The 51,617-nt window shown below is 61.9% G+C and carries 45 protein-coding genes (1 of these 45 cut by a window edge); 8 read left to right on the forward strand and 37 right to left on the reverse strand.

The features are described 5' to 3' along the window. Positions 1 to 147, forward strand: the 3' portion of a protein-coding gene (locus BN1137_RS06450) for a hypothetical protein (protein WP_050717790.1). The gene continues 117 nt to the left of window position 1, outside the view; the window shows 147 of its 264 coding nt (coding positions 118-264); its start codon lies off the left edge, out of view; its stop codon occupies positions 145 to 147. Positions 148 to 221: 74 nt separating this feature from the next. Then, positions 222 to 1,076, forward strand: a complete 855-nt coding sequence (gene ypfJ, locus BN1137_RS06455; RefSeq protein WP_050717791.1) for a KPN_02809 family neutral zinc metallopeptidase — start codon at positions 222 to 224, stop codon at positions 1,074 to 1,076. A gap of 102 nt (positions 1,077 to 1,178) precedes the next feature. Here ypfJ and BN1137_RS06460 read toward each other — a convergent pair whose 3' ends face one another. Further along, positions 1,179 to 1,877 carry a Dph6-related ATP pyrophosphatase gene (locus tag BN1137_RS06460; protein ID WP_050717792.1) on the reverse strand — a complete coding sequence of 233 codons (699 nt, stop codon included), beginning with the start codon at positions 1,875 to 1,877 and terminating at the stop codon, positions 1,179 to 1,181. A gap of 154 nt (positions 1,878 to 2,031) precedes the next feature. Between BN1137_RS06460 and BN1137_RS06465 the strand changes: the two genes are divergently transcribed. The 3 genes from BN1137_RS06465 (at position 2,032) to BN1137_RS06475 (ending at position 4,575) form a co-directional block, all read left to right on the forward strand. Beyond that, on the forward strand, positions 2,032 to 3,348 hold the full coding sequence (locus BN1137_RS06465) for an MFS transporter (protein WP_050717793.1): 1,317 nt from the start codon (positions 2,032 to 2,034) through the stop codon (positions 3,346 to 3,348). Between the two features lie 192 nt (positions 3,349 to 3,540). Further along, a complete protein-coding gene (locus BN1137_RS06470; protein WP_050717794.1) occupies positions 3,541 to 4,257 on the forward strand; it encodes a MarC family NAAT transporter in 717 nt (238 codons plus the stop codon). A 114-nt stretch (positions 4,258 to 4,371) separates the two neighbouring features. Beyond that, positions 4,372 to 4,575, forward strand: coding sequence for a hypothetical protein (locus tag BN1137_RS06475; protein WP_050717795.1), 204 nt, complete (start codon positions 4,372 to 4,374; stop codon positions 4,573 to 4,575). A 120-nt stretch (positions 4,576 to 4,695) separates the two neighbouring features. Here the strand turns inward: BN1137_RS06475 and tldD are convergent, their stop codons facing one another. From tldD to BN1137_RS06600, 25 genes are all read right to left on the reverse strand, one after another. Continuing rightward, positions 4,696 to 6,144, reverse strand: coding sequence for a metalloprotease TldD (gene tldD, locus BN1137_RS06480; protein WP_050717796.1), 1,449 nt, complete (start codon positions 6,142 to 6,144; stop codon positions 4,696 to 4,698). Positions 6,145 to 6,312: 168 nt separating this feature from the next. Beyond that, on the reverse strand, positions 6,313 to 7,119 hold the full coding sequence (locus BN1137_RS06485; RefSeq protein ID WP_050717797.1) for a carbon-nitrogen hydrolase family protein: 807 nt from the start codon (positions 7,117 to 7,119) through the stop codon (positions 6,313 to 6,315). A gap of 146 nt (positions 7,120 to 7,265) precedes the next feature. After that, complete coding sequence (locus BN1137_RS06490; RefSeq protein WP_050717798.1) at positions 7,266 to 11,162, reverse strand: YhdP family protein; 3,897 nt, start codon at positions 11,160 to 11,162, stop codon at positions 7,266 to 7,268. Then, complete coding sequence (rng, locus tag BN1137_RS06495) at positions 11,163 to 12,632, reverse strand: ribonuclease G (protein WP_050717799.1); 1,470 nt, start codon at positions 12,630 to 12,632, stop codon at positions 11,163 to 11,165. It abuts the gene before it with no gap. 170 nt (positions 12,633 to 12,802) lie between these two features. Further along, positions 12,803 to 13,390 carry a Maf family protein gene (locus BN1137_RS06500; protein WP_050717800.1) on the reverse strand — a complete coding sequence of 196 codons (588 nt, stop codon included), beginning with the start codon at positions 13,388 to 13,390 and terminating at the stop codon, positions 12,803 to 12,805. A gap of 51 nt (positions 13,391 to 13,441) precedes the next feature. Then, positions 13,442 to 13,927, reverse strand: a complete 486-nt coding sequence (mreD, locus tag BN1137_RS06505) for a rod shape-determining protein MreD (RefSeq protein ID WP_050717801.1) — start codon at positions 13,925 to 13,927, stop codon at positions 13,442 to 13,444. Continuing rightward, entirely contained in the window at positions 13,927 to 14,859 is a 933-nt protein-coding gene (mreC, locus tag BN1137_RS06510; RefSeq protein WP_050717802.1) for a rod shape-determining protein MreC, read from the reverse strand. Before mreC ends, mreD begins: the two co-directional genes overlap by 1 nt. Before the next feature lie 42 nt (positions 14,860 to 14,901). After that, positions 14,902 to 15,942, reverse strand: coding sequence for a rod shape-determining protein (locus tag BN1137_RS06515; RefSeq protein ID WP_005308111.1), 1,041 nt, complete (start codon positions 15,940 to 15,942; stop codon positions 14,902 to 14,904). A gap of 216 nt (positions 15,943 to 16,158) precedes the next feature. Then, the gene (locus BN1137_RS06520; RefSeq protein ID WP_083443384.1) at positions 16,159 to 19,929 is read right to left on the reverse strand and encodes a DUF6701 domain-containing protein; all 3,771 of its coding nucleotides are present in this window, start codon (positions 19,927 to 19,929) and stop codon (positions 16,159 to 16,161) included. Continuing rightward, positions 19,926 to 20,393, reverse strand: coding sequence for a pilus assembly PilX family protein (locus BN1137_RS06525; RefSeq protein WP_232306900.1), 468 nt, complete (start codon positions 20,391 to 20,393; stop codon positions 19,926 to 19,928). Before BN1137_RS06525 ends, BN1137_RS06520 begins: the two co-directional genes overlap by 4 nt. Beyond that, on the reverse strand, positions 20,383 to 21,165 hold the full coding sequence (locus tag BN1137_RS06530) for a PulJ/GspJ family protein (RefSeq protein ID WP_050717803.1): 783 nt from the start codon (positions 21,163 to 21,165) through the stop codon (positions 20,383 to 20,385). The genes BN1137_RS06525 and BN1137_RS06530 overlap by 11 nt, the downstream gene beginning before the upstream one ends. Then, positions 21,165 to 21,782 carry a prepilin-type N-terminal cleavage/methylation domain-containing protein gene (locus tag BN1137_RS06535; protein WP_050717804.1) on the reverse strand — a complete coding sequence of 206 codons (618 nt, stop codon included), beginning with the start codon at positions 21,780 to 21,782 and terminating at the stop codon, positions 21,165 to 21,167. Before BN1137_RS06535 ends, BN1137_RS06530 begins: the two co-directional genes overlap by 1 nt. Then, entirely contained in the window at positions 21,769 to 22,245 is a 477-nt protein-coding gene (locus tag BN1137_RS06540) for a type IV pilin protein (RefSeq protein ID WP_050717883.1), read from the reverse strand. The genes BN1137_RS06535 and BN1137_RS06540 overlap by 14 nt, the downstream gene beginning before the upstream one ends. Before the next feature lie 66 nt (positions 22,246 to 22,311). Next, complete coding sequence (locus BN1137_RS06545) at positions 22,312 to 22,743, reverse strand: prepilin-type N-terminal cleavage/methylation domain-containing protein (protein ID WP_050717805.1); 432 nt, start codon at positions 22,741 to 22,743, stop codon at positions 22,312 to 22,314. 18 nt (positions 22,744 to 22,761) lie between these two features. Beyond that, positions 22,762 to 23,412, reverse strand: coding sequence for a prepilin-type N-terminal cleavage/methylation domain-containing protein (locus tag BN1137_RS06550; protein ID WP_050717806.1), 651 nt, complete (start codon positions 23,410 to 23,412; stop codon positions 22,762 to 22,764). A gap of 75 nt (positions 23,413 to 23,487) precedes the next feature. After that, the gene (locus BN1137_RS06555; protein ID WP_050717807.1) at positions 23,488 to 23,949 is read right to left on the reverse strand and encodes a hypothetical protein; all 462 of its coding nucleotides are present in this window, start codon (positions 23,947 to 23,949) and stop codon (positions 23,488 to 23,490) included. Positions 23,950 to 24,084: 135 nt separating this feature from the next. Then, on the reverse strand, positions 24,085 to 25,308 hold the full coding sequence (locus BN1137_RS06560) for a type II secretion system F family protein (protein ID WP_050717808.1): 1,224 nt from the start codon (positions 25,306 to 25,308) through the stop codon (positions 24,085 to 24,087). Between the two features lie 3 nt (positions 25,309 to 25,311). Then, positions 25,312 to 27,024 carry an MSHA fimbrial ATPase MshE gene (gene mshE / locus BN1137_RS06565; RefSeq protein WP_050717809.1) on the reverse strand — a complete coding sequence of 571 codons (1,713 nt, stop codon included), beginning with the start codon at positions 27,022 to 27,024 and terminating at the stop codon, positions 25,312 to 25,314. 31 nt (positions 27,025 to 27,055) lie between these two features. After that, complete coding sequence (locus BN1137_RS06570; RefSeq protein ID WP_050717810.1) at positions 27,056 to 28,144, reverse strand: tetratricopeptide repeat protein; 1,089 nt, start codon at positions 28,142 to 28,144, stop codon at positions 27,056 to 27,058. Continuing rightward, positions 28,141 to 29,031 carry an ExeA family protein gene (locus tag BN1137_RS06575; RefSeq protein WP_050717811.1) on the reverse strand — a complete coding sequence of 297 codons (891 nt, stop codon included), beginning with the start codon at positions 29,029 to 29,031 and terminating at the stop codon, positions 28,141 to 28,143. Before BN1137_RS06575 ends, BN1137_RS06570 begins: the two co-directional genes overlap by 4 nt. A gap of 225 nt (positions 29,032 to 29,256) precedes the next feature. Further along, positions 29,257 to 30,939: a pilus (MSHA type) biogenesis protein MshL gene (mshL, locus tag BN1137_RS06580; RefSeq protein ID WP_050717812.1), complete on the reverse strand. Its 1,683-nt coding sequence runs from the start codon at positions 30,937 to 30,939 to the stop codon at positions 29,257 to 29,259. A gap of 70 nt (positions 30,940 to 31,009) precedes the next feature. Next, positions 31,010 to 31,354, reverse strand: a complete 345-nt coding sequence (locus BN1137_RS06585; RefSeq protein WP_050717813.1) for a SctD/MshK family protein — start codon at positions 31,352 to 31,354, stop codon at positions 31,010 to 31,012. Between the two features lie 10 nt (positions 31,355 to 31,364). Continuing rightward, positions 31,365 to 32,012, reverse strand: coding sequence for an MSHA biogenesis protein MshJ (locus BN1137_RS06590; protein WP_050717814.1), 648 nt, complete (start codon positions 32,010 to 32,012; stop codon positions 31,365 to 31,367). After that, positions 32,012 to 32,605 carry a PilN domain-containing protein gene (locus BN1137_RS06595; protein WP_050717815.1) on the reverse strand — a complete coding sequence of 198 codons (594 nt, stop codon included), beginning with the start codon at positions 32,603 to 32,605 and terminating at the stop codon, positions 32,012 to 32,014. Before BN1137_RS06595 ends, BN1137_RS06590 begins: the two co-directional genes overlap by 1 nt. A 100-nt stretch (positions 32,606 to 32,705) precedes the next feature. Next, on the reverse strand, positions 32,706 to 33,569 hold the full coding sequence (locus tag BN1137_RS06600; protein ID WP_050717816.1) for a type IV pilus biogenesis protein PilM: 864 nt from the start codon (positions 33,567 to 33,569) through the stop codon (positions 32,706 to 32,708). Positions 33,570 to 33,639: 70 nt separating this feature from the next. Here BN1137_RS06600 and BN1137_RS06605 point away from each other — a divergent pair, with 70 nt between their 5' ends. Next, the gene (locus tag BN1137_RS06605; protein ID WP_083443386.1) at positions 33,640 to 34,587 is read left to right on the forward strand and encodes a 1-aminocyclopropane-1-carboxylate deaminase/D-cysteine desulfhydrase; all 948 of its coding nucleotides are present in this window, start codon (positions 33,640 to 33,642) and stop codon (positions 34,585 to 34,587) included. Positions 34,588 to 34,609: 22 nt separating this feature from the next. Here BN1137_RS06605 and BN1137_RS06610 read toward each other — a convergent pair whose 3' ends face one another. Next, positions 34,610 to 36,538: an EAL domain-containing protein gene (locus BN1137_RS06610; protein ID WP_050717817.1), complete on the reverse strand. Its 1,929-nt coding sequence runs from the start codon at positions 36,536 to 36,538 to the stop codon at positions 34,610 to 34,612. 522 nt (positions 36,539 to 37,060) lie between these two features. Between BN1137_RS06610 and BN1137_RS06615 the strand changes: the two genes are divergently transcribed. Both BN1137_RS06615 and BN1137_RS06620 read left to right on the forward strand, forming a co-directional pair. Beyond that, positions 37,061 to 38,572 carry an EAL domain-containing protein gene (locus BN1137_RS06615; protein ID WP_050717818.1) on the forward strand — a complete coding sequence of 504 codons (1,512 nt, stop codon included), beginning with the start codon at positions 37,061 to 37,063 and terminating at the stop codon, positions 38,570 to 38,572. A 206-nt stretch (positions 38,573 to 38,778) separates the two neighbouring features. Continuing rightward, on the forward strand, positions 38,779 to 39,876 hold the full coding sequence (locus BN1137_RS06620) for a calcium:cation antiporter (RefSeq protein ID WP_050717819.1): 1,098 nt from the start codon (positions 38,779 to 38,781) through the stop codon (positions 39,874 to 39,876). Positions 39,877 to 39,956: 80 nt separating this feature from the next. Here BN1137_RS06620 and hutH read toward each other — a convergent pair whose 3' ends face one another. The 10 genes from hutH to ftsY all read right to left on the reverse strand — a co-directional run. Beyond that, positions 39,957 to 41,489: a histidine ammonia-lyase gene (hutH, locus tag BN1137_RS06625; protein ID WP_050717820.1), complete on the reverse strand. Its 1,533-nt coding sequence runs from the start codon at positions 41,487 to 41,489 to the stop codon at positions 39,957 to 39,959. Between the two features lies 1 nt (position 41,490). Beyond that, entirely contained in the window at positions 41,491 to 43,194 is a 1,704-nt protein-coding gene (hutU, locus tag BN1137_RS06630; protein ID WP_050717821.1) for a urocanate hydratase, read from the reverse strand. A gap of 55 nt (positions 43,195 to 43,249) precedes the next feature. After that, positions 43,250 to 44,218 carry a formimidoylglutamase gene (gene hutG / locus BN1137_RS06635; protein WP_050717822.1) on the reverse strand — a complete coding sequence of 323 codons (969 nt, stop codon included), beginning with the start codon at positions 44,216 to 44,218 and terminating at the stop codon, positions 43,250 to 43,252. Further along, positions 44,211 to 45,446: an imidazolonepropionase gene (gene hutI, locus BN1137_RS06640; RefSeq protein WP_050717823.1), complete on the reverse strand. Its 1,236-nt coding sequence runs from the start codon at positions 45,444 to 45,446 to the stop codon at positions 44,211 to 44,213. The genes hutG and hutI overlap by 8 nt, the downstream gene beginning before the upstream one ends. A 154-nt stretch (positions 45,447 to 45,600) precedes the next feature. After that, positions 45,601 to 46,305, reverse strand: coding sequence for a histidine utilization repressor (gene hutC / locus BN1137_RS06645; RefSeq protein WP_050717824.1), 705 nt, complete (start codon positions 46,303 to 46,305; stop codon positions 45,601 to 45,603). Positions 46,306 to 46,316: 11 nt separating this feature from the next. Further along, on the reverse strand, positions 46,317 to 46,976 hold the full coding sequence (gene can / locus BN1137_RS06650) for a carbonate dehydratase (RefSeq protein ID WP_042642783.1): 660 nt from the start codon (positions 46,974 to 46,976) through the stop codon (positions 46,317 to 46,319). Positions 46,977 to 47,190: 214 nt separating this feature from the next. Further along, complete coding sequence (rpoH, locus tag BN1137_RS06655; protein ID WP_050717825.1) at positions 47,191 to 48,045, reverse strand: RNA polymerase sigma factor RpoH; 855 nt, start codon at positions 48,043 to 48,045, stop codon at positions 47,191 to 47,193. A 463-nt stretch (positions 48,046 to 48,508) separates the two neighbouring features. After that, on the reverse strand, positions 48,509 to 49,462 hold the full coding sequence (ftsX, locus tag BN1137_RS06660; RefSeq protein ID WP_050717826.1) for a permease-like cell division protein FtsX: 954 nt from the start codon (positions 49,460 to 49,462) through the stop codon (positions 48,509 to 48,511). Between the two features lie 100 nt (positions 49,463 to 49,562). Next, positions 49,563 to 50,234: a cell division ATP-binding protein FtsE gene (ftsE, locus tag BN1137_RS06665; protein WP_033131646.1), complete on the reverse strand. Its 672-nt coding sequence runs from the start codon at positions 50,232 to 50,234 to the stop codon at positions 49,563 to 49,565. Between the two features lie 70 nt (positions 50,235 to 50,304). After that, a partial coding sequence (gene ftsY / locus BN1137_RS06670; RefSeq protein ID WP_232306901.1) for a signal recognition particle-docking protein FtsY occupies positions 50,305 to 51,617 on the reverse strand: 1,313 nt, incomplete at its 5' end.

Raw genomic sequence — 51,617 nt, forward strand, 5'->3', positions numbered from 1 at the left:
GGCACCCCGCGGGAAGAGGCGCTGCAATACATCGCCTGCGCCCTCGGCGCCGAGCTGATGGCGATGGAAGCCGAACAGGGTCCCTTCAACCTGCCCCGCTACGTCGAGTTTCTCGACAGCCTGCCCGAGATGCCCTGGGCCGAATAAGCTTCCCTCATTAGGCAAGCTCGGCGGCCAGCCATTATCATTACTGCCACAGCCAATGACGGGAGTAAGCGGATATGCGCTGGCAAGATCGCCGTGAGAGCAACAACGTGGAAGACAGGCGCCAGGAAGGCGGTGGCAGCGGAGGCGGCGGCTTCCCCATCGGCGGCAAGGGCCGCCTGATCCTGGTCGTCGTGGTGATGGTGGCCGGTTACTACGGTGTGGATCTGAGCCCCCTGCTCAACGATCCGGCGCCGCAAACCCAGGCGCCGCGCCAGAATGTGTCTCAAACGGCCAATGATCCTCTCGCCAAGTTTACCTCTGTGATGCTCGCCTCCACCGAAGATGCCTGGAGCGAGATCTTCGCCCAGAGCGGCAGCCAGTATCAGCCACCCAAGCTGGTGCTCTATCGCGGCGCCACCCGCACCGGCTGTGGCCAGGGTCAATCGGTGATGGGTCCCTTCTACTGCCCGACGGACAGATCGGTCTACATCGATCTCTCCTTCTATCAGGACATGCGCGACAAGCTGGGGGCCGACGGTGACTTCGCCCAGGGCTACGTGGTCGCTCACGAGGTGGGTCACCACGTGCAGAACCTGCTCGGCATCGCGACCAAGGTGCGCCAGCAGCAACAAGGGCTGAGCCAGGCCGCCCAGAACAAGCTGTCGGTCAAACTCGAACTGCAGGCCGACTGCTTCGCCGGGGTCTGGGGTCACTACATGGAACGAGAAAAAGTGCTGGAGCACGGCGATCTGGAGGAGGCCCTCAACGCCGCCCAGGCCATAGGGGACGACCGCCTGCAACAGCAGGGTCAGGGCCGGGTAGTGCCGGACAGCTTCACCCACGGCAGCTCGGCCCAGCGCCTCGCCTGGTTCAAAAAAGGCTTCGACACTGGCAAGCCGGCCAGCTGCGACACCTTCGCCGCCCGCTAGCAAGATGCAGCAAGCAAAGCGCCGACCTTAGGGTCGGCGCTTTGCTATCAGGCTATCGGTGCTATGGGGCTATCGACGTTATGGCTCTAGAGGCCCGCCGGATCACGACCCGTCACTGGTCTCGCTAGAGACGCCGACCGGTAGCAGATCGGTAAAGACGAAGCCATCTCTGACCACAGTTTCCCCTGTTTTAATGGCCAAAGGCAGCATGAACATTGGTCCATCATAGGCCAGGGTGTGAAACTCGCCGTTCTCGCCACAAGGATCCACCCCATCCGGCAGGGCCGCCAGCAGCGTCTCATCGAACTCATGCCCACCCAGGCTCATATCCAGCTTCTTGGGGTCGAGGGTGCTGATCCGCGCCTTGAGCCCGGCTGCCATCATCTCCCGCGCCAACTCGGTCGTGTCGCTGCCCCACAGCGGGAACAGCGCGGTGATCCCCGCCCCCTCGAGCTGTCGCTCCCGATAGGCGCGCACATCCTCGAGGAAGAGATCGCCAAATGCCATGTGACGGATCCCCCGGGCCTGCACCGCCGCGATGAAGTCGGTCATGATGCGGGCGTAATCTTCATTGCTGCAGGGCCATGGCAGGTCGATGGTGGTCAGCGGCAGCCCCACGCACTCGGCCTGCTGCAGCAACAGCTGCTTGCGCACCCCGTGCATGGCGACCCGTTCGAACGCCTGATTGAGGGTGGTGAACAGCCCCACCACCTCGATGGCCGGATCCTGGCGCAGTCGATGCAGCGCCCAGGCACTGTCTTTACCGCTGCTCCAGGAGAGCAGCACCTTGGTCTTTGTCATAATGTCTCCGGCACTCTTGCGGCCCGACGCTGCAAGACTGTGTTGCGAATTGTGCGATTTACTTCTTGGGATGCAAAAGCATACCCTCATGGATGAGCGTGCCCCGCAAAGGATGGGGGACAATAACTAAAAAAACGATGGGAAACATAAGGATATGACCACAGTCACCGGCACTCATGATCACAATCGCCCCCTCAACCGACAGGATTACAAGACCCTGAGCCTGGCGGCCCTCGGCGGCGCCCTCGAATTCTACGACTTTATCATCTTCGTCTTCTTCGCCGTGGTCATTGGCGAGCTGTTCTTCCCGGCCGACATTCCCGAGTGGCTGCGCCAGTTCCAGACCTTCGGCATCTTCGCTGCCGGTTACCTGGCGCGCCCCCTCGGCGGCATCATCATGGCGCATTTTGGCGATCTTATCGGCCGCAAGCGCATGTTCACCCTGAGCATCCTGATGATGGCGCTGCCCACCCTGCTGATCGGCCTGCTGCCGACCTATGCCGCCCTCGGCATCGCCGCCCCGCTGCTGCTGTTGCTGCTGCGCATCCTGCAAGGGGCCGCCATCGGCGGTGAAGTGCCCGGCGCCTGGGTATTCGTGGCCGAACATGTGCCCGCCCGCCGGATCGGCCTCGCCTGTGGCACCCTCACCGCAGGGCTGACTGCCGGCATCCTGCTCGGATCCTTGGTCGCTACCGCCATCAACCGTGGCATGAGCCCCATCGAGGTGAGCGAGTGGGGCTGGCGTCTGGCCTTCGTGCTCGGCGGGGTGTTTGGCATCGTCGCCATGTACCTGCGCCGCTGGCTGCACGAGACTCCGGTCTTTGCCGAGATGCAGGCCAACAAGACCCTGGCCGCCGAGCTGCCGCTCAAGACGGTGCTGCGTGAACACAAGGGCAGCGTCATCGTCTCCATGCTGCTGACCTGGTTGCTCTCCGCCGGTATCGTGGTGGTGATCCTGATGACCCCGACCTACTTGCAGAAGGTGCATGGTATCAGCCCGACCGATGCCCTGACCGCCAACTCGCTGGCCATAGTCGCGCTCACCCTGGGCTGCATCTTCTATGGCCGACTGATCGACGCCATCGGCAGCGGCCCCACCTTCGTGTTTGGCTCCCTGCTGCTGGCAGGGGCGACCTATGCCTTCTATCACGGCCTGGCGGCAGGCATGGAACAGTTGGTGCCGCTCTATGCCCTGGCGGGCTTCGCGGTCGGCATCGTCGGCGCCGTGCCCTATGTGATGGTCAACGCCTTCCCGGCCGTGGTGCGCTTCTCCGGGCTGTCGTTCTCCTACAACGTGGCCTACGCCATCTTCGGGGGCCTGACTCCTATGCTGGTGACACTCTGGATGAAGGAGGACGTGCTGGCCCCGTCCCACTATGTAGTCAGTCTGGCTGCCTTGGGCTTCGTGCTCGGCCTGTTCTTCTGGCTTCGTAAGCGCGGTCAGCAGCAGACCCGGCCACAGACCGCCTGAATCACCCAGGCAAGGGCTATGCGAGCGGCTCAGCGTCAGCTCGTGCCGCAAGATAGCTGATTTGGACAGGAGCCCCGACTTTCGGGGCTCATCCATTCCGGCTATATTCAGCCGGGCTCCCGTAGAGTAGCCACCCTTTCAGGCCGGACCCGCGTCCGGTCCCTGTTTTTGCCAATCCTTCCGAGGTGCAAGATGTTTTTCCAGGTCGTATTCATCGCCTTGCTGGCGCTACTGCCCATGGTCAACCCCCCCACGACGGCCACCCTGCTGCTGGGGCTGAGCAAGGGGATGTCCCGCGAGCACGTGCGTCGCCAGATCAATCTGGCCGCCATCTATCTGTTTGGCACCCTCTGCGTCAGCTTCTTCATTGGATCCTCCATCCTGGATCTGTTCGGGATCTCCATTCCCGGCTTGCGGCTGGCCGGCGGCCTTATCATCGCCTTCATCGGCTTTCGCATGCTGTTCCCGGCGCCGGCTCAGGCCACCGAGAATGACATCAACCAGAGCATCGCCTTCGTGCCGCTCACCATGCCCAGCATGTGCGGGCCCGGTACCATGGCGCTGGTGATCAGTGGCGCCGCCCAGATTGCCGAGCTGCCCGCCGACTACAACCGCTTCGTCATCTATGCCGCCATGGTCACCGCCTTCGCGCTGATGAGCCTGCTCAGCTGGGGCGTACTCAAGCTGGCGGATCCGGTGTGCAAGATCCTGGGGGCCACCGGCATCGATGCCATGACCCGCATCATGGGCTTCCTGCTGGTGTGCATGGGCATGCAGTTCTGCATCAACGGCATCAAGGAAGTGGCGCAGGATCCGGTGTTCCACGGCGCGCCTGCCGCCCAGGTTCAGCACCATATCCCCGATGGCAAACACAACATCGAACCCGGGATGATTGCCCCCAAATCCTGAGCACCGCAACCAGGGGGCTTGCCGCCCAAATAGATCATTTTTTGTACAGACAAGGTTCAGCTGAGGGGGCCTAAAGTGATGTTGCCACATCAAATACCCCCAAGGAGATATGAAATGAAAGAGATGCTGACCGAGATCCGCAGCTACAGCCTGTTTCATGAATATCTGAATGTTGTCGGCGTCGCCGGCCCCACCCCGGCCCAGATTGCCCAGGAGTGGGAGTACAAGAGTGCCAATCGCCTGGTGGCCAGGATCAAGCAGGATCCTCAAGGCAAGACGCGCTACTACATAGACGCTCGCGTCATCTCGGTGAACTGACCCGAACGCAATCATTCAGCCCCGGCAACGCCCGGGGCTTTTTGTTGCCCCGTGTAACGCCCACTAAAAACCCCGGCACTGGCCGGGGTTTTTAGTGGGTAAGATGGCGAGCGAGCCGCCTTACTGGGTGCCGCCCACGGTGAGGCTGTCGAGCTTGAGGGTCGGTTGACCCACCCCGACCGGCACGCTCTGCCCCTCCTTGCCGCAGACCCCGACCCCGCGATCGAGCGCCAGATCCCGGCCCACCATGGAGACCTGGCTCATGGCCTCGGGGCCGTTGCCGATCAGGGTCGCGCCCTTGATGGGCACGGTTATCTTGCCATCCTCGATGAGATAGGCCTCGGAGGCGGAGAAGACGAACTTGCCGGAGGTGATGTCCACCTGACCGCCGCCGAAGTTGGGGGCATAGATCCCCTTCTTCACCGAGGCGATGATCTCCGCCGGATCGTACTGACCCGCCAGCATATAGGTGTTGGTCATGCGCGGCATCGGCAGGGCGGCGTAGGATTCGCGGCGACCGTTACCGGTCAGCGGCACCCCCATCAACCGGGCGTTCTGCTTGTCTTGCAGGTAGCCCTTGAGGATCCCGTTCTCGATCAACACGTTGTAACCGCCCGGCGTGCCTTCATCATCGATGGAGACGGAGCCGCGCAGACCCGGCAGGGTGCCGTCATCGACGATGGTGCAGTGCTTGGAGGCGACCTGCTCACCGATCCGACCGGCGAAGGCGGAGGAACCCTTGCGATTGAAGTCCCCCTCCAGGCCGTGGCCCACGGCTTCGTGCAGCAGCACGCCAGGCCAACCGGCACCGAGCACTACCGGCATGGTACCGGCGGGGGCGTCTATGGCCTCCAGGTTGATCAGCGCCTGACGCACGGCTTCCCGCACATAGCCAAAGGCCCGGCTCTCCAGCCCGTCCAGCTCCAGGAAATAGTCATAACCGCAGCGACCACCACCACCGGCGCTGCCACGCTCGCGCTTGTCACCCTTCTCGGCGATCACGGTCACCGACAACCGCACCAATGGGCGCACATCGGCGGCCAGAGTGCCGTCGGTGGCCGCCACCAGGATCTCTTCGTAGACGCCGCTGATGGAGGCCATCACCTGATTGATGGCGGGATCCAGACTGCGGGCAAACTTGTCCATCTGCTCAAGCAGGGCGATCTTCTGATGCTTGTCGAGGGTCTGCAGCGGATCCATGGCCGGATAGAGCAGGTTGGCCGAAGTTCTGGCCCAGGCCTTCACCTTGCCCTGCGCCCCGGCTGCAGCGATGCCCCGGGCGGCAGTGACCGACTGCTGCAACGCCAGCAGGCTCAGCTCATCGGAGTAGGCAAAGCCGGTCTTCTCGCCACTGACGGCGCGCACACCCACCCCCTGGTCGATGTTGTAGCTGCCATCCTTGACGATGCCGTCTTCCAGCATCCAGGACTCGTGCCAGCTGCGCTGGAAATAGAGGTCGCCGAACTCCACCTGATGGCTCATCAGGCTGCCGAGCAGCTGTTGCAGGCGCCCTTCGTCAAGATCGTTCGGGGCCAACAGAGAGGCACTAACCTGGCTCAATAGACTCAATCTTTCTCTCCAATCTCAACATGAGATGTCGTAACGGTTAATTCGTGCGGGTCGCAAGCACCCCGACCCCCAGGTTCGATGAGCGCAGCGCCATCGGATGTCCAATACGCCATTGGGCTCGCTGTGGTCCGATGATGCCGCTGCGCGACAAATCGAGCCTGCGAATACTCAAAGCAGCCGGGCGTGATTCATCACCGGCATGGTGCGCTTCAATTCGTCGATAAGCCCGGCATCCATCTTCGCCAGCACGGTCGCGGTGCCGCCGGGCTGGCAGGCCAGCACCCGCCCCCAGGGATCGATCACCATGCTGTGGCCCCAGGTCTGGCGCCCCGTCTCGTGGGTGCCGCCCTGGTTGGCCGCCACCACATAACACTGGTTCTCGATGGCGCGGGCCCGTAGCAGCGGCTCCCAGTGTGCCTCGCCGGTCACCGCCGTGAAGGCCGCCGGCACCAGCAACACCCGAGCACCGGATTGCGCCAGCTGGCGATAGAGCTCGGGGAAGCGCAAATCATAACAGATAGAGAGGCCGAGGGGACCAAAGGGGGAGTCTACCAGCACAGGTTCATGGCCCGGACTGAAGGTCTCCGACTCCCGATAGCGGCCATGATTGTCGGCCACGTCCACATCGAACAGGTGGATCTTGTGATAGTGGCCCTTGAGATCCCCGCTCGGATCGAACACCAGCGAGCTGGTGTGGATATGTTCCGAACCGGCAATGGCGGTGGGCATGGCGCCAGCCACCAGCCAGATCCCATGGGCTTTGGCCCATTCCGCCAGCTGTTGCTGGATTGGGCCATCGCCAAGGGTCTCGGCGCCGTCCAAATAGCCCTGCCGCTCGCCAAACAGGGCGAAGTTTTCCGGCAGCAACGCCAGCAACGGCCGCTCTGCTGGCAGGGCGGCAAGCTCGGCCTCGATCTGTGCCTTGTTGTCCTGCCAATGACGGCCAGAAATCAGTTGTATAGCGGCTAACCACATGACTCGCTCCTTGTCGCGGGGCACGCCGTCGGATGCGGGGTGCATCCCGGCTTGCTGGGTAGTACGCACTATGAAAGGTTTTGGCGCAGGGGGAAAGCGGGTCTTGAGTCGCTCGCCATGCCGATGAAGAGATCCGGCATGCTCCGTCAGCGCTGGCCGCTTCCCTGATGTTTGGGATTGAGCAGGAAGGGGGTGACCTCCTCGGCGGGCAGGCTGGGCGCCACCGCGTCCACCGCCTGCTTCTGCTGCTGGTTCAGCTTGATGCGAGCCCGGTCTCGACCCGCCTCGATCAGTTTGGGATCGTTGATCGGGCCCGAGACCCGAAAATCGATGCGGGTCACCACGTCCACCACAGGCTCTAGCAGCTTGGAGAGCGCCAGCACATAGAGCCCGGTGATCGGCGTGATGGAGAAGGCCGCCACCACCGGCAGGGTGCCTCCCAGGTTCGGGGAGAAGCTCAGATCGTAATCCAGGTGCCAGCGCACCAGATCGGCGATGCCCTCGCCGCGCAGGTTGCCCGCAGCCCCCTTCATGTAGAAGTCGTTGTTTTCCACCACACCTTGCTTGACCTTGGCCGAGGCGGACATGGATTCAAAATAGAAGCCCTTGTCGAACACATCGCGAAAATCGAGGCGCAGCTTGCGCAGCAGCGAATCCAGGCTGAGCAGGGAGAGCAGGCGGGCCCCCTTGTCGTTGACCTCACGCAGCGTGCCCCCTTCCAGCTGATAGTCGGCGCTGCCCGTCAGGGTGGGCAGGTCCAGCCGATAGGGCACGTCACGCCAGTTCAGATCCAGCGCCAACTTGCCCGGCGCATCGCCGATGGGAGAGGTGAAACCGAGTCGCTTGAGCAGCAGCTCGCTATTCTGGGTGTCGAGCTTGGCATGGGCGCGAGTCTGCATCTGGCCGGATTGCGCCAGCCACTCGGCACTGCCTTTCAGGGTGCTGCCGGCCAGCCGGATCTCCAGCCCTTTGAGCGCCAGCTGATTCATACCGGGCACCAGCTCCCCTTTCAGCTCGCCGAGCGGCAGGGTGCCGAAGCGACAATCCACACAGCTGAAGGTTAGCCAGGGAATGGTGTCCATAATGGCCTTGTCCTGCCTGGCATCGGGTTCGGGGCTGAGATCCGAGCCCTTGCCGGACCAATGGATACGGGCAAACTTGGCATCGATGGGCTGCTTGTCGGTGACGGGAATGCGCACCACCCCCATCACATCCGGGCTGTCGATCATCACTTCGGTAGCCTGGCGTACCGGCCCCACGGTGAAGTGCACCGCCCTGATGTTGGCGCTGCCGATGTCGGCCCGAGCCAGCTGACCATCCACCCACCACTCTTGTGGCAGGAAGGCGGGGCCCACCACCGCATTGCCGCTCGGAGCCGAGTCTGGCAACCACAGCTTGAGCCGCGCTAGCCAGCCGGCCACATCCGCCTGCTGCTGGTTGATGGCGAGCAGCATCGGCTTGTCTTGCAGCACACGGGCGCCGGGTTGACCGACGTCGACCCGCACCCGACTCAAGTAAGGGGCGCCCTCGCCATAGACCAGCTTGCTCTGCATATCCACATCGGCGCCCAGCACCCCGCGAATGTCGGCGCTGCCGTCGCGGCCACGCACCGTGACCTTGAGAGGCAGCTGGCTGTCGGCACCCTTGGCAAGGGGGCTCGGCAAGTCCAGTCCCATCCCTTGCAGGTTGGAGTTCAGCGCCAGCTGGAAGCTGAAGGGGCTGTTTTCCGGCAGGGTCAGCCCCAGGGTGCCGGTCCAGTTGCTGCGGCCCTTGAGCATGTCGAGGGCAGGAATGTCGCGGCGCTGACGGCTGCTGTCCCACAACCCCTTGAATTTGAGGTCAACCTGATAGCGATCCGGTAGCTGCTTGCCCTGATAATCCAGAGTCAGCGGCTGGTTCCACAGGCTGGCCTTGAGGTTACTGAAGCGCGTGTGTTCGTTGTCATACTCGAGCCTGCCCTCGACGCTCTCCAGCGGCATGTCCAGGGTGGCTATCCTGACCTTGTTGTTATGGAAGCTGGCATCGCCGTTGGCCTTGACCTCACCCTTGCCATCGAGGGGAATGTCGAGCTTGACCGTGCCCTTCATCGGGCCGCGGATCTCGATCTCCCGCAGCGCCTGGCCTACCGAGCCTCCCAGAGGAGAGTCCTGCAGATAGTCGCTGATGGCCTTGCCCTCGCCCGCGACCTTGGCATCCACATAGAGATGGGCACCAGGGTAGAGATCCGGGATCCAGGCATGCACCGAGTCGGAGCTAGCCTTGCCGAGCCGGGTCGAGCGGCTGTTCATGTCCAGGCTCGCGTTCTGGAACAGCAGGTCTATCTGCAAGTCGGTGAGCGGTTGCCAACCGGGGAAGAACTGGAAGGTCGCCTTCTCGAGCGGCACAGCTACCTGGAAGATGCCTTTGCCGTTGGCATAAGGGAAGTCTCTGAACTCGCCGTACCAGAGCAGATCGGCGCTCGATGCCTGGCCCCCCTTGATCGCGCCACTCAGGTAGTCCACCAGGCCATCGCTCATCACCGCAAGCGGGTAGTAACGATCCGCATGAGCCGCCGTCTTGACGTCGATCCGGCCGGTCAGGGCGAGGAAGGGGTGCTCGAACAGATCGAGCCGGAAGCGGCTGGCGAGGTGCAAGTCCGAGTTATCCAACAGGATGTCCTGGCCGTAGAGCACCCAGCCTTCCGGTGCCTTCCACCAATCGAGCCGCGCCCCTAGGCTGTTGACCGGGATCGGTACCTTGAAGTGACGGGCCGGATCCACCTTGCCCTTACCCAGAGTAAGCCGGGCGCTGCCGCCCTGCGGGGTCAACCAGAATTCGGCGTCGAGGTTCTGCAACCCCGGCACATCCCGCCAGGCCTTCATCCCGAATCCAAGCAGGTGCCCGCTGAGGGAGAGCCCCTGCCAGTTCGCATCCGCTTGCAGGATCAGATCCTGCAACTTGCCCTTGGGCTGGGTGCGTTTGAGTGTCTCGGTCAGCTTGGGGTAGAGACCCGATACCAGCTGGCTCAGGCTGACGACCTGCTGGATGTCGATGGCAGGCACATAGCCCAGGATGCGCTCCCCCACTCGCTCGAGCTGGAGCCGGCTTTGCAGCCAGGTCGAGCCGTCGAGCTTGAAGACCACATCATGACTGGCGAGCTGCCACTCCTCTCCTTCCCGTCGCAGCTGGATCTTGCCGCCGCGCAGATCGAGCCGGTGTGGATCCCCCTTGACCTCGTCCTTCCAGATCAGGTGACTGTTGCCAAAGGCCAACAAGGAATCGCCCAGCTGACCGTTGGCAAACTCGCTCCACAACTGGAAATCGAGCTGCCCCGTCACCTTGGGTTCGCCGGCATGGATCCTGGCCAGCATGGGGCTGATGTCGAGCTCGCTGGCCCCCAGATAGAGCTGCCCCTTGAGGCGATCGAGCCGCGCGGCGGGCGCATCCACGTCCAGGATGAGATCGATGGTGCTCTCGCCCACCCCGTTGATGAGATAAGCCTTGCCCACGCCCTGGTGGCGTTTGCCGCGGTTCTGCCAGCGCAGCTGAGCGATGTTGAGGGCACGTACCTCTCCCAGCGCGGTAGTGATGCTCAGGCGAGTGTCGTGAATATCGAAGGTGGAGAGCTGGGTCAGCAGGAAACGCAGCAGGGCTTCCTGCTGGTTCGGACTCTTCTCGTCGTGCGGGGCGGCGGGCTGCGCCAGATCCAGGGCGATATCACCGTCGCTCAACAGCAGCTGGCCGAACACCGGCCGCCACTCATTGACCGAGCGCCAGAAGTCGAGGTGAGCCCAGACCTTGCCAAGGCGCAGGGAGAAACGCCCCGAATCGGGAGCGATCGCCAGCCCTTGCAGCTCGAGAGCCGGGCCGCGCCGGGTCCAGTCCAGGCCGACGTGGTCGACGCTGATCTCCAGCTGGCTGTTGCCCAGCAAGGAGGCTATCAACGCCTGTCGATGCTGGTTGAGCATGGGGCCGCCAAGACGTACTAGGCTGACCAAAATGGCCAGCAGCACGAAGAAGACCCCGAGGGCTAACCAGCCCCGACTCAACCAGCGGTAGACCAATTACATCATCACCACATCGAATTGTTCCTGCCCACAGAGCGGTTCGGTCACCACCCTGACCTGCTTGCCGATGAAGACTTCCAGCTCGGCCAGGCTATGAGACTCCTCGCCCCGCAGGTAATCGGCCACCGAGGGCGCCGCATAGACGGTGAACTGATCCGCATCGTAGGCGCGGTTAACGCGGATGATCTCCCGCAGGATCTCGAAGCAGACCGACTCCACCGTCTTGACCCGGCCACGGCCCTTGCACTCTGGGCACTCGGAGCAGAGCACGTGCTCCAGGCTCTCGCGGGTACGTTTGCGGGTCATCTCTACCAGGCCGAGCTGGGAGAAGCCGTTGACGTTGGTCTTGGCTCTGTCCTTGGCCAGCGCCAGCTCCAGGCTGTGCAGCACCCGGCGGCGGTGATCCTCGGACTGCATGTCGATGAAGTCGATGATGATGATGCCACCGAGGTTGCGCAGCCGCAGATGGCGCGCGATGGCGGCGGTGGCCTCGACGTTGGTGTTGAAGATGGTCTCTTCCAGATTGCGGTGGCCGACGAAGGCGCCGGTGTTGATGTCCACCGTGGTCATGGCTTCGGTCTGGTCGATGATGAGGTAGCCGCCGGATTTCAGCTCCACCTTGCGCTCAAGCGCGCGCTGGATCTCGTTCTCCACGTCGTAGAGATCGAAGATGGGCGACTCGCCGGAGTAGTATTCCAGCTTGTTGGCGAGCTCAGGCACATACTCCCCGGTGAAGTGGGCGAGCAACTCGAAGCTCTGACGGGAATCGACCCGGATCTTGTCGAGTTCGGCGCCGACGAAGTCGCGCACCACCCGAAACGCCAGGCTGGGATCCTCATAGAGGATCTTGCAGGGCGGGTATTTGTGCTTGCGCTCCAGGATCTTGCGCCACAGCCGCTTCAAGAAGGCAGCATCCTGCTCCAGCTCCTGTTCACCCACCCCTTCGGCGGCGGTGCGGATGATGTAACCGCCGAGATCATCCACGTAGCCAGCCACGGTGCGCTTGAGGCGCTCACGCTCGGCTTCCGATTCGATACGCTGGGAGACGCCCACATGGGCGCTGCCCGGCATAAATACCAGATAACGCGACGGCAAGGTGATGTCGGTGGTGAGACGGGCACCCTTGGTACCCAGCGGATCTTTCACCACCTGCACCATGATGTCCTGCCCCTGGCGCACCAGCTCGGCGATATTGCCGGCCTGGAACTGTTCCTTCTCCTTGATCGCCACACATTCGGTGTGCGGCACTATGTCGGAGGCGTGCAGGAAGGCGGCCTTGTCCATGCCGATGTCGACGAAGGCGGCCTGCATACCGGGCAATACCCGGCTGATCTTGCCCTTGTAAATGTTGCCCACGATGCCGCGCTTGGCCTGACGCTCTACATGCACTTCCTGCAGCAGACCGTTTTCGACCAGGGCGACCCGGGTTTCAGAAGGGGTGACGTTCACCAGCAGTTCTACTGACATAAGTTACCTTGCCTTTCTAGTTTTAAATTCTGGCTGCCGTCTATCGGCTTGGCGCGCGCCACAGTGGTAAGTATCAGTTGCTCGACTGACCTCTGCCTGTGATGGTATGAGCACCATTTCCCGGCACTGTGCACGCAAGTGGTAACGCAGCAGGAGACCGCTTGGGACCGTTATCGACTCTGTTCGAGCTGCTGGCGGATCAGCAGATCCGTCTCCAGCAGGGGCAGGCCGACCACGGCGCTATAACTCCCCTCGAGCCGGCTGACAAACTTGCCGGCGATCCCCTGGATCGCATAGGCACCGGCCTTGTCACAGGGTTCGCCGGTGCGCCAGTAGGCCTCGATCTCGGCCTCGTCCAGCTTGCGAAACGCCACATTGGTGGTGACCAGGCGCACGTCGCAGCGCTCGGGGGTGGCCAGGGCCACCGCCGTCATCACCTGATGCACCTTGCCGGAGAGTGATTCCAGCATATCTTTGGCGTCGAGCAGATCGGACGGCTTCTCCAGCACCCGATCCCCCAGCACCACTATGGTGTCGGCGCCCAGCACCGGCAGCGCCGTCGGCGCGGCGGCCACGCCAGCCATCGCCTTGTCACGGGCCAGCCGGCAGACATAATCCTGGGGCTTCTCGCCCTCTTCCCGCTGCTCGGGTACATCCAGCCTGAGCACCTCGAAGCGGTAGCCCAACTGGGTCAGCAGTTCGTGCCGACGGGGCGAGCCCGAGGCGAGATACAGTTGCAGTTCGTTGTGCTTGTTCATATTCACTCAATGGGATGAGGTACAGTTACAATTTATTGTTTTTGCTCACATTCACTTGATATTGAAGTGACGGCGCACCTTGCGCAAGACCATAAATATCCAGGGCCATATTAGCATCGTCGTCAGGGTCGACCAAAAATAGGCGAAATTGAGGCTGGCGCGGCTGAACAGGTGCTCGGCCCAGAATACGGTGATCTTCCCCACCAGCGAGAGCAGACCGATGATCAGCGCCTGCTGCCAGAGGGAAAAGTTACGGATCTTCTGAAACTGGAAGGCCGCCAGATAGGTGGTAATGGCCATGGCCATGGCCCGCACTCCGAGCGTGCTGCCGAGCAGCACATCCAGCAGCAGGCCAGCTACCCAGGCGGTACCGACATTGGCCCGGTGCGGCAACGCCAACGCCCAGTAAATGAGCACCATGGCGAGCCAGTCTGGCCGAAAGGGTTCGAATTGAAAGGGAAGCGGCAGGATCGACAGGCACAGCGCCAGCAGGACCGAAATCCAGATCCAGATCCTGCCACTGGCGGGTTGCAGCATCAGCGCGTCGCCCCCGCCGCCGAGGTGGCGGTCGCAGCAGAAGCCGAGGTTGCCGTTGCCGCAGAAGCTGCGGCAGCCGGTGTCGCGGCATCATTGTCGTGCACCTCAGGTTTCTTGTCGGTCCAGAGCAGCAGCAGGTAGCGCAATCTGTCCAGCGCCACCAGTGGCTTGGCCTCGACCTGGGCGAACGGTTTGCCTTCCACGTAATCAGAACGGGTCACTGTTGCCACCGGATAACCTTCCGGGAAACGTCCACCGAGGCCGGAGGTGACCAGCAGGTCACCGACCTGCACGTCGGTATTGCGCGGCAGGTTGCGCAGCTCCAGCTTGTCCAGCTCGCCGCTGCCGGAGGCGATGGCGCGCAGATCGTTGCGCAGCACCCGCACCGGAATGCCGTGGCTGGAGTCGGTGACCAGCAGCACCCGGCTGGTGGTGGAGCCGACGTGCAGCACCTGACCTATCACCCCCTGATCGTTGATCACCGGCTGACCGTTATAGACGCCGTCCAGTGCCCCCTTGTTGATCAGCACCTGATGGCTGAAGGGGTCGGAATCCACCGACAGCAGCTCGGCCACCATCTTGCGGGACTCCTTGTGCACCGGCGAGCCGAGCAGCTCACGCAGCCGCTGGTTCTCGTGCTCCAGCTGATCCAGCTTGAGCAGACGCGATCGCAGGGTGAACAGCTGTTGTTCCTGCTGCTTGGTCTGTTCGATCAGACTGGATCGGGTTTGCACCTGGGTCGACATGGTGTCGAGCAGGGTGCCTGGGGCATTGGCGATGTATTGCAGCGGGCTGACCAGCGAACTCAGATAGACGCGGACATGGGTAAACACACCGAAGCGGGAATCCGCGACGATGGCAGCGACAGAGATGATGACGGCGAGAAACAACCGTAACTGAAGCGAAGGGCCTCTACCAAAAATGGGTTTCATGAGTCGTCAAAAAAGAGCCGGCACGCTGGCCGGCTTTGGGTCTTATTCGTAGTGGAACAGATCGCCACCGTGCATATCGATCAGCTCCAGCGCCTTGCCGCCGCCTCGGGCGACGCAGGTGAGGGGATCTTCAGCCACGACGACCGGGATGCCGGTCTCTTCCATCAGCAGACGGTCGATGTCTTTGAGCAGGGCGCCACCACCGGTCAGCACCATGCCGCGCTCGGAGATATCGGACGCCAGCTCGGGCGGGGATTGCTCCAGGGCCACCATGACGGCGGAGACGATACCGGACAGCGGCTCTTGCAGCGCTTCCAGGATCTCGTTGGAGTTCAGGGTGAAGCTGCGCGGTACCCCTTCGGCCAGGTTGCGACCACGCACTTCGATCTCGCGCACCTCTTCGCCCGGATAGGCGGAGCCGATCTCGTGCTTGATGCGCTCGGCGGTGGCTTCCCCGATCAGGCTGCCGTAGTTGCGACGCACGTAGCTGATGATGGCTTCGTCAAACTTGTCACCACCGATGCGAACGGACTGGGAGTAGACCACGCCGTTCAGGGAGATGATGGCCACTTCGGTGGTACCACCACCGATATCGACCACCATGGAACCGGTCGCTTCGGAGACCGGCAGGCCGGCACCGATGGCGGCAGCCATGGGTTCATCGATGAGGTAAACCTCACGGGCGCCGGCGCCCAGTGCGGATTCCTTGATGGCACGGCGCTCAACCTGAGTCGAGCCGCACGGCACACACACCAGCACACGGGGGCTGGGGCGGAAATAGTTGTTGTCGTGAACCTGCTTGATGAAGTGCTGCAGCATCTTCTCGGTCACGTAGAAGTCGGCGATGACGCCGTCTTTCATCGGACGGATGGCGGAGATGTTGCCTGGGGTACGACCCAGCATCTGCTTGGCGGCATGACCGACAGCAGCGACCGATTTGGCGTTCCCGCGCTCTTGGCGAATGGCGACAACTGAGGGTTCGTTAAGGACGATCCCTTGATCTTTTACGTAGATCAGGGTGTTGGCAGTTCCCAAGTCGATCGACAGATCGTTGGAAAAGACGCCTCTGAGCTTTTTGAACATGGCTACGGGAAATCCTAAGAATTTGGAGGTGCGGAAAACCGGCTAACTTTACCAATGCCCACCCCAATGGGCAAGCGCTCAAACTGTCGCCAATCAATCAAACGCGACAAAAATGCGAGTCATCACTCACCCGCACAGGCCGACAAACACTACGAAACAAGGAGATAAGGCGCTGGCTCACGCCAAACAGCCCCTATCCCCGTCAGCAGATCAATTTCAAGGCATCACTTCGCGGCGATAAATAATCCGATCATTACCCCGATCCCGGCCAAAGATCGCCATGCCCATCAGGTGATCCGCGGTGGCGGGATCCGCCAGCCAGAGCGGAGCCAGGGGCTGTAGCGGCTGCTTCTCCAGCACGATTTGATAGGGAATGCTCACCGCCTGATTGGGTGGCGCGAAGTGGAACCGGGTCTCGCCGCTATCGAAGCGAGTCTGGGTGCCACCGGGGGCCACGTTGCCGAGGCCAAGCCGGATGCGGGTGCCGTCTTTTAGGATCAGATCCCCCGTCGCGGCGTCATAGCGTTGATCCGCGTCGGTGAAGACGATGCCGTCCCCCGCCAGTGAGATCTGGCTGCAAACATCCTGCTGGTTGGCGCGCCACAGGCCCCCTTCGAAATATTGCACCTGCAGGGGCAGCGCCAGCGGGGCGCTGTCGACCCCCTGGCGGGTGCTGGCCAGCAGACGGCCATAGTAGGCGATCATGGTATCGCTCGCGCCTTTAGGGATGGAGAGCTGCTTGGCGGTGCAGTTGACCCCGCTCTGGCAACTGCCATTGACGGCCGGGTTCATGTTCCGATCGCTAAGGAAGCTGGTCTCGGGCGTTTCACCATCCGCCACCTTGAGCCCCAGTCGCAGCAACCGCAAGGGCTCCTCCGGCGCGGTCAGGGTCGGGGTCAGCTCTCGCAGGCGCAGGAAGCGGCTCTGGCCATCGAAGCTGGTTTGGCCGTTCAGCCAGTTTTGGGCCAGGGGATCCAATCGGTTGGATCTGTCGACCCCGTCCTGGTTATTGGCGGCCACCAGGGAAATCAGCCCCTTGGCAAAAGCATCCCGGTAGTTTTTAGTGATATTCAACTGCTTGTTGCGCGCCTGCACTGTCGTCTGCACCCCAAACGGCTGACTCATATAGCTAAAGCCGCCGCAGGCCGGGGTGATGGTGCCGCTCGCCAGATTGAAGTCCCAGGGCACGAAGCGGCCCACCGGCACGCTGGTGGCGGCGGGTATGGTGTAGCCGAAATAGCCTGTCGATGCAGACGTTGCCACCGGTGGCGTCGCCGTCATCCTAAATACCCCAACCTCGTTGAGCGACTGGGTGACGGCGTTGAGGTTGTTGCTGCCTTTTGCGTTGGAGTGGTCATAACTGGCCGTACCGACCACCGCCTCGACGCCGGGCTTGGGGGCCACCAGCTGGCTGCCGAGCGTGATATTGGTCAGCACGAAGTTCGGGGTCGCCAGGTTGCCGCTACAGAAGTCGGTGTCGTTATCGGCCTGCCAGGCCATGGCCGCTATGTTCAGCTGGAAATCATCCCCCGCCTTCTTGAACACAGGGCAGCTGATGTTCCCTGCCGTGCAGGCCCCCTGAGTTGGCGTGATGCAGAGCCCGACCGGACGGCTGGCGAAGAGATCCGAGCCCGTCATCACCAGACCCGCGGTATCCCCGCTGCCATCGTGGCGGGCATTGAGCCGCATCTGTCCGGCATCCGGATAATTGACTTTTTTCAAGGTCGCCTTGCCCTGGCCATCGAAGGTCAGGTTGATGATAGTACCCGTCGGCGAAGCCACACTGGCGGCATAGGTCGGTATTGGGTTGCCATCTATGGCTATCTGACTGCCGAACGCATTGGTACTTGGGTTTGTATAAGTTCCCCAGAGGCCAACCGAGCGCGCGCCGGTAAAGCCGGGGACACACTGCTGGGTCGCATTGTCTTTCTTGACCGCGCTGATCACCACATCCTGGGGTTTGTTGGCCAGGGTATCCAGCACATCAAAAATGAAGCCGCTTTCGGCAAAGTTGAGAGTACAGGCGGCGGTGCTCAAGGCGCCACTGCCTGCCCGACACAAGGTGGTGCTCAGCGGTTTGGTGGAAGGCGTGGAGCCGCTCACTCCCACCGTCATGGCGCTCGCCAGGTTGTTGCGAAGCTGCACGGTGGTGGTACCGCCGCTGAAGGTCACGGTGGCGGTGTCGCCGTTGTAGGTCACCTGGTTGCTGGCCACCCAGCCGTTGCTGCCACTCCTGGTTGGCATCAAAATAGCACTCACCGGATCCGTGATAAGGGCGCTGCAACTGGCGTTGGCACAGGCGCGGATGGTCAGGGTCTCGGGGTTGCAGGTCAGGGCGTTGCCACTGTGATCGAACTCGAAGTGATCGATCTGGGTCCCCACCGGACTGGAGTTGAGGGCACAGATCTGGACGTTGTCGAGTTCATGGAAGTTGGTCACCGAGCCGGTGGAACCGGTTAACGACAGCAGGAAATTGGCAGGTACTGCCGCTTGGCCTGTCTGATTCACCATATTGATGGGACCCACCAGCGTGCTGTAACCAGAGCCAGTGTTCCGTTCTACAGAGGCAAGTGAACTGCCTGCGGTCCGAGAATCGACCGTAATACGGTAGCGATGGGGACGATTGCTATTGGTTCCGCTATCGACTGCCGGGTTCAGGTTGCTCGCCGTACCCGCCAGATAACGGTAACCCGAGGTTCCCGAACTGGCGCTGGATCCACGAATAGACACGGCCTGAGGGTGAGACCCAGGATTGTAGGATCCTCCTTCGTTGGAATAGTTACCGTACTCGTCAAGACCGACCCCCATCCAGCCCCCGGCAAAACCACTGATCCCGGTCTTGAATCCATATCCTAGCGGGCCGCCGAATGCCCCGGGCTGGGGAGTGATCGTCGCATCGGATAGCACCACCGCCATGCCGTCTGCCCCACTCGAACCGGAGGTCTTGTAGGCATACTGATCGAACTCTATGGTTACCAGATTATTGGCCCCCGGGAAGAGGCGCTGGAAGGTCGCGGACGTTGCCTGATCGGTGGTGTTTTGGGTCAATCGCAAACGACCATTTTGCACAGATGGCAGGGTACTGTTGTTGCGTTGCGCCACCACCCAGCTGTTGCTCAGGGTGCTGGAAGAGAAGTCGTCGTTGAAACAGCTGAGCGGCGGAATGATGACATTCTCATTGATACTGGACTGCGCATCCATGCTCAAATAGCGGGTCGTGACGCGACCATAAATGGCCGCAGTATTATTCATGGTCAACTTGTTATCGGTGTAGAGATAACCATAAAACTTGGTACTGTTATCGATCACCATGTTGTTGTAGTTAACCCAGATCAGGCTGCCTTGATTATCCGCGTTGACATTAACGGTATTAACGAATTTGACGTCCTGATTGATAAATATCCGGGTCAAGCCAGACCCGGTCAGCTTGATGGTGCCGTTATCTATCGTCAGCTGGTCAATATAATAATCCCCTTCACCGAGCTGCAGGGTCGCATTGTTTCGCAACGTGACACTCTTCAGCAGATATTCACTGCGGCTGGGGAACGTCAAGACACAACTCTCGGCTGAGATGGCGCCATAACTCGCGAGAGGCACAGTCTGCTGCCCGGATTGGCAGCTGAACGAGTTGGTTGCATCAATGGCTGGAAACTTATTAGTGCCATCCATCTTGAGTCCGCGAATATCCGTCTGCGTTATCTGGCAAACCTGATAGCCCCCGGCGCCATTATCACAGCGCGGGGTATTGTTCTGATCTTTGTTAATTGAGCAGAAGTTTAATGACTTGCCTCCTGTTCCATTAATCTTCGGGTTGTTGACCTGGTAAAGCTGGTCACCACTTATTTGATGGCAGCTATTGTTATTATTGCCATGATGGCCTTGTACAACGGCCGGAAATATTTCACCTGTATTGATGGTATCAAACGATGCCCAGGCGGCAGACGCCGTGACAGACAGGGCCAGAGTCATCAGCCAACGGGCAATCATGGGTTCACTCCATCAAAAGCTTCCACCACCAGAGTACGGCTGACGGCAAAGTCCGGGTTGGGACCACTATTGGTTCCCGGGTCGCCGCAGCGTCCCTCGCTGCTGAAGTGATAACCGGTCTGGGTGATGCCGGCCGCACTCACCGGGATCTTGGTGCAACTGACGATGACTTGGCAGCCCACCAGCCCCGCATCGGTGAATCTGAGACTGGTGCTGGCGGCGCATTGCTGCCCTTGCCATTGGCCATTGGGATAGAGTCGATATAGGGCGATTTCCAGTCCGCTCTGGGCCGCCATCAAGGCCCGCACGCCGCGCACCTCCGCCGTGTTCTTCTCACCGCTATCGAGCAGGAAGCGGCCCATGGCCGCCGCCAGCAAGGCCATGATAACGATGACAAAGAGCGCGATCATGATGGCGCTGCCGCGCTGGCTCGCCTTGCCGGGGATTGAAGGCTTAAGGGACATTGAGGATCTCCAGCTTGTGGTTGAAGCTGACGCTCTCGCCGCGCTGCTCGAGCACCAGCCGCAGCCCCACTTCACTCTGGCTGAAGGCGACGGGATCCCGATAGAAGTAGTAGGTCGCTGGGCGAATATGCTCTGCCATCAGCGAGGTTGGACGCGTGCCTATCTCAGTGCCAATGGCGGCACTGGCCCGGGTCAACCGGGAGCCCGCAACGCAGAAGCGCACCTGCTGGTTGGCAAAATAGATGCGCTGGCCCGGGGAATCCTTGGCAACAACGGCGGCAAGGGTCAGCGGCAAGGCCCCGGACACGACCGCCCCGACGCCGGTCACTTCGGCAGTGCAACGACCCTGCAAACAGCCTTTATCCAGCGTATTTATGTTGCCATTTCCGGCATCAGGCAGCGGATAGATAATGGCCAGATCCTGCTTGGCAGGTAGTTTGACCGGGGTGACAATGCTGAGAGCCGTGCTCGCCGCTGGCCCCAGATAGCGGCTGGCGGTGGCGATGGGCCAGAAGCGCAGACAGCTCCCCTGCTCCACCAGCTTGCCATTGTCATCTTCCACCCGCACCGAGCCCGGCACCGCATCGCGCAGTTCGCGGTTGAGCCGCTCCAGGGCGAAGCGGGCATCGCTCATCAGCTGTTCGCGGCGGCTGGCGTCCCCGTAGATCTGGGTACCGATGCCGATAAACTGGCTGGTGAAGGTAGCCATGACCCCGAGCAGCAGGATCACCATCACCAGTTCGATCAGGGTGAAACCCCGCGCCGCCCGCATCAGTAGTTTCCCCGATAGAGGGCAAACGCCACCTCACTGCGATCCGGCAGCCGGACCCACAGCTCGATACGCTTGCCGGTGGAGCAGGTGCCGCTGCAGGCGGGCAGTGGATCCTTGGTCAGATCGGCACCGCTCACCCGGATCCGGATCCCGAACTGGCGATACTCGCTCACATCCAGGCTTGATCCGCTCTGGGCACTGAAGTAGTTGGCGGGCACCCAGCTACCATCGCAGCTGGCCAGTCCCTTCGCACAGATGGCGCTGGTCTGGTAGTCATCCACATCGTTGAACTGGTAGGGGCGAGTCTCGCCGCTGTCCGGGCCATAGCTGGCGCTGTCGGTACAAGCCGGGTAGGTCACAGCAGGAGTGCCGGCCGTCTCGCCGCAGCGAAAACGCCCGCCGTTATGATCCGAGCGCTCATCGAAGGACTTTTGCAGCACCTCGCTCAGGATCCGCTGGGCCAGCTGGGCGGCCCGCACCTGTTGCACCGGATCCACCACCTTGGGCGCCTGGTTGACCAGCAAGCCCAGGATACCGGTCAGCGCCACCGCCAGCAGCACTATGCCGACGATAAACTCGATCAGGGTGAAGCCGCGGCCAGCATTACTGGAGGGCATGGATATAGCCCTCCGATTCGATGCGCAGCCGGGCGCTCTCCCGGCCATCGCTCACCACCAGCTCGCAACCACTGACACAGCTAGCCGGGGACAAGGGGCGGCCGCTGCGTTTATCGAAACTGAAGGAGCCCAGAGGAGAGAGTGCAATCCCCCCCGTGGCGGTAACGACCCTCCCCCGGAGCAGCTCGTTCTGGATCCAGCCCGAGATGGGCCTGGAGGTGCAATTACCGAGTTGGGTCAGATGGCCGAAGCGGTTGTTTTCCAGCACCAGCTGGGTGCAGCGCGCCGGCCCCTCCTGCATGTCCATGGTCTGCACCAGCCGCAGCCGGGCCACCAGTTCGTCGCGCAGGGTATGGGTTTCAAAGCCGCCTTTGCCCAGCCATTTGGGCACGGCAAAGGCGGCCAGAATCCCGAGTAACAGGATCACTATCACCAGTTCTATCAGGGTAAAGCCTCGTTGCATCATCAGTCCCCGTTCATAAACAATGAGGCGAGGCCATAGCCTCGCCTCATTACGATTAATGACGAATCAGCATCCGCTCAGGGCAGTGCTCGCACCAGCTGTGCTGGTGGCAGGAGCATAAGTGACTGTGCATTTGGAACCGCTGGTGGCAAATACATAGTTCGCACCAGATACCGCGCCAGCCCAGGAACCATCGATGGTGATGGCACGCTGGATACCGGTGCTGGTCGCTGCCGGATAACCATAAACGACGTCGATGCTAGTACCATCGCTGCCACTCACAGCGCCGGATTGATTACGCTCAATCCCGGTCAGCGCAGACTTGCTGTAAACCAGCTGAGCTGAGCTGCTCACGGCTGCCTGCACGCCCTGCGCGGCAGATTTCTTGGCATCATCCTGCAGATTCAGGAACTTGGGTGCGGCAGTGACCGCCAGAATGCCCAGGATGATGATCACGATCACCAGTTCGATCAGGGTAAAACCCGCCTGCTTTTTCATTACATTTTCCTCGATTGATCAATTGATATTGGTAATTACCTGGCCGGAGGCCGGGCGATAACTGAAACTCATGAACTTATCCGTGCTCCCTTGCGGGTCCTGATACCGTCCATCACTGCCCTTGCTCAGGCTGTTGACCAGATAGTAACGGCAGACCGAATTCAGTCCGTTGTTGCTCACAGTGGCATAGAACTTCAGGTCATTGCCGCTACCGCGCACCTCATCAAAGTTGGCAGTAGCCTTGGGAGGATTTTGCAACAACCCCTCCCAAATATTGAGACAGCGCGACGCCGTCAGATTGGCCGGGTCGACGTCAGCATTGCCGCTTGCCGCCGTGTCCATCGGATACCCTGGTGAGAGTTCGCCGTTATTGACCTGGCTTTCGGTGGGCGTCGTCAGATAAAAACGCGAACCGTCATAGAGCACGGTATTGAGACTGTCCTGCTTGGCCCGCCCTTCGGCCTCCCATTGGGCTCGCACCAGAGACACCCCGGTGGCAAAACCACCCGAGACCCCTTCCACACTGGCTTTCTTCGCCTCGTCGGTCACATCGAGAAAACGGGGCAAGGCGGTGACCGCCAGGATCCCCAGAATAACGATGACGATCACCAGCTCGATCAGGGAAAAACCGCTCATCGCGCGGCCGGATGTCACTCTTCTTGCTGCCATGCTGCCTCCGTAATAATCCACATTATTTCATGCAGATAGAAAAAAATCATGTCGCCCTGATCGCATCCTGCCCACTCAGGGCTCCGATTGTACACGGCCATTGTCAAACCGGTAGACCAGCCGCCGTTCATCCCAGCCAAATTCACAGCCCTCACCATCCCGGCTGGCCAGCACCTGCAGCGGTGGCAGGGTCTGCGCCTCTTGGCCAATCAGAGTTAGCCAGAGGCTGCGGCAATTGTCGGAAGGGGACTGCAACGGCAGCACCCCGAGTGGCCAGCCCCGTTCATCAAACTGCCAGGCCACCCCTTGCGCGTGCAGCACGGCGGGCCGCCGCTCATCTAGCCAGAGTCCGTGCAGACGCTGGGCCCGCTCGGCAAACTGTTCCCCCAGCAGGGTCAGGCTGACTGCCAGCGCCTCTTCCCTGTGGCTGCGATAACTCATGGCCAGGGTCGATATGATGATCAACAGCAGGATCCACGCCCACAACCGGCGATATCCCCCCAGCCAGCGATCATCCTGCTCGGACTGTCTGCTCATCCTTGCTCCTACAGACCTTGGCCACCATAAAGCCGTGACGATGCCCGTTATGCAGGCAACTCATGACTGACCTCGCACCGCGCGCATCATGTCCCACCATGCCGGAGTGAAGATGCTCGTTGTTATGCGGGCAGCTCATGACTGACCTCGTACGGCACGCATCATGTCCCACATGGGCGTAAAGATACCGAGCGCCAGCACCAGCACCATGACCGCCACTATGCCGATCAGAATGGGTTCGATGCGGGCGGTGAGGCTCTTGAGGTCATAATCGACCTCACGCTCGTAATATTCGGCCGCCTCGTGCAGCAGGTCATCCACCTGACCGGTCTCTTCCCCCACCGCGATCATCTGCATCACCAATGGGGTGAACAGGCCGCTGCTGCCAGCGGTACGCAGCAGGCTCTCGCCGCGCTCGATACCGGCGCGCATGTCACGCACTCGCCCCGCCATCCAGGCGTTGTCCACCGCATCGGCCACCAGGGTCAGCGCCGTGTTAAGCGGTACCCCGGCCCTGAGCATCATGGAGAAGCTGCGGGCGAAACGCGCCAGCAGGGAGCGCTCTATGATGGTGCCGACGATGGGCAGCCTGAGTTGCCATCTGTGCCAGGTCAGCTTGCCTTGCGTCGTGGCGACCCAACGCCGCCAGCCGATGACGGCCCCCACCATGATGGCCAGCAACAGCCACCAGTAGTTGACGAAGAAGTGGGAGGTGGCGAGCAGGATCCGGGTCGCCAGCGGCAACTCCACCCCGAACTTGGCGAACATGCCGGCGAACACCGGGATCACCATGATGTTGAGGATCACCATGGCGATACCGATGGCAATCATCACAAAGCTGGGATAGCGCATGGCGGTCTTGATCCGCTTGCGGGTCTCCAGCTCCAGATCGAAATAGTTGGCGAGCTGCAGGAAGGCTTCCTCCAGCTGACCGGTGTTCTCGCCGACGTGGATGATGGCGACGAACAGGCTGCTGAACACCTTGGGGTGTGCCTGCATCGAACTCGACAGCGGCCGGCCGTTGCCCAGATCCTCCCCCAGCGCATGCAATGCCCGCTTGAGTGGCTTGCTGTGGGTGCTCTCCTCCAGCCCGGCGATGGCGCGCAAGATGGGAATGCCGGCCCGGGTCAGGGCATACATCTGGCGGCTGAACACCACCAGCTCCTCGAGCTTGACGCCGCCCTCCAGCAGCAGAGACCAGTCGATGCTGGCTGATTTCGCCTTGCCCGCTTTGAGCTCGGTCGGCATCACGCCGCGGCGCATCAGCTGCTCGGCGGCGGCCATTTCGCTGGCGGCCTCCAGGGTGCCGTTGACGGCATTGCCCTGGCTGTCGCGGCCCTTGTAGTTGAAGCTGCTCATGGCTTAGCCCAGATCCTCCGCGAGCCTGAGCACCTCGTCCACCGAGGTGATCCCCTCACGGGCATAGTCCAGCGCGGTCAGTGCCAGGGGCCGGTAGTGCTCATGCTCCCGCGCAGCCCGGGCGAAGCCTTCCGCATCGTTACGGCGCAGGGCATCCATCATGGGTTGATCCAGCTCCAGCAGCTCGTAGACCCCGATCCGGCCGCTGTAACCGGTGAAGTTGCAGCTCTGACAGCCGCGACCCTTGTGATAGACGTGCTGACTCGGCGTCTCGCCACTGAGCACCCCGAGCCAGGTGGCCTGGCCCTCGTCCGGCGTGCTGGTCTCGACGCAGTGTTCGCACACCCGCCGCACCAGCCGCTGGGCCACCACGGCCCGCAGCGCACTCGCCACCAGATAGCCGGGGGCGCCCATGTCTATGAGGCGCAGGGCGCTGGTGACCGCATCGTTGGTGTGCAGGGTGGTCAGCACCAGGTGACCGGTGATGGCGCCACGCAGCCCTATCTCCACCGTCTCGTTGTCCCGCATCTCCCCCACCAGCAGGATGTCCGGATCCTGACGCAGGGTGGAGCGCAGCACCTGGGAGAAGGTGAGGCCTATCTTGGCGTTGACCTGCACCTGGTTGACCCGGGGCAGCCGGTATTCCACCGGATCTTCCACCGTGATGATCTTATGGCTGGCCTGATTGAGCTCCGAGAGCGCACCATAGAGGGTGGTGGTCTTGCCGCTGCCGGTGGGCCCGGTCACCAGGATCATGCCGTGGGGGCGTTTGAGCTGGCGGCGGAAACGGGTGAGGATCGCCGGCGGCATGCCGGTCTCGGCCAAAGACAGGATGCCGGAAGATTGATCCAGCAGCCGCATCACCACGGATTCGCCGTACTGCACCGGCATGGTCGACATCCGCACGTCCACGTCGCGGCCGCGCACCTTCATGTTGAAGCGGCCATCCTGGGGCAGCCGTTTCTCCGAGATGTCGAGCCCGGCCACCAGTTTGAGGCGCAGAACCAGCGCCTGGGCGATGCGCACCTCGTTCAATATGTTCTCGTGCAAGATGCCGTCGATCCGCTGGCGGATGCGCAGCACCTTCTCGTCCGGCTCGATATGGATATCCGAGGCTCCCACCTGCACCGCGTCCTCGAACAGGGAGCGCAGCAGCTTGGCCACGGTCGCCTCCCCCTCGTCGGCGCCGCCGTTGAGGCTACTGGTACCGAGCTCGAAGCCGGTATCCTGATGCTCCTCGTGCAGTTGCACCGCGAAGTTCTCTATCTCCCGGGTGCGGCGATAGAGGCGGTCGAAATACTCAAGCAGCTGGCCTTCCCGCGCCACGGCGAGTACCAGCTCGCGCGGGCTCAGCAGGGAGGCGATGGCATCGAGGGCGCTCAAGTCCGCAGGATCCGACATGGCCACCGTCACCTTGTCGTCGCTGAGGTTCACCGCCAGCGCGCGGTAGCGGCGCGCCTGCACCTCGGGCAACAGCGCCACGGCGGCGGCGTCTATGGTGAGGTTGTTGAGATCGAAGAAGGGCACGTCCAGCTGACGGGCGAGGAACTGCAGCAGCTGCACCTCGCTGATGAAGCCGAGATCGATGAGAGTGGTCCCCAGCTTGCGGCCGGTCTGGCGCTGCTGCTGCAGGGCGAGCTGGAGCTGATCATCGGAGACGATCTGCTCTTGCACCAGCAGGTCGCCGAGCCGCATTTTCAGTCTGGGTTGTGCCATGCAAACTCCAAAAAAGTGAACAGTGTCCCCATCAGGGGGCGAGCTGGGCGATACGTTGTTCCAGCCAGCTGGTCGATGCCGCGCCCAGGTTGCCGTGCAGCTGGGCGTTGCGATAGGCATCCAGTGCGCGCTGGCTGTGGCCCTGGCCATCTTCCGCCACGCCGAGCCCAAGCCACCAGAGGCCCTGATCCGGCTGCTGGCGCAGCAGCTTGACGTACAAGTCCGATGCCTGGGTATGCTGGCCCAACTCCTGGGTCAGCCCGGCCCAGGTCGCGTAATAATCCAGATTGGCGGCCAGCTCCGGTTGATAGCCGCTCAGCCAGTTGAGCGCCTTGGGCTTATCCCCGGCGCTGATGGCCACCCGGGCCAGCAACAGGCGAAAATCAGCCTGCTGCGGCTCCAGTCTGAGCCCCTCCTCCAGCACCTGACCGGCCTCGGTCAGCCGACCCTCGCCATAGAGCAGGCCCGCCAGCTGCTCGCGTGCCCCCTGGTTGTGGGGATCATGGGCCAGCACCTGGTAGTAGTGATCCTGCGCCTCCCGCATCTGGCCCTTGGCCATGGCGGTGGTGGCCTTGCGCTCGGCCAGGGCCGCCAGCTCGGGCTCGGAGAGATCCACGGTTTCAATTTTCAGCACCCCGGGCTTGCGCGGCGGGGCGGCGGCGGCTTGCTCGGCGGCTTGCTCGGCGGCCAGCTCGGCCTGCAGATCCGGCTGCAACTCCTCGTCGCTCGGGGTCACCTCGTCTGCTTGCATGTCTTCGAAGGCTTGCGCATCGTCGCCCTGCTCTGCGGCGGCGGGCATCAGCGGTGTAGCCGACAGGGCGACGACAGCGGGTTCCTGCATGCCTGAGACGGCGTACGCAGACGAAGGAGCTGCTTCTATATGGGAAACATCGCTTTGTGACTGAGATATGGTGAGTGAGGCAGTGGAAACCTGTGATTGATGGCTTTGTTGCCAGTAGATCCAGGTGCGCCAGCCGAGAATGCCGAGGGCCAACCCGCACAGCAGGGTCAGCACCAACATCCACCAGCCTTGCTGACGTGCCGGCGCCACGTAGATGGCAGCACTCTCTCCCTGTTGGCGCTGCTCCAGATCCTTGAGCATCTGATTGATCACGCTCATGACCAGACTCCGTAGGCCAGGGCGCCACCCAGTAACAACAGCAGCGGCCACCAGCGAATAAAAGAGGAATGGCTGGCATCGTCGGTATCACGGATGGCGAGGCGCACCAGTCGGGTGCCGATATGGCGCTCACCCCTGCCATACGCCAGCATCAAGCACTTCTGGGCCAACACATTGATAAGCCTCGGTATCCCGCGCGACGCCCGCCACAGCAGGCGCAGGGCACGGCCGTCAAACAGCGCCGCACCGCGATAGCCGGAGACCTGCAGCCGGTGCTCCACATAGGCGCGGGCCTCGTCAACGCGCAGGGGCCTCAGACAGTAAGAGAAACCGATGCGCTGACGCAATTGACGCAGGTGGGGCTTGGCCAGCCGCGCATCCAGTTCGGGCTGACCGAACAGCACTATCTGCAGCAGCTTGCTGGACTCCGTCTCCAGATTGCCGAACAGCCGAATGGCCTCCAGGGTCTCGTCCGGCAGGGCCTGCGCCTCGTCAATGAGCACCACCACCCGCTGCCCCTGCTGGTGCAGGGCGATCAGGTGGCGATGGATGCGATCCGTCAGATCCAGCTCGCTGCCGTCGCGTACCGACAGGCCCAGCTCCAGCGCCAGGGCGGTGCGCAGCTCCGCCGGGTTGAGATGGGGATTGGGCAGCCAAGCGAGGCGCACCGGCTTCTGTTCGGAGCCAAGCTCGCTCAGCAGCTTGCGGCAGAGCAGGGTCTTGCCCGTGCCCACCTCGCCGGTCACCTTGATAAAACCCTCCCCCTGCGCCAGCGCCCAGTTCAGCACCTGCAGAGCCTCTTCATGAGGCGGCAACCCGTAGTAGAAGCCGGTGTTCGGGGTCAGGCCGAAGGGCGCCTCCTGCAAGCCAAAGTGACTCAGATACATGCGCCCTCCCAGTGGCCAGAGACCCGTGCATCATTACCGGATCCGAGCAGACCGAAGGAGAACCCCCGCAAGCCAAAGTGACTCAGGTACATGCTCCCTCCCAGTGCCCATCACGGCCACTGCCGACCAGGCCGTAGGAGACCCCCCGCAAACCGACATGGCTCAGGTACATAAGGCCTCCCGAGACAGGGAGGCATGGGAAACAGGCCGCAGCAGTTTCATGGCTTAACCCTTGGGCGGATACCATTTGTCGAGCAGCTCGGAGGAGCGTTGCAGCTCCTTCTGCCAGGTATCTTTCTCCACCACGGTCGGCTTGAGCAGGATCACCAGCTCGACTTTCTTGGTGCTCTCGCGGCGGTTGGTAAAGGCTTCGCCCACCCAGGGAATATCACCGAGCAGCGGCACCTTGCTGACGATTTCCTGCTTGTCGGTCTTCATCAGGCCGCCGATGACGACGATGTCGCCGTTGTTGGCCTGCACCACGGTATCCGACTCGCGGATCGAGCTCTTGGCGAGCGGCAGCACCAGCGGATCGGCGGTGCCCACGTTGATGGTCTTGCTCTGCTCCTCGGTGTCGATAACGGAGGGGTGAATGTGCAGCAGCACCCGACCCGCCTCATCGATCTGCGGCGTCACATCCAGGGCGATACCGGAGAAGAAGGGAGTCAACTCCACGTTGGGAGTGACGATGGGAGCCGAGTTGCCCGAGGTGGTGGTGGTGGTCGAGGCGTTGGTGACGAAGTATTCATCCGTACCGACCTTGATCACCGCCTTCTGGTTGTTGGTCGCGGTAACCCGCGGGCTCGACAGGGTATTCACGTCCCCCTGGGTCTTGAGCAGGCTGACCGCCACGTTGAAGTTGCCATCGGAGATGGTGAAGCCAGCACCGCCCCCCAGGGCCCGGAAGATCTGGTTCGGGGTGCTGGCAATCGGGCTATTGAGCAGGGAACCGCCGCCCGTGATGCCCTTGTTGCCATCCCAGGTAGCGGAGAGACCGCTCCAGTCCACCCCCTGCTCATAACCCTCGTTGAGGGAGACCTCGAGGATCCGCGCCTCCAGCACCACCTGGCGCTTGAGGTGCTCGCCGGACTGATCCAGGAATTCGCGTACCGCCTTGAGCTCTTTCGGGTAGGCCCGCACCGTGACCAGACCCGCCTGCGGGCTGGTGATGACGGCCCGCCCCTCACCGGAGCCAATCAGCGTCTGCAGGGAGTCGCGCAGATCGGTCCAGTAGTCGTTGTTGCTGTTCGTCTCGATCCGGGTGCCATTGCTGTTGTTGTTACTGCTGTCACCGTTGCCGGACGAGCCGAAGTTGTTGTTGCCGTTGTTATTGTTGTTGCTGTCGTCGAAGCTGCTGTTATTGCCGTTATTGTTGTTGTCGTTCGCGGTCACGCCACCGGTGCTGACCGAGGTGCGGGAGATGCCGCGCCGCGCCATCATCAGGTAGTTGACCGGTATGGTCTCGGTACGAAGGCCCGCCGGGTAGACGTGAAACACGTTGCCCTTGCGCTGTACGTCGAAGCCATACATGTCGCCGACCGTCGCCAGGGCTTCTTGCAGGGTCACGTCCTTGAGCTCCACCGAGATGGAGCCCGCCACTCCTGGGTGCACCGCCACGCTGTAGCGAGAGCCCTTGAACAGGGAGCCAAAGAATTCGACCGCATCCACATCATGGGCGGCGATGCGCAGGCGCTTCTCCGGGGCAGCCATGGGTTGCTGGGGACGATTGAGCTGCAACAGTTCGCTTTGCACCGAGGGGGGCAAGGTCGTCAGAGGCGCGGTCGGGTTCTGTTCGGCCATGGCCTGCTTGAGGGCATCTTTGGCCTGCACCGGCTCCGGATGCTTATAGGTCGTGCAGCCTGCCACCACCAATGCGAGGGGCAGCAGACAAAAATGGTTTTTTTTCATGTTATTAACGCACCTGACTCGCAATTAAACTCGACAAAACCGGCCCACGACATCCCGCGTTGGGCCCACTTCAGATCCTGATCTTGCTGCCAAACAGGGTCAGCGATTGACGCTTCCCCGCCTTCTCCAGCACCACTGAATCGGCGCTGATGGCCACCAGCTGATAGCCATCGACCCGCTGGCCAATGCGATAACTCTGACCATTGAGCACCGCCAATGCCGGGCCATTGCCCAGAATGATGCTCTGCAATTTCGGCAAACCGGCGACCTTGCTGCCAGGGCCGGTTGCCATGCCGGTGCCGGCCAGCGGCGCCGTGGGATCCTGCAGCACCTCGGCCTGTACCGGCGAACCGAGTAGGCAGGCCAACAGCACCAGCCAGCCGGCACCTGGCGTGGTGAATCTTTTCAAATACATCGTCAGCCAGTTAGCCACGGATGAACTCCTTGCTGGTGCTGAGGGTGTAGATCTCCATCGCCACCGCCGCCTTGGGGTGCTCGACAACCCGATAGTCAAACCCCTTCCAGTAGAAGTGGCGGGGCAGGGCTTCCAGCGCCTTCAGGTACTGGTATACATCGAAGTAACCGCCCTCCAGCTGCAGCCGGATGCCGTGCTTGAACAGATTGGCCTTCTGCTCCCCCGCCATCAGGGGTTCGGGTTTGAGGGAGGTGAGCGACATCATGTGCAGGTTGGTGGAGCGGGACAGCAGGGCCTCCAGCACGGCCGGCATCTCATGGGCCGGGATCAGGTCGACCGTCTGGGCCCTGAGCTCGGCGTCCAGTCTCGCGAGATCCTGCTCCACCCCGGCAAGCTGCTCGCGCACCTGCGCATTGGGGTCTCGCGCCAATCTAGCCTGCTTACCCTGATTCTCGAGCTCCAGGATCTCCAGATCCCGCTGGGCCGCCGTCAGCGCCTGCCGGTCTGCCGTGAGACGGGTATCGGCGGCATCCAGCCAGCCATAGACACCCGCAGCACCGAGCAGCACCAGCCCGGTCAGCAGGATCATGACTCGCTCTCGCAGACTCAAAGCCGCGATTTTCTGCGCCAGTGCCTGCCATTGTGTTTTCACGTCCATCAGGGCTTCTCCTGCTCGATGCCGCTGAGCTGGAAGGCCAGCTGGCCTCCCTTGTCTCGACTCAGGGTCAGCTCGCCAAACTGCTTGCCCGCCAGAGAGGGCGTCTGCTTGAATCGATTCACCCAGGCGGGGACATCCTGACTGCGTTCGGCCAGACCGGAGAGGTTGATGTGGCCGTCGCTTATCTCGATCCGCTGCAGGGAGAGACGGGGGTCACGCAGACGGGCGAGATCCGCCATCACGCCGGCGTAGCCCTGGGATTTTTGCAGGGAGAGCGTGCCCAGCTGGCGCATCAGCCCCTGCTTGGCATTCAGCTCTTCCTGCCGATCCGTCAACTGCTGCTGCAGCTGGCCATCGGCCAGATGGCGAGCCAGTTCGGCGTCGAGCCGCTGCGCCTCGCCGCGCCTCACATCCAGCACCGCCCGCACCTGCGCCAGCTCGCGACTGACACCCTGTTGCTGCCAGCCGTAGCCGAGCGCAACGATGACCAGCAACAGCAGGCAGATCCCCCACGCCAGCGCCATCTGATTGAGGCTGGCCCACTGACGACGGGGGCGAAATTCGGCACCGTAAAGGTTGATATGGCGTTTCATCACTCGCTCCTGCCCAGGGCTGCGCCGTAAGCCGAGAGATACTCCACCCCGGCCAGGAATGTGGTCTTGTTGGCCATTGCGGAAAGCTTGACTGCATGGGTCATCGCTCACCTCCCAGGGCCGCGCCATAGGCTGAGAGGTATTCCACCCCCGCAAGGATCGCCTTGTTGGCCATGGCAGAGACAGGGAAGCCGAACGCCTGCTCCAGATGACGCACCAGCATACCGATGGAAGAGGAGGCGATGGCGAGCTGCATCTGGCCTGGCTCCGGCAGCTTGAGCTGACCGGTCAGGTAGTCGAGGGAGCGCTGGATCTCCAGCGTCAGCGCGTCGAGCAACTCACGATCGGGTTCATGGGTGCCGGCCAGGGCGCCAAATCCACGCAGTTGGCGTGAGAAACAGAGTCCGCCCTGATGGAACACCAGCAGTTGCAGATCCTGACCCTTTGGCTGCCACAGCAGCATGCGCACCGTCTGATCCGCCTCGTAGAGCGCCGTCATGGCCAGCTCGTCACTGACGATGGCATCCAGCTGCGCCACGCCATTGACCGCCGCCGCCAGCTGCTGCACCCGGCTCTTGGGAACGCAGATCACGTTGATCCGCGCTCGTCCCGCAGGGGCCGTCGGCAGGTCGACATAGTCCATCGCCAGTTGCAGCACGGGTTCATTGACGAAATCCTTGATGGCCCACGGCAGGGCGCCGGCCATCTCGGCATCGGGCACCGCGGGTTTGTCGATCTGGATCTGTTGATAAAGGCTGGCGGCCAACGCCACCCGCACCTTAGACTTGGCCAGCCCATGCTGGTTGAACAGCTCGCCGATGGCCTGCGACCAGTCGTGAGGACCATTGATGGCTCGGCTGGTGAATAGCGGGGTCTGCCCCATGCAAGCCAGCAAGATGCGATCGCTGGCCAGCAGCAGTCCGACCTGATGGCTGGGAGGGGAGCGGCGGAAGAGTGATTTCATCGAGACCTGCACCTGGCTGCGTGAAACGAGCTAAACCTTAACATAAACAGTCCATTAGCCTCCATGACTTATGACAAGTGATGCATTGACCACCACCAATATTCCCCCCAGGGGTGGGCCGCTGCCAGCGGGCCTGCTCCCCTCGCCACTGCAACCGATCAGCCATCCCCTGCTGGATGCCCAGGGGGTGCGACTCTGGTGCAAACGGGATGATTTGATCCATCCGACCCTCTCCGGCAACAAGTGGCGCAAGCTCAAATACCATCTGCAACAGGCTAGTGAACAGGGCAAGACACATCTGCTGTCATTCGGCGGGGCTTACTCCAATCACATCCATGCATTGGCGGCGGCGGGTCATCAGGCTGGCCTGCGAACCACGGGCATCATACGCGGTGAAGCCGAGGCCGTCAGCAATACCACCCTGAGCGCGGCCAAAGGCTGGGGCATGAATCTCATTTTTGTGGACCGGCAGAGCTATCGACGGCGCCAGGATCCCGACTGGCTGGGCCAGTTCATGGCGCCGGATACCCTGATCGTGCCCGAGGGGGGCAGCAGCCCGCTCGCCATTCCCGGGGTGGCTGAGTTGGTCGCCGAGGTGCCCTTCTCGCCGGATCTCTGGGTACTGCCCTGCGCCAGCGGCGGCACCCTGGCCGGCCTCATCGCGGGCAAGCGGGAACGGGAGCAGATCCTCGCCATCGCCGTGCTCAAGGGTGGTGCCTTCATCCATGACGAAGTTTGCCGCCTTTACCCCCGGGCCGCCGATACCCCCGGCTGGCAGATAGCGCTGGATCACCATGACGGCGGTTATGCCAAATTCAGCCAAGAGATGTGGCAGTGGGTGCAAGCCTTCAACGCGCAGACCGGTCTGCCGCTCGAACCCATCTACAGCGGCAAGGCCATGTGGGGGCTATTTCGGGAGCTGGCCGCCGGTCGCATCCCCCGTGGCAGCGAGATTGTGTTCATCCATACCGGTGGCCTGCAGGGACTGGCGGGCCTGAAAGAACAGGGCCGCCTCTGACGGCGGCCCTGTCACACATAGCTCAGGCCTCGGCCATCTCCATCACCAGCCACTCCGGCTCGGCAAACCAGGGACCCTGGCCTGCATGCACGCCGAGGTGGCGCAGCATCTTCCACTCGTCGCCGCTCTCCACTCCCACCGCGATCACCCGGGTCTGGGTGTTGGCACAACCCCCGACCAGGCTGCGCACCGCCATCTGGTTGACCTGACGATTGTGAATTTCTCGTACCAGGCTGGGATGGAGCTTGAGGAAGTTGATCTCGAATTCCTTGATGTATTGGGTGCTCACCACATCCTGGCCGGCATGATCGATGGCCAGCTGGCAGCCCAGCATGCGCATCGCCCGCAGCGGCCGTTTGAGCGCCTCATAGTGACGGGTCACCTGGGCTTCCGACAGTTGCAGGATCAAGCGCTCGTTGGTGCTGCGCGGCAGCTGGAACAGGTCGAAGAAGAGGGTGCGCTGGAACTCCCGATTGAGCAGGCTCTGGGCACTGAGCGACAGGCTGATGGGGCAGCTCGGCTCGGCACGCTGGCGCAACAGGCGCAGGGTCTGGGCGACCACCAGCTTGTCCAGCGGCAGCAACAGACCCGCCTTCTCCGCCATCGGCATGAAGACCCCGGCCTGCAGTTCCCGCTCCTGCTCGTCGTGAATGCGGATCAGCAGTTCCTGCTGCAACACCACCTGATCTGGCTCCTGTTGCACTGGTTGCAGATAGAAATAGACGCCTTTCTCCTCGATGCGGCGGGTAATGAGAGTGCGCCAGCGCACCGTGCCCTTGCTGCTCGGCTCCTCATTCAGCTGTTTCTCGTAGAGGAACCAGCCGGTATGACCCTGCAGCCGTGCACTCTTGAGTGCCAGCTCGGCCTCTTCCTGCACCTTGAGCAGACTGTCCTGCGCCTGATAACAGACGGCGCCGAGATAGACGGCGGTCTCGGCATTGACCGACTCGGGCCAGTGCAACCGTTGCAGACTCTTGAGCAACTGGCTGGCCCCGTCCACCATCTCGCTCTCGGACATGTTGGGCAGCAGCACGGCAAATACCTGGCCGGCGTAGCGAGCCTGCAGGGCGCCGTTGTGCTTTCGCACAAAGGTGCCGATAGAGGCGCTCGCCTCCATCAGTAGATCCTGGCTCGGTCGCCCGTTCAACTCGGGATCCAGCTCCTCCAGCCCCGCCAGCTCGATCAGCATGACCCCCCCGCTGATCACGCTCGCCTCCATGATGGCGCTCTCCAGCCTATTGTCGAAGAACAGCCGGTTGCCGATGCCGGTCGTCTTGTCGACGAAGGCATTGCTGCGGATGAAGTTGTCGAACCGGCTGCGCTCCTTGCGGGCATCAGCCAGCTCGGCCAGCAGATGATCGATGGCCTGGCTGGCGGAGACCGGCCACTCGTCGGCCGGATCATGGGCCAGCTTGGTGAGCTTGCCATCCAGGATCAATTGGGCCCGCTCCGCCAGCAGCTCGGCGCCGCGCAGCTGCAGCCGCAACCAGCGAATGGAGTACCAGAGCCCGAATACGACGATGAAGACCCCGAACGAGATGCCGGACATGGCTTTCATGGAGTACTCAAACTCCTTGAACGGCCGATCCAGCTTGAAATCGGCCAGCATGCCGCGCTGATGGGGGATGGCTTTGCTATAGGGGATCAGCAGGCTCTCATCGGTCTGCTGCTGCACGTCGCGAAACCAGTAGACCCGCTGCTTGTCCTGGCGAATTTCCAGCTCGACCACATGGGCAGAGCGCAGCAACGAAGGCAGCCAGCGAGCCAGATCCTGTGGATCGTCAGCCGCCGCCAGCTGCTTGTCGATGATCTCCACCAGGGAGTCGACCCGGTTCTGCTGCAGCTCCATGCCCATCTGGCGAAAACTGAACACCCCGCCGAGCATCACCATGGTCATGGCCGCGATCACGCACAGGGTAATAAACGAGACGAGCTGAGTAGTCAGTTTCATGTGCCTTTCCGTAGCCGACAGCATCCATTAGGCCTCATGGTATCAGCCTTGGCCAAAACCCGCCTACGGATGAAGATCCCGCTTTGACAATTAAGCGGTTGAGCGCGCCAATCCAGGGCGCATGCCCTCCCGGATGGGGGCTGTCGATGATGGAAAGTTGAGCAGAAAAGCAGGAAAAGGCTGACTCGCAGGCAGAAAAATGGTCCCACAGAGGGGACCGAAAGAAACACTCAATATCAAAACTAACACTCTGTGCTACTGACAAAAATAGATACAGGAGTATTGAACACACGGTGAGTCAAACCGCAGGGCTACTCTAACCAGTTCAGATAAGCTGGACAATTGTTAGATATGACAGGTAGCTGATTGATTTTTCACCAGCCACATAGTGCTAAGTTGATATTTATCATTTAGTTAGCAATTAAGCGTATAAACATTTTCTGCGGTTGTCATATCGATACAACTAATGAACTATGATGGCATTCTCTGCTGAATCCCACTCTCTCACCGAGCAGGTACAGATTGAAACGTGTTTCCCCGCTCTGGAGCAGCCTGCTGTTGCTCACTGTCCCCATCCTGCTCTGTCTGTCGCTGAGCCCGTTGATGGGCAAGGCGATCGCCCACTATCTGTTGCAACAGAAGCGGGTCGAGATAGAGTCCGCCATGGCGGGGCGTCAGCAGACGCTGGAAAAGAATATCGAGGATCAACTGGCCCACTTTGCCTTCGACTGCGGCGTGCAGGACATGGCGCTGCTGCGGGATCCCAAGTACTACAGCCCTCACATCCGCCTGCAGGGGCTGAGGCTGGCGTCAGGCAAGGGCTGCTCCAGCCTGGGGCCGGATCTGCCGTTCATCAATACGGTCATTCTCCCGGATTCGAAAGACAATGCATTCGAGCTCACCGCCACCATGCCCGAGTTTGATACCGAGCAGGAGCTGGTCGTGCTCTTCAAACGGCAAGGCAACCTGGCTTACTGGGTACTGAGCAACAGCTGGAGTCACGCCATCCTGGAGAAACCCTGCTCCGACTGCTTCTATCTGGAGTTCAGGCCGCTGGTACCGGGGCTCGCGCGCCACAAGATCTTCCCCCGCGGCGATCAGGCCATCAAGGACGAGCCCGGCAACCAGAGCCTGAACTTCTCCCCGCCGTTCAACAAAGTCCAGCAGACCCTGTGGTCCGGTCAGGCCTTGCAGGCCTATGCCTTGAATCTGGCGTATCGGGGAGCACTCTGGGTCGGGGGTTCACTGGGAGCCTTGCTGCTCGCCGGCTACTGGCTGCTGCGCAGCTATCGACGCTCCCTCAAGGGATTGCTGCACACCGGGCTGGCTCGCCAGGAGTTCGTCCCCTTCTACCAGCCGATTGTCGACAGTCGCACCCAACGGGTGGTCGGCTTTGAGGCGCTGCTGCGCTGGCAACGGGATGGCGACGTGACCTCCCCCGGCGCCTTCATCGCCTATGCGGAGCAACAGGGGTTGATCCTGCCGATGACGGAGCAGTTGCTGGACAAGGTGATCGCCGATCTACCGCAACTGGCACCGGAGCAGTGGGTCAGCGTCAACCTGGTTGCGGCTCACATCGAACACCCTCATCTGCGCAATCAGCTGCAACGGCACCAATGGCCTTCCCCTGCCCGCCTCACCTTCGAGCTCACCGAGCGCGAGCCCATTCTGGACATACAGGCGGCCAACCGCGAGATCACCTTGCTACAGGAGAAGGGCTATCACTTCAAACTGGACGACTTTGGCACCGGTTACGGCGGCTTCGCCTATCTGCAGCGGCTCGGCATCCGCCAGATCAAGATCGACAAGATGTTCGTCGACACCATAGGCACGGATGACCCCAAGCGTAACCTGCTGGATGCCATCATCGCCTTTGGCCTGAAATCCGACATGGAGATGATTGCCGAAGGGGTCGAGACCCAGGCCCAGGTCGACTACCTCGGCCAGCATGGCGTCTATCTCATCCAGGGTTATCTGTTCGGCCGCCCCATGCCGCTGCCGGAGTTGCTTGACTGGCAACAGGCACGAGGCTAATAGCTCCATCCCCCTCCTGTGGGCACAAGATGTGGCCCGCAGGCACTCGCCGGCTAGCAATTGCGCTCACCATACCGCCATCAGTGAAATGAATTTTCACGAACCGGGCGCCCGTCCCTTATCATGTGTCAGGTTCGCCATGCATCACGCGAACTGATCCCCGTTCCCCGTCGGCCTGCGCCGCCCTGAGATGAGAACCGCTGCCTATGAAGTCATTTATCCGGCAAGAGATTGCCCTGCCAGCTGGCCTGCTGACCCTGCTGTTTTTCAAGACGCTGGGGAGTGACCTGCTGACAGAGGCGACCCCCCTTGCAATCTACCTGCCGGTATCGCTGGCCCTGCTCGCCATCGTCACCTGGGCCATCTTCTCGGTGGTGCGTCACTCGGATGCCCTCGCCATCAAGCTGGGCGAACCCTTCGGTACCCTGATCCTGACCCTGTCGGTCATCTCGCTGGAAGTGGTGATGATCTCCTCCGTCATGCTGACCGGCGATCCCAACCCGGTGATGGCCCGCGATACCATGTTTGCCGTGGTGATGCTGGTGACCAACGGCCTGGTGGGCTTCACCCTGCTGTTTGGCGGCTGGCGCTATCACACTCAGAATTTCAATCTGGATGGGGTGAAATCCTATCTGGTGGCCATTATACCGCTGGCCCTGCTCTGCCTGGTGCTGCCTAACTTCACCGAAGGGGGTAATCTTGGCAGCATGTCCAGCGCCATGTCCTGGATGCTGATCATCATCTCCATCCTGCTCTACGGCGTCTTTCTGCTGATCCAGACGCGCAGCCACAGCCACTTCTTCGTCGACAGCGATAACGAGGATCACGAAGAGCACCACGGCATACTGCACAGCAACGTCTACCACACCCTGCTGCTGCTCGCCTATCTGCTGGTGGTGATCCTGCTGGCCAAGACCCTCGCCATCCCCATCAACTACGGAGTCCACGTGATGGACGCCCCGGCGGCCCTTGGCGGTTTCATCGTGGCCTGTATCGTGCTCGCGCCCGAGGCCGTCGGCGCCATCAAGGCGGCCTTCAACAACCAGCTGCAACGAGCCATGAACCTCTACTTCGGCTCGGTGCTGGCCACCATAGCGCTCACCGTACCGGCCGTGCTGTTTATCGGCGCCATGCTGGATCAGGAAGTGCGCCTCGGCCTCTCTCCTGCCGACATGGTGCTGCTGATCACCACCCTCATGGTCTGCAAGGTGACCTTCAGCAGCGGTCGCACCAATGTGCTGCACGGCGCCACTCATCTGGTGTTGTTCGTGGTCTATCTGTTCCTGATGTTCGAGCGGACCTAGCAAACCCCTTGCCTGAGACGAAAAGACCGCCCCGAGGGGCGGTCTTTTGTTAGGTGTCATCGGTGATGATCCCCGTTGGCTCAGAAGCTCGGCAGCACCCCGGCCGGGATCAGGTCGTTGTAGCTGGCGGCGCCCAGCAGGGCGGCGGCGGCTTCGATGTCCGGCGAGAAGTACCTGTCCTTGTCGTAGAAGCTAACCTGGCTACGCAGCCGTCCCTTGGCCAGCTCGATGAGCTCGGTGCTGCGCAGTGGGGCACGGAAATCCAGCCCCTGGGCGGCTGCCAGCAACTCGACCGCCAGGATGCCGCGGGTGTTCTCCGCCATATCCGCCAGCCGGCGCGCGGCGAAGGTGGCCATGGAGACGTGATCCTCCTGATTCGCCGAGGTGGGCAGGCTGTCCACCGAGGCCGGGTGGGCCAGGCTCTTGTTCTCGGAGGCGAGCGCCGCCGAGGTGACCTGGGCAATCATGAAGCCGGAGTTGACGCCACCGTTGTTGACCAGGAAGGCGGGCAGGCCCGACATGCGCGAATCGATCAGCAGCGCCATGCGGCGCTCAGAGAGCGAACCAATCTCGGCGATGGCCAGCGCCAGGTTATCGGCGGCGAAAGCCACCGGCTCGGCGTGGAAATTGCCGCCGGACAGGATCTCCTCGTCCTCGGCGAACACCAGCGGGTTGTCAGAGACCGCATTGGCCTCGCACACCAGCACCTCGGCCGCCTGGCGGATCTGGGTCAGGCAGGCACCCATCACCTGAGGCTGGCAGCGCAGTGAGTAGGGATCCTGCACCTTCTCGCAGTTGTGATGGGACATGCCGATCTCGCTGCCATCCACCAGCAGCTGGCGATAGCAGATGGCCGCGTCGATCTGGCCGCGCTGACCCCGTACTTCGTGGATGCGGGCATCGAACGGACGACGGCTGCCGAGCGCCGCCTCCACACTCATGGCACCGATGGTGATGGCGCCGGCAAACAGATCCTCGGCGTGGAACAGCCCCTCCAGCGCAAACGCCGTGCTGGCCTGGGTGCCGTTGAGCAGCGCCAACCCCTCTTTCGGCGCCAGGGAGATGGGCGCGATCCCGGCAATCTTGAGGGCGCTGGCGGCGTCCATCAACTCGCCCTTGTGGCGAGCCTTGCCCTCCCCGATGAGCAGACAGCTCATGTGAGCAAGGGGTGCCAGATCGCCGGAGGCGCCGACGGAGCCCTTCTTCGGCACCACCGGATAGACCTCGGTATTGATCAGTCGCATCAGGGCTTCCAGCACTTCCAGCCGGATGCCGGAGAAGCCGCGTGCCAGGGAGTTGACCTTGAGCACCATCATCAACCGCACAGTAGCGTCATCCATGTACTCGCCGATGCCGGCGGCATGGGACAGCACTATGGAGCGCTGCAGCTCGTCCAGCTGCTCCACCGGGATGCGGGTGTTGGCCAACAGACCAAAACCCGTGTTGATGCCATACACCACCCGGTTTTGCTCGATCACCTTGGTGACCACGGCGGCAGAGGCGTGGATCCCCGGCAGGGCGGACGAGTCCAGGCTGATATGGACCGGCTCACGGCTGACGCGGCGCAGGGTAGCGAGGCAGAGCTTGCCCGGTAACAGATTGAGTTCAAACATCTTATTTTACTCCTTTGCGGGCAGCAGCCAGCATGGGCAAGTCCAGTTTCGCCTCATGGGCACAATCGATAGCAATCTCGTAACCCGCGTCCGCGTGACGCATCACGCCGGTGGCCGGATCGTTGCGCAGCACCCGGCCGACCCGTCTGGCGGCGTCATCCGTGCCGTCGCAGACGATGACCACGCCTGAATGTTGGGAGAAGCCCATACCGACCCCGCCACCGTGGTGCAGGGAGACCCAGGTCGCACCGCCAGCGGTGTTGAGCAGGGCATTGAGCAACGGCCAATCGGAGACCGCATCCGAGCCATCCATCATGGACTCGGTCTCACGGTTCGGGCTGGCCACAGAGCCGGAATCCAGGTGATCGCGACCGATGACCACGGGCGCCTTCAGCTCACCGTTTTTCACCATCTCGTTGAAGGCGAGGCCGAGACGCACCCGATCCTTGACCCCGACCCAGCAGATCCGCGCCGGCAGGCCCTGGAAGGCGATGCGCTCGCGGGCCATGTCGAGCCAGTTGTGCAGGTGGGGGTCGTCCGGGATCAACTCCTTGACCTTCTGATCCGTCTTGTAGATATCTTCCGGATCCCCTGACAACGCCACCCAGCGGAAGGGGCCTATGCCCTCGCAGAACAGCGGACGTATGTAGGCGGGCACGAAGCCGGGGAAGTCGAAGGCGTTCTTCACCCCCTCCTCCAGTGCCATCTGGCGGATGTTGTTGCCGTAATCCAGCGTCGCGGCACCACGAGCCTGCAGGGTCAGCATGGCTTCGACCTGGCGGGCCATAGAGTGGCGGGCGGCCTGATTTACTTCCTGAGGGGCGCTCTTTTGCAGCTCGCGCCACTGAGGGACGCTCCAGCCCTGGGGCAGATAGCCGTGGATGGGGTCATGAGCCGAAGTCTGGTCGGTCACCACGTCCGGGGTGATGCCACGAGCCACCAGCTCGGCGAAGACATCGGCTGCGTTGCCGAGCAGGCCGACGGAGACGGCGGTGCCGCTCTGCTTGGCATCCTCGACCATGGCCAGCGCCTCATCCAGACTGCGGGCTTTCTTGTCGACGTAGCGGGTCTTGAGGCGAAAATCGATACGAGTCTCGTCGCACTCCACCGCAATCATGGAGAAGCCTGCCATGGTGGCGGCCAGCGGCTGAGCACCGCCCATGCCGCCCAGACCACCGGTCAGGATCCAGCGCCCGGCGGGTTCGCCATTGAAGTGCTGGTTCGCCACCGCGAAGAAGGTCTCGTAGGTGCCTTGTACGATGCCCTGGGTGCCGATGTAGATCCAGGAGCCGGCCGTCATCTGGCCGTACATCATCAACCCCTTCTTATCGAGCTCGTTGAAGTGCTCCCAGTTCGCCCAGTGCGGTACCAGGTTGGAGTTCGCAATCAACACGCGTGGCGCGTCCTTGTGAGTCTGAAACACCCCGACCGGCTTACCGGATTGCACCAGCAGGGTCTGGTCTTCCTCCAGTCGGGTCAGCACCTCGACGATCTTATCAAAACAGGCCCAGTTGCGAGCGGCTCGACCGATGCCGCCATACACCACCAGGGACTGGGGGTGCTCGGCGACCTCGGGATCCAGGTTGTTCATCAGCATCCGCAGCGGCGCCTCGGTGAGCCAGCTCTTGGCGGTGAGCTGGGTACCGCGCGGGGCGCGGATCACGCGGCTCGGATCGTGACGAGGATCCTGGTGTTGCTCAGACATACACACTCCTTGTTTTATCAATGCAGCAGCATTGCGACCTGCCCTCGGCAGATCGCTACTTGGTTAACTGATGGACTAGGCGGGCGGCCACGCGGGCGCTGCGGTTGTCCTGATCCAGGCTCGGGTTGTACTCGGCCAAATCGGCAAGCCGGAGCTTGCCGCTGGCCCGGATATGGGCGATCAGGGGTTCGATGACCGCCAGCTCGACGCCACGGGCGGCGGGGGCGCTCACCCCCGGCATCACGGTGCCGGGCAGCACATCCAGATCGATGGTGAGATAGAGGTGATCACAGCGGGCGATAAAGGCATCCAGCCCATTGAACAACTCGGGCAGATTGGCCTGGGTCATGGCCTCGTCCAGCACATGCCAGACCCCCAGCGCCTCGGCGCGAGCAAACAGAGCTTGGGTGTTGGCAGTCTCAGCCACCCCGAGACAGGCGTAGTGGAAGGGGGTGCCCTGGGTGGCGCACTGCTCGGCTATCTGGAAGAAGGGGGTGCCGGAGCTTGCCTGCTCCTGTTTCATGCGCAGGTCGAAGTGGGCATCCAGGTTGATGATGCCGACCCTGCCCTTGCCACCCGCTTGTTGCAGAAGGTGGCGATTGAGGCCGCTCCAGCTGCCGAACGCCACCTCGTGACCACCGCCGAGCACCAGCGGGAAATGGCCCTCATCCAGCAGGCGGGCGACCCGTTCGGCCAGCCGACCGTGAGCCGCGTCGAGATCGCCATCGTCACAGTGCAGATCGCCGCTGTCGTAAACCGGCTGACTCAGATGCCAGGCGCTGTTGGCCAGCATTTTGCGAATAGCTTCGGCGGCGGCGGCGGCCCCTACCCGCCCCTTATTGCGGCGCACACCTTCATCACAGGCAAAACCCACCAGGGCCACGCCAGGGGTGGCATTCGCTTGCCCGGACTGCGCTTCTTGCCAGGGTTGTACCTTGTCGTGCCAGCGCAGGGCCAGCTCGCCATCTTCCGGATCCCGGCGCCCTTGCCAGACGGACATGTCCATGTTGTGCCACTCAGCCATGGTGGGTCTCCTCACCATTCACCACCCGGCTCACCAGCTGATCGACGCCGATGAGATAGCTGAGCTCGGCTGGATGGGCGCAGTTCCAGACCAGAAAGTCGGCCAGCATGCCCACTCTCAACTGCCCCAATCGCTCCTGTTCGCCGAGTGCGCGGGCGGCGTGGCGGGTCACCCCGGCCATGGCTTCGACCGGCGTCAGGCCGAACAGGGTGCAGGCCATGTTCATGGCCATGCGCAGGGAGACGATGGGCGCCGTACCCGGATTGATGTCGGAGGAGACCGCCATCGGTACCCCGGCGCGGCGCAACGCCTCGACCGGGGGCAGCTTGGTTTCTTTTAGGAAGTAGAACGCGGTAGGCAACAAGGTGGCGACCACGCCGCGATGGGCCAGCGCCTGGATCCCGGTCGCGTCCAGATGCTCGAGGTGATCCACCGAGAGTGCACCGAAGTGGGCAGCGAGCGTACTGCCCCCCAGATTGGAGAGCTGATCCATGTGCCCCTTCACCGCCAAATTGTATTGATCCGCCGCCAGATAGACCTGCTCGGTCTGGGCCAGGGAGAAGCCGATATGTTCGCAAAAAACATCCACCGCATCCGCCAGACCGGCCTCGGCCGCCGCCGGGATGATCTCCTGGCAGATGGTCTCGACCCAGGAATCGGGATCGTCGCGATATTCAGGCGGTACCGCATGGGCGGCCAGCAGGGTGGTCTTGACCCGAATTGGCAGCGACTCCCCAAGGCGGCGGGCGACCCGCAGCATCTTGAGCTCATCCGCCAGGGTGAGACCGTAGCCAGACTTGATCTCGACCGTGGTAACCCCCTCCCGGATCAGAGACTTGATCCTCGGCACGGCCAGCTCATAGAGCCGATCCTCGCTGGCGGCGCGGGTCGCGCGCACCGTGCTGAGGATGCCACCGCCCTTGCGGGCAATCTCGGCATAAGGCACGCCCTGCTGGCGCAGCTCGAACTCTTCGGCGCGGCTGCCGGCAAAGATGAGATGGGTATGGCAATCGATGAGACCGGGGGTCACCAGCTTGCCCTTCATATCCCGCCAATGGGCGGGATGAGGTCCCTTGAGATCCTGCATGGGCACCAAGGCGTGGATCTTGCCATCGTGGACGCCGAGGGCGTGAGGCTCCAGCAGGCCATAGTCCGCCAGATCGGGGCGCAGGGTGGCGGGCATTACGTTGAGCCAGACCCGCTCGCAGTTCAACAGTTCCTTGTTCATAGCGACCTCAAATGTATATACAATAATTTATAGCCGATCCCTGGCGAGAAAGATAGGATCGAGTTCACATCTTGATAACAGCCATTTCATTAGAGTTTAAGCACAAAAAAGCCCACCTAAGGGTGGGCTTTGCAAACAAGATATGTATACACAATTAAGCTAAGCGTGCCTTGGAAGTCAGCTTGTAGCGGGAACCGGGTGAGAGCAGGCGGGCATAGGAGACCAGGTAGCCATCCGACCAGGTGCGACGATGCAGCAGCAGGCAGGGGGTATCGACCCGTACCTGCAACAAGCCGGCCTCACCGGCGCTCGGCAGCACAGCCTCCACCACATGCTCCATCTCGGAGAGCGGGCAGATTTCCATCAGATAGCTGTTCGGTGTCAGCTGGGTGAAGTCCTGCTCGCCATAGCCCGGCAGGCGCTGTGCATCAACGAAACGCTCCTCCAGCTGCAGCGGCTCCCCATCGGCCTGATGGACGATGAGACTGTGAAAGGTCGGCGCACCCACTCGTAGCCCGAGCCGCACCGCCACCTTCTCGTCGGCGGCCTGGCGTTGCAGGCGGATCACCCTGGCGCTGTATTGACTGCCCCGCTCGGCGATCTCCTCGGCGATGTTGCGGATCGCCAGCAGGGGAGACTCGGCCCGCCGGTCCGCCACGAAGCTGCCGGAGCCCGCGCTGCGATGGAGCCAGCCCTCTGTCACCAGCTCGCGCAGCGCCTTGTTGACCGTCATCCGGCTCACGGCAAATTGCTCGCACAGAGCCGCCTCGGTCGGGATCCGATCCCCCGCCTGATAGTGGCGTTCGCGGATCCCGTCGAGGATGTGTTGCTTGATCTGCAGGTAGAGGGCGGGAGCCAACGGCAGGATCCTCAGCGACGACGGTGGGGAGGACGCATGTCCGGCCAGGCGCGATAGACATCCGCGATCTGATCCGGGCCGCTGATGCAGAGATCCAGATCGTGCAGCAGGCCGTCCTTGATGCCATAGATCCAGCCATGCACCGCCAGCTCCTGACCCTTGCGCCAGGCGTTCTGAATAATGGTGGTGTGGCAGACGTTGGCCACCTGCTCGGCCACGTTCAGCTCGCACAGGTAGTCGTGGCGCTCGTGCTCATCTTCGATGGCATCCAGCTGCTCACGGTACTTGAAGTAGACATCCTTGATGTTGCGCAGCCAGTTGTCGATGAGCCCAAGCTCTTCGTTGCGCATGGCCGCCAGCACGCCACCACAGCCGTAATGGCCGCAGATGATGATGTGTTTCACCTTGAGCACTTCGACCGCGTATTGCAGCACCGAGAGGCAGTTGAAGTCGGTATGCACCACCAGATTGGCGACGTTGCGGTGGACGAAGACATCCCCCGGCAGCAGGCCCATCAGCTGGTTGGCCGGAACCCGGCTGTCGGAGCAACCGATCCAGAGGTACTCGGGCGCCTGCTGGGCGGAGAGGGTAGCGAAGAACTCGGGATCTTCGGCCTTGATCCGTTCCGCCCACTCGCGGTTATTGGTAAACAAGTCGTTCAACAGTTTCACTTCTGCTCTCCCTAGAGTGTTAATGGCGGCAACATACCATATTCAACGGGATTGGGGGCAAGGTGCAACAACAGATCCGATCTGATGAGGCGGATACAAAAACAGGGCCATCAGGCCCTGTTTTGTGTTGGAGCATGCCCTCAGGCATCCATGGCGTCTTTCAGTTTCTTGAGCGCGTTCTTCTCAAGCTGACGCTTCCGCCCTGCGAACGATCTCAGGAGTCCATCGCATCCTTCAATTTCTTGAGGGCATTTTTCTCAAGCTGACGCACCCGCTCTGCGGAGACACCATAGGTATCGGCCAGCTCCTGCAAGGTGGTCTTGCTCTCCTCATCCAGCCAGCGGGCGCGGATGATGTGCTGGCTGCGCTCATCCAGAGTCGCCAACGCGGCGCTCAGACGACGGGAAGCATGGTTGTCCCAGTTGTCGTTCTCTATGGTGGCGGCCAGATCCGAAGACTTGTCTTCCAGATAGTGGACAGGGGCGAAGCCACCTTCGTCTTCATCATCACCGACCAGATCGAACGCCTGATCGTAGTTGCTCATCCGTGCTTCCATCTCGGTCACATCGGTCGGGGAAACCCCCAGTTCGGCAGCCACGGCCTGCACCTCGTCGTGGCTGAACCAGCCCAGACGCTTCTTGGATTTACGCAGGTTGAAGAACAGCTTGCGCTGCGCCTTGGTGGTGGCCACCTTGACCATGCGCCAGTTGCGCAGGACATATTCGTGGATCTCGGCCTTGATCCAGTGCACGGCGAAGGAGACCAGTCGCACGCCGACACTCGGGTCGAAGCGCTTGACCGCTTTCATCAGACCGATGTTGCCTTCCTGCACCAGGTCAGCCTGAGGCAAGCCGTAGCCGGCATAGCTCTTGGCCACGTGAACGACAAAACGCAGGTGCGACATGACCAGCTGACGAGCAGCCTCGAGATCGCCACCCTGCTGCAAACGCGTCGCCAGCTCACGCTCTTCCTCTGCGCTCAGCACCGGAATAGAGTTAACTGCCTGGATATAGCCTTCCAGACTACCTTGCGGAATCAGGGCCATAGTGCGTTGCAATGAAGTTCCCATGTTCTACCTCTTACTTTTCAATCGAATCAGTCTAACACCCTGAGAGGGTCTGTCTACCGACCGGACGCCATTCTGCGGCCCGCATCAAACATAAGTCAAACATCAGTCCCAGCCTGAACCCGGCTTATCTTAGGCCGACGGGATGAATCATAAATGAACAGTCAAAAAAAAGGGGTCACAGTGAAGGACCCCCGAAAAGTAGCATGCTAAGTCCATTGTTGCGGAGCTCGCAACCTTCACATGCTTGCCAAGTCAGACGAGCAAGGCAGAGGGGCCATACCCGTATACATTCTGTCGCACTTAATAGACTGCTTATAAATCAAAAGGTTCACAGGACTCAGGTAAGATCCTGAAGGCAGGTATCATTCAGATTACTCTGAGAAATGTGGCCGTGCCAGAAACGGCCACTTTTTTACGCGATCCCGTTCTCAAAATCCAGCGCTTTGCGGACAGGATCACACAATCAGGAGGGTTCGATGTCGCGGATATGCCGATGCACCGAAAACCAGGACGCAATCAGCCCCAGCAAGGCCCCGAGCAGTATCAGGTTGAAGCCATCGACCGCCCCCATGCCCACCAGCCGGAAATTGCTGTTATAGAGCCCGGCCAGCTCCTTTACCACGCCCTCACTCCAGATCACCATCACCTCGGTCAACCACCAGGCCAGCATGCCGCCGATGACCCCGAACCAGATACCGGTATAGAGGAAGGGGCGGTGAATAAAGGCATCGGTCGCCCCCACCAGCTTGAGCACTTCGATCTCGGAGCGCTGGTTGAGGATATTCAAACGCAGGGTGTTGCCGACGATAAGCAGCACGGCGGAGAGCAGCAACACGGCGATGCCGGTGATGGTGTGGCGCAGCAGGTTCATGATGCCCTGCAAGCGGGTCAACCACTGCAGATCCAGCTTGCCCTGCTCGATGCCGGGTTCATTCTCCAGCTTGGCGAGCAGTTCGGCGGCCCCTTCCGGGTTCTGCCAGCGCGGATCCGGGATCACGCTCAGCACCGGCGGCAGCGGGTTGCTGTCGAGGTAGTCGAGAGCGTCGCCGAAGCCGGAGATCTCGCGAAACTCCTTCAGCGCCTCGTCCCGACTCATATAAGTGACTGATTCCACCTCTGGATATAGCAGGATCCGCTGCTTCATATCGAGAATGCTCTGTTCCGGCAGATCCTTGCGCAGATAGAGGGAGATCTGGGAGCTGGTCTGCCAGCTGCCTTCCACCACCTCGGCATTCTTCAGCAACACGTGGAAGCAGGAGGGCAGCGCCAGGCTGACGCCGAGCACCGCCAGCGTCATCAGGGAGGCGAGCGGGTTACGCCACAGCTCCCCCATGCTGGAGAAGGCCTGACGGGTATGATCCACCCAGTACATGGCCATCCGACGTAACAATGGCTGTTTATGACGAACGATAGCCATCAGATCTCCTCCCCGTGCCCGGCATCAACGACATGAGCCACCCGAAATACCAGCGATAGCCGCCCAAGCAGAGGCTGTTTATGACGCGCAACAGTAGCCATCAGCTCTCCTCCTGCTCTTGCGAATACATGCGCCCCGCCTTGAGGGTCAGGGTGCGATAGCGCATGCGGGCGATGAGCCCCAGATCGTGGGTCGCGATCAACACAGAAACCCCGAAACGGTTGAACTCCTCGAACAATCGCATGATGTCCATGGAGAGCTGGGGATCCAGGTTACCGGTCGGCTCATCCGCCAGCAGCAGCGGCGGCTTGTTGACGATGGCGCGGGCGATGCCAACTCGCTGCTGCTCACCACCGGACAGCATGCGTGGCTGATAGCGCTCCTTGCCAAGCAGACCTACCTTGTCCAGCGCCGCCGCCACCCGCTTGTTGATGTCGGCATGGCTATAGCCGTCGATCACCAGTGGCAGGGCCACGTTGTCGAATACGGTTCTGTCCATCAGCAGCCGGTGATCCTGGAAGATCATGCCGATCTGGCGACGTACATAGGGGATCTGGCCCCGCTTGATCTGGCTGACATCGTCGCCATGGAAGAAGACCCGGCCATCGGTTGGCCGCTCCATTACGCTGATGAGCTTGAGCAGGGTACTCTTGCCCGCCCCGGAATGGCCGGTCAGGAAGGCCATCTCCCCCTTGCGCAGGTGGAAGCTGACCTTCTGCAGCGCCTGGTGGCCACCGCTGTATACCTTGCTGACCTTATCGAAACGAATCATAACGGATCCCTGACATTGACAAACCCCGACCTGAGTCGGGGCCTGTGGCGTTTACTGATCATGCCTGAGCTTACTCATCGCGACTGAAGAGTGCCTCGATAAAGTCATTGGCGACGAAGGGACGCAGATCGTCGATCCCCTCGCCCACCCCGATGTAGCGGATCGGGATCTGGAACTTGTCAGCCACCGCGAAGATGACGCCACCCTTGGCTGTCCCATCGAGCTTGGTGAGGGTGATGCCGGTCAGCCCCACCGCTTCGCTGAACAGCTTGGCCTGGCTCAGGGCGTTCTGGCCGGTGCCCGCATCCAGGGTCAGCATGATCTCGTGCGGCGCCTCGGCATCCAGCTTCTTCATCACCCGCACCACCTTCTTGAGCTCTTCCATCAGGTTGCTCTTGTTCTGCAGGCGGCCGGCGGTGTCGGCGATCAGCACGTCGGCCCCGCGGGAGCGGGCGGCTTCGATGGCATCATAGATGACGGAGGCAGAATCGGCGCCGGTATGCTGGGCGATCACCGGGATGTTGTTGCGCTGACCCCACACCTGCAGCTGCTCAACGGCGGCGGCACGGAAGGTATCACCGGCGGCCAGCATGACGCTCTTGCCCTCGGCCTGGAACTGCTTGGCCAGCTTGCCGATGGTGGTGGTCTTGCCCACCCCGTTGACGCCGATCATCAGGATCACATAGGGCTTCTTGCTGGTGTCGATCACCAGCGGCTTCTCGACCTGAGCCAGCATCTCGCCCATGTCCTGCTTGAGCAGGCCGTAGAGCGCCTCGGCATCCTTGAGCTGCTTGCGATCCGCATGCTGCACCAGACCCTCGATGATGCGACTGGTGGTGTCGACCCCCAGATCTGCCGTCAGCAGCTGGGTTTCCAGCTCCTCGAACAACTCGTCGTCGATCTTCTTGCCACGGAACAGGCCGAAGAAGCCGGAACCGATATTTTCCCGGGTGCGCACCAGACTGCGCTTGAGGCGAGCGAAGAAGCCCTCCCGCTGCGGCTTGTCCTGAGTATCGTCATCCACCTTGGCGGCCAACGGCAGGGCAGCCAGGGCGGCGGCGTCGGCCTCCATCTCGGCGATCAGGCGAAGATCGTCCGCTCGCTGGGCCTCTTTGGCGATACGGGCTTCTTCCGCAGCCTGCGCTTCGGCAGCAATGCGAGCGTCTTCCCCAGCCTGAGCCTCGGCAGCAACACGAGCGGCTTCCGCAGCCTGAGCCTCGGCAGCAATACGAGCGGCTTCCGCGGCCTGAGCCTCAGCGGCAATACGAGCGGTCTCCGCAGCCTGGGCCTCGGCGGCAATGCGGGCGGCTTCAGCGGCCTGCGCTTCGGCAGCAATGCGAGCGGCTTGCGCAGCCTGTACCTCGGCGGCAATGCGAGCGGCTT

This window comes from Aeromonas tecta, assembly GCF_000820185.1.
GTDB classification, from domain to species: Bacteria; Pseudomonadota; Gammaproteobacteria; order Enterobacterales; family Aeromonadaceae; genus Aeromonas; species Aeromonas tecta.

Coding starts and splice junctions, on each gene's coding strand:
- ypfJ (WP_050717791.1), top strand. CDS start 222: ATGCGCTGGCAAGATCGCCGTGAGAGCAACAACGTGGAAGACAGGCGC.
- BN1137_RS06460 (WP_050717792.1), bottom strand. CDS start 1,877: ATGACAAAGACCAAGGTGCTGCTCTCCTGGAGCAGCGGTAAAGACAGT.
- BN1137_RS06465 (WP_050717793.1), top strand. CDS start 2,032: ATGACCACAGTCACCGGCACTCATGATCACAATCGCCCCCTCAACCGA.
- BN1137_RS06470 (WP_050717794.1), top strand. CDS start 3,541: ATGTTTTTCCAGGTCGTATTCATCGCCTTGCTGGCGCTACTGCCCATG.
- BN1137_RS06475 (WP_050717795.1), top strand. CDS start 4,372: ATGAAAGAGATGCTGACCGAGATCCGCAGCTACAGCCTGTTTCATGAA.
- BN1137_RS06485 (WP_050717797.1), bottom strand. CDS start 7,119: ATGTGGTTAGCCGCTATACAACTGATTTCTGGCCGTCATTGGCAGGAC.
- rng (WP_050717799.1), bottom strand. CDS start 12,632: ATGTCAGTAGAACTGCTGGTGAACGTCACCCCTTCTGAAACCCGGGTC.
- BN1137_RS06500 (WP_050717800.1), bottom strand. CDS start 13,390: ATGAACAAGCACAACGAACTGCAACTGTATCTCGCCTCGGGCTCGCCC.
- mreD (WP_050717801.1), bottom strand. CDS start 13,927: ATGCTGCAACCCGCCAGTGGCAGGATCTGGATCTGGATTTCGGTCCTG.
- mreC (WP_050717802.1), bottom strand. CDS start 14,859: ATGAAACCCATTTTTGGTAGAGGCCCTTCGCTTCAGTTACGGTTGTTT.
- BN1137_RS06515 (WP_005308111.1), bottom strand. CDS start 15,942: ATGTTCAAAAAGCTCAGAGGCGTCTTTTCCAACGATCTGTCGATCGAC.
- BN1137_RS06520 (WP_083443384.1), bottom strand. CDS start 19,929: ATGATTGCCCGTTGGCTGATGACTCTGGCCCTGTCTGTCACGGCGTCT.
- BN1137_RS06525 (WP_232306900.1), bottom strand. CDS start 20,393: ATGTCCCTTAAGCCTTCAATCCCCGGCAAGGCGAGCCAGCGCGGCAGC.
- BN1137_RS06530 (WP_050717803.1), bottom strand. CDS start 21,165: ATGCGGGCGGCGCGGGGTTTCACCCTGATCGAACTGGTGATGGTGATC.
- BN1137_RS06535 (WP_050717804.1), bottom strand. CDS start 21,782: ATGCCCTCCAGTAATGCTGGCCGCGGCTTCACCCTGATCGAGTTTATC.
- BN1137_RS06540 (WP_050717883.1), bottom strand. CDS start 22,245: ATGCAACGAGGCTTTACCCTGATAGAACTGGTGATAGTGATCCTGTTA.
- BN1137_RS06545 (WP_050717805.1), bottom strand. CDS start 22,743: ATGAAAAAGCAGGCGGGTTTTACCCTGATCGAACTGGTGATCGTGATC.
- BN1137_RS06550 (WP_050717806.1), bottom strand. CDS start 23,412: ATGGCAGCAAGAAGAGTGACATCCGGCCGCGCGATGAGCGGTTTTTCC.
- BN1137_RS06555 (WP_050717807.1), bottom strand. CDS start 23,949: ATGAGCAGACAGTCCGAGCAGGATGATCGCTGGCTGGGGGGATATCGC.
- BN1137_RS06560 (WP_050717808.1), bottom strand. CDS start 25,308: ATGAGCAGCTTCAACTACAAGGGCCGCGACAGCCAGGGCAATGCCGTC.
- mshE (WP_050717809.1), bottom strand. CDS start 27,024: ATGGCACAACCCAGACTGAAAATGCGGCTCGGCGACCTGCTGGTGCAA.
- BN1137_RS06570 (WP_050717810.1), bottom strand. CDS start 28,144: ATGAGCGTGATCAATCAGATGCTCAAGGATCTGGAGCAGCGCCAACAG.
- BN1137_RS06575 (WP_050717811.1), bottom strand. CDS start 29,031: ATGTATCTGAGTCACTTTGGCTTGCAGGAGGCGCCCTTCGGCCTGACC.
- mshL (WP_050717812.1), bottom strand. CDS start 30,939: ATGAAAAAAAACCATTTTTGTCTGCTGCCCCTCGCATTGGTGGTGGCA.
- BN1137_RS06585 (WP_050717813.1), bottom strand. CDS start 31,354: ATGTATTTGAAAAGATTCACCACGCCAGGTGCCGGCTGGCTGGTGCTG.
- BN1137_RS06590 (WP_050717814.1), bottom strand. CDS start 32,012: ATGGACGTGAAAACACAATGGCAGGCACTGGCGCAGAAAATCGCGGCT.
- BN1137_RS06595 (WP_050717815.1), bottom strand. CDS start 32,605: ATGAAACGCCATATCAACCTTTACGGTGCCGAATTTCGCCCCCGTCGT.
- BN1137_RS06600 (WP_050717816.1), bottom strand. CDS start 33,569: ATGAAATCACTCTTCCGCCGCTCCCCTCCCAGCCATCAGGTCGGACTG.
- BN1137_RS06605 (WP_083443386.1), top strand. CDS start 33,640: ATGACAAGTGATGCATTGACCACCACCAATATTCCCCCCAGGGGTGGG.
- BN1137_RS06610 (WP_050717817.1), bottom strand. CDS start 36,538: ATGAAACTGACTACTCAGCTCGTCTCGTTTATTACCCTGTGCGTGATC.
- BN1137_RS06620 (WP_050717819.1), top strand. CDS start 38,779: ATGAAGTCATTTATCCGGCAAGAGATTGCCCTGCCAGCTGGCCTGCTG.
- hutH (WP_050717820.1), bottom strand. CDS start 41,489: ATGTTTGAACTCAATCTGTTACCGGGCAAGCTCTGCCTCGCTACCCTG.
- hutU (WP_050717821.1), bottom strand. CDS start 43,194: ATGTCTGAGCAACACCAGGATCCTCGTCACGATCCGAGCCGCGTGATC.
- hutG (WP_050717822.1), bottom strand. CDS start 44,218: ATGGCTGAGTGGCACAACATGGACATGTCCGTCTGGCAAGGGCGCCGG.
- hutI (WP_050717823.1), bottom strand. CDS start 45,446: ATGAACAAGGAACTGTTGAACTGCGAGCGGGTCTGGCTCAACGTAATG.
- rpoH (WP_050717825.1), bottom strand. CDS start 48,045: ATGGGAACTTCATTGCAACGCACTATGGCCCTGATTCCGCAAGGTAGT.
- ftsX (WP_050717826.1), bottom strand. CDS start 49,462: ATGGCTATCGTTCGTCATAAACAGCCATTGTTACGTCGGATGGCCATG.
- ftsE (WP_033131646.1), bottom strand. CDS start 50,234: ATGATTCGTTTCGATAAGGTCAGCAAGGTATACAGCGGTGGCCACCAG.